Source organism: Larkinella fluvii, assembly GCF_051857545.1.
GTDB lineage: Bacteria > Bacteroidota > Bacteroidia > Cytophagales > Spirosomataceae > Larkinella.
Map to the genome: position 1 here is coordinate 572,313 of NZ_JBPZHB010000004.1, position 57,671 is coordinate 629,983.

The 57,671-nt window shown below is 52.7% G+C and carries 38 protein-coding genes and 2 tRNA genes (2 of these 40 cut by a window edge); 17 read left to right on the top strand and 23 right to left on the bottom strand.

Annotated elements, in window-relative coordinates; genetic code table 11:
- The 4 genes in view from ACS5NO_RS12900 to ACS5NO_RS12915 are tightly spaced (at most 33 nt apart) and all read right to left on the bottom strand, a layout consistent with a single transcriptional unit that may run on beyond the window.
- Window positions 1-221, bottom strand: the 5' end (the start) of a protein-coding gene (locus ACS5NO_RS12900) for a glycosyltransferase (protein WP_439415531.1). 772 nt of this gene lie to the left of the window's left edge; only the first 221 of its 993 coding nucleotides appear in the window; its start codon is at window positions 219-221; the stop codon falls past the left edge of the window.
- Window positions 218-865 (bottom strand): polysaccharide deacetylase family protein, encoded by a 648-nt coding sequence (locus tag ACS5NO_RS12905; protein ID WP_439415532.1) that lies wholly within the window; start codon window positions 863-865, stop codon window positions 218-220. Before ACS5NO_RS12905 ends, ACS5NO_RS12900 begins: the two co-directional genes overlap by 4 nt.
- A 33-nt stretch (window positions 866-898) precedes the next feature.
- Entirely contained in the window at window positions 899-2,032 is a 1,134-nt protein-coding gene (locus tag ACS5NO_RS12910; RefSeq protein WP_439415533.1) for a glycosyltransferase, read from the bottom strand.
- A gap of 6 nt (window positions 2,033-2,038) precedes the next feature.
- A complete protein-coding gene (locus ACS5NO_RS12915) occupies window positions 2,039-3,025 on the bottom strand; it encodes a lysylphosphatidylglycerol synthase domain-containing protein (RefSeq protein ID WP_439415534.1) in 987 nt (328 codons plus the stop codon).
- A gap of 32 nt (window positions 3,026-3,057) precedes the next feature.
- Here ACS5NO_RS12915 and ruvC point away from each other — a divergent pair, with 32 nt between their 5' ends.
- The 3 genes from ruvC to ACS5NO_RS12930 all read left to right on the top strand — a co-directional run bounded on the left by ruvC (window position 3,058) and on the right by ACS5NO_RS12930 (window position 4,313).
- Entirely contained in the window at window positions 3,058-3,657 is a 600-nt protein-coding gene (ruvC, locus tag ACS5NO_RS12920; protein ID WP_114409552.1) for a crossover junction endodeoxyribonuclease RuvC, read from the top strand.
- Window positions 3,658-3,814: 157 nt separating this feature from the next.
- Entirely contained in the window at window positions 3,815-4,015 is a 201-nt protein-coding gene (locus ACS5NO_RS12925; RefSeq protein ID WP_439415535.1) for a hypothetical protein, read from the top strand.
- Between the two features lie 4 nt (window positions 4,016-4,019).
- The gene (locus ACS5NO_RS12930) at window positions 4,020-4,313 is read left to right on the top strand and encodes a PAAR domain-containing protein (RefSeq protein WP_439415536.1); all 294 of its coding nucleotides are present in this window, start codon (window positions 4,020-4,022) and stop codon (window positions 4,311-4,313) included.
- A gap of 167 nt (window positions 4,314-4,480) precedes the next feature.
- Here the strand turns inward: ACS5NO_RS12930 and ACS5NO_RS12935 are convergent, their stop codons facing one another.
- Entirely contained in the window at window positions 4,481-6,547 is a 2,067-nt protein-coding gene (locus ACS5NO_RS12935; RefSeq protein WP_439415537.1) for a thioredoxin domain-containing protein, read from the bottom strand.
- A 170-nt stretch (window positions 6,548-6,717) separates the two neighbouring features.
- On the opposite strand from ACS5NO_RS12935, the gene ACS5NO_RS12940 reads away from it, so the two are divergent.
- Both ACS5NO_RS12940 and ACS5NO_RS12945 read left to right on the top strand, forming a co-directional pair.
- On the top strand, window positions 6,718-8,037 hold the full coding sequence (locus tag ACS5NO_RS12940) for an MFS transporter (RefSeq protein ID WP_439415538.1): 1,320 nt from the start codon (window positions 6,718-6,720) through the stop codon (window positions 8,035-8,037).
- Between the two features lie 22 nt (window positions 8,038-8,059).
- A tRNA-Val gene (locus ACS5NO_RS12945) sits at window positions 8,060-8,134 on the top strand.
- Between the two features lie 14 nt (window positions 8,135-8,148).
- Here ACS5NO_RS12945 and ACS5NO_RS12950 read toward each other — a convergent pair.
- The 13 genes from ACS5NO_RS12950 to rpe form a co-directional block, all read right to left on the bottom strand.
- Window positions 8,149-9,189, bottom strand: coding sequence for an alginate O-acetyltransferase AlgX-related protein (locus ACS5NO_RS12950; RefSeq protein ID WP_439415539.1), 1,041 nt, complete (start codon window positions 9,187-9,189; stop codon window positions 8,149-8,151).
- 10 nt (window positions 9,190-9,199) lie between these two features.
- Window positions 9,200-11,971, bottom strand: coding sequence for a hypothetical protein (locus tag ACS5NO_RS12955; RefSeq protein WP_439415540.1), 2,772 nt, complete (start codon window positions 11,969-11,971; stop codon window positions 9,200-9,202).
- Between the two features lie 97 nt (window positions 11,972-12,068).
- Complete coding sequence (locus ACS5NO_RS12960; protein ID WP_150874905.1) at window positions 12,069-12,842, bottom strand: glycosyltransferase family 2 protein; 774 nt, start codon at window positions 12,840-12,842, stop codon at window positions 12,069-12,071.
- Window positions 12,843-12,994: 152 nt separating this feature from the next.
- Window positions 12,995-14,137, bottom strand: a complete 1,143-nt coding sequence (locus ACS5NO_RS12965; protein ID WP_439415541.1) for an acyltransferase family protein — start codon at window positions 14,135-14,137, stop codon at window positions 12,995-12,997.
- 3 nt (window positions 14,138-14,140) lie between these two features.
- Window positions 14,141-15,931, bottom strand: a complete 1,791-nt coding sequence (locus ACS5NO_RS12970; RefSeq protein ID WP_439415542.1) for a hypothetical protein — start codon at window positions 15,929-15,931, stop codon at window positions 14,141-14,143.
- Window positions 15,819-17,519, bottom strand: a complete 1,701-nt coding sequence (locus tag ACS5NO_RS12975; RefSeq protein ID WP_439415543.1) for a hypothetical protein — start codon at window positions 17,517-17,519, stop codon at window positions 15,819-15,821. The genes ACS5NO_RS12970 and ACS5NO_RS12975 overlap by 113 nt, the downstream gene beginning before the upstream one ends.
- 69 nt (window positions 17,520-17,588) lie before the next feature.
- On the bottom strand, window positions 17,589-18,500 hold the full coding sequence (locus tag ACS5NO_RS12980; RefSeq protein WP_439415544.1) for a transketolase family protein: 912 nt from the start codon (window positions 18,498-18,500) through the stop codon (window positions 17,589-17,591).
- A gap of 108 nt (window positions 18,501-18,608) precedes the next feature.
- Complete coding sequence (locus ACS5NO_RS12985) at window positions 18,609-20,606, bottom strand: NAD-dependent epimerase/dehydratase family protein (protein WP_439415545.1); 1,998 nt, start codon at window positions 20,604-20,606, stop codon at window positions 18,609-18,611.
- An 85-nt stretch (window positions 20,607-20,691) separates the two neighbouring features.
- A complete protein-coding gene (locus tag ACS5NO_RS12990) occupies window positions 20,692-21,507 on the bottom strand; it encodes a transketolase (protein WP_150874900.1) in 816 nt (271 codons plus the stop codon).
- Window positions 21,508-23,241, bottom strand: coding sequence for a glycosyltransferase family 39 protein (locus ACS5NO_RS12995; RefSeq protein ID WP_439415546.1), 1,734 nt, complete (start codon window positions 23,239-23,241; stop codon window positions 21,508-21,510). It lies immediately after the preceding gene.
- A 110-nt stretch (window positions 23,242-23,351) separates the two neighbouring features.
- The gene (locus ACS5NO_RS13000) at window positions 23,352-25,388 is read right to left on the bottom strand and encodes an OmpA family protein (protein WP_439415547.1); all 2,037 of its coding nucleotides are present in this window, start codon (window positions 25,386-25,388) and stop codon (window positions 23,352-23,354) included.
- Between the two features lie 121 nt (window positions 25,389-25,509).
- Window positions 25,510-26,841 (bottom strand): alpha-amylase family glycosyl hydrolase, encoded by a 1,332-nt coding sequence (locus ACS5NO_RS13005; RefSeq protein ID WP_439415548.1) that lies wholly within the window; start codon window positions 26,839-26,841, stop codon window positions 25,510-25,512.
- 124 nt (window positions 26,842-26,965) lie between these two features.
- On the bottom strand, window positions 26,966-27,658 hold the full coding sequence (gene rpe, locus ACS5NO_RS13010) for a ribulose-phosphate 3-epimerase (RefSeq protein WP_439415549.1): 693 nt from the start codon (window positions 27,656-27,658) through the stop codon (window positions 26,966-26,968).
- A 178-nt stretch (window positions 27,659-27,836) separates the two neighbouring features.
- On the opposite strand from rpe, the gene ligA reads away from it, so the two are divergent.
- Window positions 27,837-29,882 carry an NAD-dependent DNA ligase LigA gene (gene ligA / locus ACS5NO_RS13015; RefSeq protein ID WP_439415550.1) on the top strand — a complete coding sequence of 682 codons (2,046 nt, stop codon included), beginning with the start codon at window positions 27,837-27,839 and terminating at the stop codon, window positions 29,880-29,882.
- Between the two features lie 88 nt (window positions 29,883-29,970).
- Window positions 29,971-30,867: a 4-hydroxy-tetrahydrodipicolinate synthase gene (gene dapA / locus ACS5NO_RS13020; RefSeq protein WP_114409986.1), complete on the top strand. Its 897-nt coding sequence runs from the start codon at window positions 29,971-29,973 to the stop codon at window positions 30,865-30,867.
- Between the two features lie 67 nt (window positions 30,868-30,934).
- On the opposite strand, the gene ACS5NO_RS13025 is transcribed toward dapA, so the two are convergent.
- Both ACS5NO_RS13025 and ACS5NO_RS13030 read right to left on the bottom strand, forming a co-directional pair.
- A complete protein-coding gene (locus tag ACS5NO_RS13025; protein WP_439415551.1) occupies window positions 30,935-31,120 on the bottom strand; it encodes a hypothetical protein in 186 nt (61 codons plus the stop codon).
- Between the two features lie 66 nt (window positions 31,121-31,186).
- A complete protein-coding gene (locus ACS5NO_RS13030; protein WP_439415552.1) occupies window positions 31,187-33,382 on the bottom strand; it encodes a carbohydrate binding family 9 domain-containing protein in 2,196 nt (731 codons plus the stop codon).
- Between the two features lie 182 nt (window positions 33,383-33,564).
- Between ACS5NO_RS13030 and ACS5NO_RS13035 the strand changes: the two genes are divergently transcribed.
- From ACS5NO_RS13035 to ACS5NO_RS13055, 5 genes are all read left to right on the top strand, one after another.
- The gene (locus ACS5NO_RS13035) at window positions 33,565-37,500 is read left to right on the top strand and encodes a hybrid sensor histidine kinase/response regulator transcription factor (RefSeq protein ID WP_439415553.1); all 3,936 of its coding nucleotides are present in this window, start codon (window positions 33,565-33,567) and stop codon (window positions 37,498-37,500) included.
- Window positions 37,501-37,750: 250 nt separating this feature from the next.
- Window positions 37,751-40,468 carry a putative Ig domain-containing protein gene (locus ACS5NO_RS13040; protein ID WP_439415554.1) on the top strand — a complete coding sequence of 906 codons (2,718 nt, stop codon included), beginning with the start codon at window positions 37,751-37,753 and terminating at the stop codon, window positions 40,466-40,468.
- Window positions 40,469-40,662: 194 nt separating this feature from the next.
- A complete protein-coding gene (locus ACS5NO_RS13045) occupies window positions 40,663-44,613 on the top strand; it encodes a hybrid sensor histidine kinase/response regulator transcription factor (RefSeq protein WP_439415555.1) in 3,951 nt (1,316 codons plus the stop codon).
- Window positions 44,614-44,820: 207 nt separating this feature from the next.
- Window positions 44,821-48,108, top strand: coding sequence for a putative Ig domain-containing protein (locus tag ACS5NO_RS13050; protein WP_439415556.1), 3,288 nt, complete (start codon window positions 44,821-44,823; stop codon window positions 48,106-48,108).
- Between the two features lie 406 nt (window positions 48,109-48,514).
- Window positions 48,515-51,352 carry a Kelch repeat-containing protein gene (locus tag ACS5NO_RS13055; RefSeq protein ID WP_439415557.1) on the top strand — a complete coding sequence of 946 codons (2,838 nt, stop codon included), beginning with the start codon at window positions 48,515-48,517 and terminating at the stop codon, window positions 51,350-51,352.
- Between the two features lie 99 nt (window positions 51,353-51,451).
- On the opposite strand, the gene ACS5NO_RS13060 is transcribed toward ACS5NO_RS13055, so the two are convergent.
- Window positions 51,452-54,028, bottom strand: coding sequence for a M14 family metallopeptidase (locus ACS5NO_RS13060; protein WP_439415558.1), 2,577 nt, complete (start codon window positions 54,026-54,028; stop codon window positions 51,452-51,454).
- Window positions 54,029-54,218: 190 nt separating this feature from the next.
- Here ACS5NO_RS13060 and ACS5NO_RS13065 point away from each other — a divergent pair.
- From ACS5NO_RS13065 to ACS5NO_RS13080, 4 genes are all read left to right on the top strand, one after another.
- A tRNA-Glu gene (locus ACS5NO_RS13065) sits at window positions 54,219-54,290 on the top strand.
- A gap of 550 nt (window positions 54,291-54,840) precedes the next feature.
- On the top strand, window positions 54,841-55,020 hold the full coding sequence (locus ACS5NO_RS13070; RefSeq protein ID WP_439415559.1) for a hypothetical protein: 180 nt from the start codon (window positions 54,841-54,843) through the stop codon (window positions 55,018-55,020).
- Window positions 55,021-55,092: 72 nt separating this feature from the next.
- The gene (locus tag ACS5NO_RS13075) at window positions 55,093-55,362 is read left to right on the top strand and encodes a hypothetical protein (RefSeq protein ID WP_439415560.1); all 270 of its coding nucleotides are present in this window, start codon (window positions 55,093-55,095) and stop codon (window positions 55,360-55,362) included.
- Window positions 55,363-55,886: 524 nt separating this feature from the next.
- Window positions 55,887-56,087, top strand: a complete 201-nt coding sequence (locus ACS5NO_RS13080; protein WP_439415561.1) for a hypothetical protein — start codon at window positions 55,887-55,889, stop codon at window positions 56,085-56,087.
- A gap of 212 nt (window positions 56,088-56,299) precedes the next feature.
- Here ACS5NO_RS13080 and ACS5NO_RS13085 read toward each other — a convergent pair whose 3' ends face one another.
- Both ACS5NO_RS13085 and ACS5NO_RS13090 read right to left on the bottom strand, forming a co-directional pair.
- Window positions 56,300-56,578 (bottom strand): hypothetical protein, encoded by a 279-nt coding sequence (locus ACS5NO_RS13085; protein ID WP_439415562.1) that lies wholly within the window; start codon window positions 56,576-56,578, stop codon window positions 56,300-56,302.
- A 207-nt stretch (window positions 56,579-56,785) separates the two neighbouring features.
- On the bottom strand, window positions 56,786-57,535 hold the full coding sequence (locus tag ACS5NO_RS13090) for an SDR family oxidoreductase (protein ID WP_439415563.1): 750 nt from the start codon (window positions 57,533-57,535) through the stop codon (window positions 56,786-56,788).
- Window positions 57,536-57,578: 43 nt separating this feature from the next.
- Here ACS5NO_RS13090 and ACS5NO_RS13095 point away from each other — a divergent pair, with 43 nt between their 5' ends.
- Window positions 57,579-57,671: the 5' portion of a histone deacetylase family protein gene (locus ACS5NO_RS13095; RefSeq protein WP_439415564.1), read on the top strand. 810 nt of this gene lie beyond the right edge of the window; only the first 93 of its 903 coding nucleotides appear in the window; the start codon lies at window positions 57,579-57,581; its stop codon lies off the right edge, out of view.

Below are 57,671 nucleotides of genomic sequence, written 5' to 3' on the forward strand. Positions count from 1 at the left end.
TGTTTTCCCACTGTTTGCGATATGGAAAAAAGACGGTAACGCGGTTTATTGCGAATAAAACCGGCCACCAGTTCTCCGGTTTGGTCCTCCGACTGGTCATTGCCAATCAGTACTTCGTAGCGTTCCGGCGGATACCGAAGTTGCTCGATGGCCTGAAGACAGCGGAGAATGGTGTCTTCCTCATTGCGGGCGGCAATCAGAATGCTGACGTCGATATTCACGCCACCGAAGTCCTGAAACCGGACGTTTGGGGTAAACCGTCAAAGCGATACCCGCGTTCTGAAAAATGGGATAGTACCCGTGGCAAGGCGTAACTCATGCGGGGCCAGGCTTTCAGGCTGTCGTGAAACAGGATGATGGAACCCGGTTCGGTGTATTTCAGCGTTTTTTGCAAAACCACTTCCGGCTGCAGCGACAGCGAAAAATCGCCCGTCAGCACATCCCACATGATGACATCATACGTCTTCAGGACTTCGTGGCCCTGGCTGCGTTTCATGCGGCCGTAGGGCGGACGAAAAAGCCGGGTAGGCAGGTCCAACTGATGCTGACACTGCCGAACGTTTTCCAGATACGGTTCGTCCTCGGTTTTCCAGCCATTTAAATGATTAAAGGTGTGATTGCCAATGGAATGGCCTGCCTGGTGTACCTGCTGAAAAATCCCGGGATGCTTTTTGACGTTGTCGCCAATGCAAAAAAACGTCGCTTTGGCCTGGTGGTTTTGCAGCGTTTCCAACACAAATTCGGTGATGTCCGGGATGGGGCCGTCGTCAAACGTCAGGTAAATCACCTTCTCCTGAGTCGGAACGCGCCACTCAAACCGGGGGTAGAAGGCCCGAAGCAGGAAATTTGTTTTATGTAAAAACATAGAATCGGTTCGCTGATGCGGTTTTTGGTGGGATTAACGCAACGTCCGGTCTTTCCAGCGGAATCCCTTTTGTTGAGCCGCCAGCCCGAAAAAAACCACGTACAACGGATACACCAGTTGCGTGACCGGAATCCAGAAAAGCACCGGCTTTTTTTTCAGGAACACCAATACGGAGCCCAAAAATAGCCACTCCGGTACAGCTTTCAAGGCCACGATGCCGATTAGTTGAATCGCCGACAGATTCCCGAAGCCATAAGCGAGCAGGGCGACGGGCAACGCCAGGTTGCTGGCAAAGATAAAAACCGCTAAAATCGAAGGCAAAATGCTCTGGTACGCGCGCCATTTGCTGGCCCACCGCTTCCGCTGGTGGTAGAATGCTTCCAGCGTCGGCTGCGGAGCGGTGTGGACAATCGCATCCGGGCTTTTTAGAAATTTTACGCCCGCGGGATAGCGGCTGGCAATCTTGTGCATGAGCAATTCATCGTCGCCAGAAGCCACATGGTCGATGCCGTCAAAACCGTCTACGGCTTCGAAAGCTCGTTTTTCGTAGGTCAGATTGGCTCCGTTGCACATCGTCGGAAAGCCCAGCGCCATCGTGCAGGCCCCCGCGCCGATGAGGCTGCTGCTTTCAACGGTTTGAAGGTTGCCAAAAGCGGAATGATCGGTGTTGAAACTGATCGGGCCACTGATGAGTTGGGCGCCGGTTTGCTGGTAAAAAGCCGCAATCGTTTCGAGCCACTTCGGTCCTACGCGGCAGTCGCCGTCGGTCGTTACGATCAGGTCACCGGTGGACATCGCTATGCTTTGCCGAATCGCCCGTTTCTTCGGCGACGTGGTCGGTTCGTTGGCCAGTGGCAGCGGACGGAGGGAATAGGGCATCTGTCCAACCAGCGAATGCGTGATTTTCAGAGTGTTGTCCGTAGACGAGTCGTCCGCAACAATGACTTCAAAACCGTCGGGGGGATAGGTCTGGTTTTGCAAATCACGCAGCAGCAGGGGCAAGGTATGTTCTTCGTTGCGAACCGGAATAATGACACTGATTCGGGGTGATTTCGCGTTTTGGGACGTTGCGGGAGCCGTGAAAACGGTCATTCGCCACCAGGTTACGGCCAGAATAAGCGTGAAGAAAGCGTAACTGATGGAGATGAAGAGGAGGATGTAAAACATGGCCGGTCAGTTCGTTGATAGCTTTAGTTTCCAGACCCAGAACAGCCCGACCAACACCGGGGCCAGAATATTGAACAACCAGAGCGTGAGCGTCGCCGACAGAATTTGCGGAGCCGGAACCTGCCATTGGCCGAACACCCACATAGACGTGGCTTCCCGAACACCCAGATCACTGAGCAGGTTAAAAGCCGGAATAATCGTTTTTCCCAGATACACCAGCCCGATCCCCGTGGCGGTTTCCCGAAGCGGTAACTGAATGCCGAAAATGAGCAAGGCAAAATAAAATTGCAGCGAGAAAGTCAGGTAGCGGAGCGAGGCCGCACTGAAAGCCAGGACCAATTCTGTCGTCGTATAATAGGAAGCGACCGACCAGTATTTTTCCCAGCGTTGCAGCCAGCGAACGGGCAGATGAACCAGGCGGTGCCGCTGCCAGGCCGCCAAAACCGCCAGCCCCATCGTTAGCACCAGAAGCCAGAACAGCAACCCCTGCGCAACGGGCCACGCTTCCGTCTCGAACTGAAGCTGGACGAAGAGGGCGATGGTTCCGAAAAAGACGGCGGCCAGAAACTGCATTCCGCCCGAAACAAGGGCCGCACCGATGCCCTGCCAGCGTTGGTCGGAGCGGAGCGAAAGCAGCCGGCCGGCGGTGTCGCCCAGTTGGGCGGGCAGGGCAAACCCCATCGCCAGACCGGCCAGCACACCCTGGGTCGCTTCTTTTAGGGAAATGGGTTCGACCCGTTGCACCAGAATCTTCCATTTCAGGGCTTCGAGCAGCCAGTTGGCGGGCGTGAGCAATAGCAACAGCAAAGCCGGAAGGCTGAGCCAGTTGGCGGTTTTCCAGTAGGTGAAGACGGATTGCAGGTCGTGTTGCTGGCGATTCAGGGTAATACCGATGTAACTGACGATCAGGGTAAGAATGCCGATTTTCGACCAAAAAACGATTTTTTTGGTCCTGGAATACGTTCTTTGAGGGACGAACCCGTTACTTTGCATAGTTTCCTTGCTAAAAATCCGTACGACCTTCCATGCCCATTCCACTTGCTGCTACCGAACTTGAAGCGTACGACAAAATTATTCTGGGGGTCGATCCCGGAACGCAGATTGCGGGTTATGGCGTCATCCGAATCCAGAAAGATCAGATGAGTATGCTGCAATACGGCGTCATTCACCTGAGCAAATATAGCACCCACGAACTGAAATTGAAGAAACTCTTTGATCGGATGATTCAACTCATCGAGGAACACCTGCCCGATGAAATGGCGATTGAAGATCCCTTTTTCGGGAAAAACGTTCAGGCGATGCTGAAACTGGGGCGCGCACAGGGGGTGGCCATGGCCGCTGCGCTGTCACGCGGCATTCCGATCGTGGAATATTCCCCCCGGAAGGTGAAGCAGTCGGTGACGGGCAACGGCAATGCGTCCAAAGAGCAGGTCTCTCACATGGTGGGGCACTTGCTGCATGCCGAACTCAATCCGGAGTTTTTCGATGCGACCGATGCCCTGGCGATTGCCATTTGCCATCATTTTCACAAAAATGCGCTGCCGGGAACCAAATCGACGGGTAAGAAATCGAAGAAAGGAGCCTGGTCGGCTTTTGCCAACGAAAACCCAGGCCGCATTTCCTGACGGCGTAAAAAAGGTACTTTTCACTTCGCAAAACAGGGGAAACTACGCACTATTCTTTCCGAACAACCGTGTAATTTTGAGCATTGAAACGGATTGTCCGCTCTCCACCGGTTTTGATCCTGATTTTGATTGGGGAGAAAAAAGTTGACCTGATACGATGAAAAAGATATTCAGAAATCGATTGATGTTAGCCGGTTTTTACCTGCTGGTTGGACTGGGACTCACCACCCTGGGCCGGGAACAGGTGCGTTCTAAAAATCTGGGCGTCATCAACTCCAAAACCATCTTCAGCCACAAAAAAGGAGCTGCCTGCCCCAATGGTGTGTACATGGTACTTAAGCTAATCAAAGTGATTTAATCAAATGGGATTGCCAGCCGCCCGGGTCGGAGATCTGCACGTTTGCCCTATGGTAACGGGCACCGTCCCCCACGTGGGTGGCCCCATTCTGCCGCCCGGTCAGTCTGTCGTCCTGATTGGTGGTCAGCCCGCTGCCTGTGTTGGTGATTTGTGTACTTGTGCAGGCCCTCCGGATTCCATCATCAAAGGATCGGCAACGGTTTTGATTGCTGGAAAACCAGCCGCCCGCGTAGGCGATACGACGGCCCACGGCGGCACCATCGTGCTCGGCCTCCCCACCGTCCTGATTGGCGGTTAAAACGCTTCCCAATTCGTTGCCATTAGGATGCTTGTTGCCCCTAAATCCCCTAAAGGGGACTTTCAAATCCGGATGCTAAAGTCCCCTTTAGGGGATTTAGGGGCAACAAGCGGAAGCACTTAACAGCACTGCCCTTTAAAGGAACGGGGCAACAAGCTAAAGTCCCGCTATTCGTTCTCCAGACTGCTCAATGCAGCTTCCACACTCGTTACCGGCAATTGGCAACTGCGGTTGTAACAGACGTAAATGGCGGTTTTCCCATTTACCGTTGTCCGGTTCTCCAGCAGCGGGAGATCACTTTCCGTCAGGGTTCCAGCCAGAATTTTATTGGGGTAAAACCGCTGGTCGATTTCGCGACGGAACTGCTCCGCATCTGGCCCCACCAGGGCTAGTTCGGCGGTTGGCTGCACCCGCATCGCGTAAAGCGCGGCCCAGTGCGTCAGGTAATCGGCGTTTTGTTGCAGCAGAGGTTGCACCCGCCCCAGCATGGCCGCGAGCAGATCCGTATAAGCCGGAGCGCCATCGACCGCACGTTCCAGCAACAGACTGAGGGCGTAAAGATTGTGTGCCATCATGGAGTTGGACGCCGGGATGACGTTATCGAAAACCTCCTTTTTTCGGGCAATCAACGGTTCTGCTGCCTGGTCGGTGAAAAAGAACAGATGATCTTCTTCGTCCCAGAAATGATCGAGGGTATAGCGAGCGAGCCGGTCGGCTTCGAGCAGGTATTGTTCCTTGAACGTAGCTTGGTAGAGTGCCAGAAGACCGTCGATAACAGCCGCGTAATCTTCCAGATAGGCCGTAATTGTTGCGACACCTTCCTGATCTCTCACCCCGGATTTGTAACTGTGCCAGAGCTGACCGGTTTCCGGATGGGTCAGTTTTTCCTGAATGAACCGGGCGTTTCGTTCGGCCAGATCCAGGAAGGAGGCTTCCCCGAAAACCCGGTAGGCCATCACCAGTCCTTTTAACATCAGGCCGTTCCAGGAACACAGAATCTTGTCGTCCAAACCGGGTCGGACGCGCTGGTCCCGAACGGTCATCAATTTCTGGTGCGCTACGGAAAGTTTGTCGGCTAATTCCGCCTGAGACCATCCCTGCATCCGGGCAAAATCGTCGTCCAGCACCACGCGGTGTAGAATGTTTCGCCCGACGCCCGCGTGTTCTTCCCAGTTGCCCTCGGACGCAATGTGGTATAATTCACTAAACCAGTTGAAATCGTCTTCCAGAATCGCCTGCAATTCGGCGGTTGTCCAGGTGTAAAACTTGCCTTCAACCCCTTCGCTGTCGGCATCCAGTGCCGAATAAAAACCGCCTTCCGGACTGGTCAATTCCCGCTGGAGAAAGGCAATCGTCTGAAAAACCGTCTGGCGATACAAGGGGCTTTGGGTCAGGCTGTAGGCTTCGGAGTAAAGTGTTACCAACTGGCCGTTGTCATACAGCATTTTCTCGAAGTGAGGAGCAAACCATTGATCATCAACGGAGTAACGGGAAAATCCGCCCCCGATCTGGTCGTAAATCCCGCCCAATGCCATAAAATCGAGCGTCCGGCGAATGTGGTTCAGAGTCTCTTCGTTTTTCGTAACGTGGTAATACCGCAGCAGAAAACCGTAGATGCTCGGCATCGGAAATTTGGGTGCCCGACGCGGGCCGCCTTTCACCGAATCGAATGATCCGGCCAATTTTTGATACATCGCTTCGAGCAACTCCCGCGTAAAGGCCGGTGCAGCATCGGTCAGGTAATACTGTTCCGTGACGCTCATGTTCAGTTGTTTGGCAAAACCCTCGGCCGACTCGGCCAACTGGTCCGGGTGTTCGGCAAATGCCGAGCGCACACTGGTCAGCAGGTTCACCCACTGACGGGCCGGTAGATACGTCAGACCGTAGAACGGTTTGGCGTCGGGCATCAGGAACACATTCAGGGGCCAGCCGCCCTGCACCCCCATAGCCTGAACGGCATCCATGTAAATGGCATCGACATCGGGGCGCTCCTCCCGATCCACTTTAATGCACACAAAATTCTGGTTCATGACCGAAGCAACCGACTCATTCTCAAACGATTCTCGTTCCATGACGTGGCACCAGTGGCAGGCCGAATACCCAATGCTCACCAGAATTGGTTTGTTCTCCTGCTGTGCTTTTTGCAGCGCTTCGGGTCCCCAGGGAAACCAGTCGACCGGGTTGTGGGCGTGTTGCAGGAGATAGGGGCTACTTTCTTGGGCAAGTCGGTTCATGCGGGCGTGGCTCGAAAGCACGGTTAGGTTGTCAATTTAACCCGGTTTGTCGGGTAGAAGTTTAGCCAGACCGGTTTTTATCCACGAAAGGATTATTGACGACACCAAATTTCCGTTTATTTTTACGGACGATTGTATTCGGTTACATCAATACGCCTTCCTCCCTTTTTATGAAAAACAACCCCCGTATTGTCAACGCCTGGTGTCTGTATGACTGGGCGAATTCCGTGCATTCGCTGGTCATCGTTTCCAGTATTTTTCCGGTCTACTTCAGCGCGACGGCTTTGAACGAAGCGGGTGGCAACGTCATTGATTTTCTGGGATTTCCGGTAAAAAACTCAGTCCTTTTTTCGTACTCCGTTTCGGTTTCCTTTCTCCTGATTGCACTCTTAAGCCCTTTTTCGTCCGCCCTGGCCGATTACAGCGGTCAGAAAAAGTCGTTCATGAAGTTCTTTTGCATTCTGGGTTCCATCAGTTGTGCGCTGCTGTATTTCTTCACGCAGGAGACGACGACCTTTGCGGTTTTTTGTTTTATTCTCAGTTTGGTCGGTTGGGGCGGCAGCATTGTTTTCTACAATTCATACCTGCCTGAAATCGTGACCGAAGACCAGATTGACCGGGTCAGCGCACGCGGTTTTACGATGGGGTATATCGGGAGTGTGTTGTTGATGGTGTTCAACCTGACCATGATTTTGTTTCCGCAGTGGTACGGCGGACTGTCCAGCGCGATGGCTTCCCGGATTTCGTTCCTGACGGTGGGCGTCTGGTGGTTCGGGTTTGCGCAGCTTTCATTTCGGTATTTACCAAACGCCGAGCGCCGGATTCGCACCGAAACCTCGGGCAACTGGATTTTTAACGGTTTTCGGGAATTAAAGAAAGTGTATGCACAGGTGCAGACGCAAACGCTGTTGAAACGGTTTTTGCTGGCATTTTTTATCTACAACATGGCCGTCCAGACGGTGATGTACATCGCTACCATCTTCGGCAGTGACGAACTGAAGTTGCCCGCCCAAAGTCTCATCATCACCATTCTGCTCATTCAATTGATCGCCATTCCGGGGGCCATTCTGTTTGCCCGTTTGTCGGGGCGATTTGGCAACATTTACGCGCTGATGATGGCCGTAACGGTCTGGATCGGGATTTGCGTCGGGGCGTATTACGTAATGAGCGAAAACCAGTTCTATGCGCTGGCCGTGGTGGTCGGGTTGGTGATGGGCGGCATTCAGGCGTTGTCGCGGGCGACGTATTCCAAACTCATCCCGGATGGTACGCAGGATACGGCTTCGTATTTCAGTTTTTACGATGTAACGGATAAATTGTCCATCGTGATCGGGACGCTGATGTACGGACTCATCGAGCAGATTACGGGGAGTATGCGCAACAGTGTTTTGGCGTTGTTGGTGCTTTTTGTGGCCGGATTACTGCTGCTGTGGCGAATTCCTTCACAAAAAGTTTACCGCGTTCGTTTGGAAACCGAAGAAATCTCCTAATTTTGTGGCCTGAAACGACGACAGGATGTTAGCTCAGTTGGTTCAGAGCGCCGCCTTGACAGGGCGGAGGTCAGCGGTTCGAGCCCGCTACGTCCTACAATACGAAGCTTATCACTTAACCGTGGTAAGCTTTTTTGTTACTTCCCGCATCCAGATTTCCCGACCGGCGCAATTCCAGTGCGCATCGCTGGTTTCATACAGCGGAACCGAACTGGCCGTATAAGGCGTATAGACATCGATCGCGGGAATGGCGAGCCGGGGATTTTGCTGAACGCGTTCGATGAGGTGATTGTAGGGCAGCGGTCCCATGCCCGGTGCGTAAATGCTGGTCTTGTTCGGAATAACGGACAAAAACACCTGATCAAAACCGGCTTTCCGGTACCGGTCGGCCACCACATTGATCGTATCGATATACCGGTTCAGGAGCGTGTCGGGCAGGGGCCTGAACGATGAGTTCGTCAGCGATGTATCCGTATCGAGGTAATACAACAGGTGCTTTCCGTCAGGCGATAGGGTCGTTTTGGGATTTACGCGGCCGAACCAATCCAGCGTCAGCCAGGCTTTCAATTCCTTGAACCACAGCGCCCAGTCCGAAAAGAACAGGATGGTTTCCAGCCGGGCTTCGACAGCATCCCGCGAAAAAAACGTTTCCATTTCCTTCGTAATGCTTTGCCAGGTCATGCGGTTTTCGGGCGTCGGTTCGGCTTGGGTGGTGTCTGATACCACCGTCAGTTCGTCGATGTGTTTCCCAAACTGATCCCGGAAATGGCGCTCAACGGATTCGATGATCAGGATGTTGGTTTTGGTCGTATCCAACTGAACCCGGTGGTGCGTGTCCCACTTGGTGCGGTGAAAGTATTCAATCGGGAAGTCGTTCAGCGTAACGCGTGGGGGTTCAGAAAAACTATCGCCAATGATGTACAAATGGATGGGTTTCCGTGGTCCATTGGCCGGGTAGGCGGGCGGACAGGGAATCTGTTCGGCTTTAAACTGGGGTAAATTCGCCATCCGGTAGAGATCACCGAAGCGGTAATCGTCGGGAATCAGTCCTTCTTTCTGGGCCGAATTCATAACATCCGAATGACAACTCCCGACGTATACGAGAATTCCAACGAGTAAAATCAAATACCGGGCAATCACGCCAATGTTCATAGACTCCTGCTTAACGCAACTTCACCGACCAGATCTGAACGGCTTTGTTGTCAGTACTGTAGACAAATAATTTATTACGGGTAGCCGAAAACTGCAACTCCACCGGGAAATTCCCCGGAATGGGTCGGTCACCTACCGGACGGCCCGCGAGGTCGTAAATCGTGGTAAAATTACCGGATTTTACGCTGATCAGATTGACACCGGAACCCAGAATGTGGTATCGGATGGTCGTCTGCCCCGGTCGCAATCCCCGCACCTCAAACAACGAATTGCCTTTTCGATCGAGAATGGCCGCTTCGGTATCCGACGTCCGAAGCAACACATACCCGTTCTGATTCACTTCGGGCAGCAGCCGGAAAGAACCCCGCCGGATGGGCCGGACCAGTTGATTTCGTTCCAGAACCTTTCCATCGGCCGAAATACTGAGCAGTTCACCTTGCCGCGTCAGGGTGGTGAGGGTGGTCGGAGTTCCACCTTCCAGCCAGACCGGTCCGGTTAGTTCCGCTTTTAAATCAAGTGGAAAACCGGGGACAAAACCGCCATTTTCGTTCCAGTAAAACAGTTTGCCGTCTTTCTGAACCGAAGCCACCGAAAGGGCCTGGTTGCGAACGGCTGCGTGAAAAGCCGACACGCTCTCTCCGGCGGCATTGTTCACCGGAAATTGGCGGACAAACTGCTTCCGCTGCCGGTCAAAACCGTATACACTGCCGTTCGTATGGAGCATCAGCAGAATCAGGAAGCGGTTTTGATCGCGCCGGGGGGCCATCATTGTCCGAGGTTCAAGGCCTTCCGGCAGTGGGATGGATTGCAATTTGGCCAGGCCATTCACCGGGTCGGCAATGTACAGGGAACGGGCCGTTGCAAACGCGTATTGCAATCGGCCGTTGCTCAGATAATCGACCGGCACCATCGGACTGATCACCGGGCCATTGACCGAACCCATCGGATGTTTTTCGCCTTCGGGGGTAATGAGCAGAAATTGCTGGGATTGATCGACCGCCCATATGGCTCCAGAGCTGCCGACAAAGTCGCCGATCACCATTGGCTGGCTCAGCAGGGGTGCATTGAGGGCAATTTTTCGCTGTAGAAAAATCCGGTTCAAAACCGCTTCGCTGGCGCGCCGGGTCGTGTGGCCCAGAATGAGCGTCGAATAAATCCGCTCCCGTCCGTAGGTACTTTGGTAAATGAGGTTCTCAACGTTGTCCAGTGCCGTTTCGTCATGGTTCAGCAATTGTTGCCAGGATTGCGGCCAGTTGGCGGTTACCGATTCACCCGCCCGGCTGAAACGGGTGTAGGCCGTAAAGTTGGCGGGGCGCAGCGTCTGGGTCAGTAAATCCCGCTGGCGGAACGATTCCGACCAGACCGTTCGCTGCTCCACGGATTGCAGGTATTCCTGCAAAACGCCCTGCCCGTTCGCAATCACGAGATAATCACCCACCTGAGCCAGCCAGTTTTGCTCGAAACCGCGAAACAAACCGCCAAACAGAAAAGCGGGAAGGTTCGGGGCTTCGATGGACGAAATCCGATAGCGCAGGAACGGTTTGGAACTCGAAATACGGTCGGTGCCGGAAGCCAGCAGGGCTGCGAGCTGGTAGCGATCCCACAAACGATCGACATTGGGCGAGTGAATCAGCATTACCAGCCGTCGGTCGGCGCTGGGGGCATCGAGCCGAAGCAGCGCCATTTCGTTGCCGACGTATTTATAAATGCCGTTTTCCTCGTTCTGCAACAAGGGCCGGAGTTTCCGTCGACCCTCGCGGGTGTCGTCTTCGTCTTCCGAGTTGATAAACGCCGTCAGGGCTTTGCCAAACCGGGGGCCGTCGCTCAGGCTGAAATGAAAAAGCGTGGTCGTCTGGTCGGGAATCAGCGCACCGCAGTTGATTCGGAAAGGCGTTTGCCGGTCGAAGAGATTGGCCAGGGCGCTTTTGGAACCGATGTCGTCCGTCGACAGGCCAATGAGGTGGGAGCGGGAAGCCGACTGCCGAAACCGGGTTAGCAACTCCGTGGGCAACAGGGCTTTGATGTATTTGGACTGGTAATCGGTGCTTTCTTCCTTCGGCGAAAGTATGGCCGACAACACCGAACTGCGTACGTAAATGCCCGCCAGATTGCCCGGCCGGATCAGCGACACGTCGGCCCGTTGCAGGGGCGTCTCGGTAAACGGTTGTTTCATGCGCCGGACGACGCTTTCCATCAGAATCGTGGAAGGACTGCCGATCAGGTAATCGTCCAGCACCACAAATGATCCGAGGGACTCGTTGCGGACGGTGAGCAGTTCATGAATCCGGGTGTCTTCATACGGATGGCTGAGCACCCGGAAGCGGTTGGCGTCGGGATTCAGGATGCGGTTAACAAATGGTTGATCCTGCAGTGAACGAATGGGAATGTAAAAGATAAACCCCAGCCGGTCTTTGGACGTGGGATGCAGCGAATACCAGATCGGTTTGTCGTTCAGAAACTGAATGGCGCTGGCGGTGTCGAGGGGTGCCCAGACGAATTTTTCGAGGCTGTAGGCGGCTTCCTGAAAAACCGGGGTAGTCTGAAGGGCCATTTCGTTTAGCCGGGCCTGTTTGGACAGCGTATCCTGCAAGGTCGCACTTTCCAGAACAAGCAGCGCATCCGACGGAATCAGCATCCAGGTCGAACGGGCGGGCGCTTTCCACCAGCGGTACCCGAAGTAGCCGCCGAGAATCAGCGCCAAAATACCAATGCCAATCCAGAGCTGCTTTTTGGTCATGTACTTCAATTCGGGGCCATACGGGTGGTAAAGATAAAAAAACAATGACGCAGATCGGGCGGATTTTCGCAGATAAAATCTGTGGGATCCGTTCAATCTGCGTCATCAGGGGCGACCGGGCGCATTCCTGGCTGGGGATTGCTTACAGTTTAACGGGCTGTTTCACATCCACGGCTTTCAGGGCTTTCACTTTCGCGCCCAGATCCAGGCGAAATTCGGCCAGTTCCCGGAAGCTTTGCAAACAGACTTTGATCAGTTTCCAGCGTAAAATGGAAACCGTACCCGTCAGTCGTTCTTTGTGAACGATGGGAATGTCGAAGGTTTTCTGACCGGCTTTCCGCGCCATGACGGCCAGGAAGATGTTGGGGGCGAAGGGCGTCGGGTCGGGCAGTTGTTCCAGCAGTTTTTTGAGGTAGGCTCCGTTGATGAGCCGGAACGGAATGTTGCTGTCTTTGATGTAGGTTCCGTAAATCAGAAAGAGGCTGAATTTCAGAATCCGGGTAATGACCAGCCTGGCGGGGGCATCGAAACGAATCTGGCGGTAGCCCAGAATGAAATGGGACTCATGGCGCTTGGCCCACAGCTTGGCAAAATCGTCAGTGACAAACTGGTCGTCACTGTCGGTTTGAAACACGTATTCCGATCCCATGGCGACGGCGTGGCGGTAGCCCCGAACGACGGCATTGCCGTGTCCGCCATTGGGCGTATGAACAACCTCCAGTTTGGTCGGATATTTGGGTTTCAGCGAATCCAGGATGGCACCGGTGCGGTCTTTGGAACCGTCGTTGATCACAATCAGACGCGTATTTTCAGTTGGAAATTGCCGGGTAAGCAGATCGACCCAGGTTTCTACTACCTCGTGGATACACTCTTCCTCGTTGTAGGCCGGCATTACTATTGATAGGTGTAAACTCATTAGCTGGTAGCAGACTTATAAGTGGCAACGTTGACCAAATGCGTTCGAATTGCCGGTTTGACGAAATTAATTAGGCAAAGATAAGGAAATCAGAAGTAGGAATTGTCCTACCCCCGCACTTAGATTTATTCAACGGGCTCGTTTCCAAAAAATCAATACGAAAAGCGGTCCTTCAAGGCATTGAACGGTTTTTCGACCACATACCAGGAAACGGTGGCTAACAGTACCGTAATCCCGTAAAAAAACAGGAATTTAAGTGTCGTATCAGCGCCTGTATCGACCAGAAAGGGCATCTCCCGCAGAACCCGGTTCCAGGCCCGAACGGTGATGAAATCGGGTGGTGTGTGGTAATAATTGAAAACCAGATTATGAAATAAGTACAATCCGTAGCTGATCCGGCCCAGGTAGTTGCTTACCGGGTGTTCGAGCATCCATTTGGCCAGACCACCGTATCCTAAAACGCTTCTTCCAATGATGAAAAAGCAGAACATAGAGGTGAAAAACCGGTCGAAAACGTCCGTATAAACGTTCCGGGAGGGCGAGGTCGTCGACATCAGATACACATTCAGGGCGTACAGAAACAGGCTTGCCAGCAGAAAACCCGTGTTGCCAACCAGTTTGTTGAACAACTCCCGGCGGAAAACCATCAGAAAAGCCAGCACACCGCCCAGGCCGAAGGCATCCAGACACGCGGGCATGAAAACGAACTGCACCATCCAGGGCGCTCCCGTCGCAAACAGGTACACCCGCAACACGAAGGCCAGCCCCACCAGCGTTGCCAACACCACCGGCAACCGGCGCAGCGGCAGGAACAGCACCAGAAATGGGAAAAAGATGTAATACTGCTCTTCCACCGCCAGCGACCAGAGGTGATCCAGCGCGCCAAACCAGGTCTGGTGAATGATGATCCAGAAGTTTTGCGTGTAGGTCATAAACCAGACGAAATTCTCCCGGGCAGCCTGAAAGCCAACGATTGCCAGAATAATGATGGTCAGGTAGTAAATGGGAAAAATCCGCAAACTCCGCCGGATGAAAAACTGCCGCAGCGAATACCCGTGCGTCCGCTGAAGCCGGTCATCCGCCTGCTTGCTGTGAATCAGGATGCGGGTGATCAGAAAACCGCTCAAAACGAAAAACAGGTTGACGCCAAAATACCCCAGCGGCAGGCTGTTTTTCTCGCCCAGCCAATGATCGAGCATCACCAGGGTGACGGCCAGAAACCGCAGTCCGTCTAACTGAACGAGGTAAAGTTTCTCTTTCGATGGGGATTCGGTCGCTGGTGTCAAAAGGGACATGGGTTAATACGTAGTGGTGTGACGAAATAATACCGGGCTCATTTCCAGCCGCAGCGAGTCGTTGTGGTTGGTCAGCAGGGCCATTCGGTACGTACCCGGTCTGGTAGCTTCTTTCGGAACCTGCGCCAGAAACGCCGGGCTAAAATAGCCGGTTTTGCCGGATTTCAGGTCCGACTCCGGTAACGAATAGGGGCGAAGAGGCCGGGCCGGATAGACGTAACTGCTGTCAGCCCCCAGCAGCACGATATAAGAACCATTTTCGGGTCGTTCCAGGGTGGGGTTCGCGACATTCTTTTTGAAAACGTTCAGGAAAAAATGCGCTTCGTTGATGCGATCGAAAACCGCCGTGGTATCCTTTGGAGCGGTTTGTACGGCAGTAAGGTAAGAATCAGAAAATGTATGGGGGTGATATACCGACTCAAACGCCCGTTGCTCAAGAACCGGGGTTTGCAGCCGCCAGGTCAGGTACGATGCCACGGTTTTCCGGCGCTGGTTGATGATGCCTTCCAGACATTGATAATCCGCATACAGGCTGATCGGCACGGTCACCACCAGCGCAACGGCCCAGACAAACCGCAGCCAGTCCTGCTTCTGATACATCCAGAGGGCATACAGGTAACAGAGGCTGATGAACAGCCCCGAATAGATTTTGTAGCGGCTCTGGAGCATATACCCCGCTCCGCCGAAACCCACGCGGGCGTACACTGTCATGGCATCCGTCGCCAGCAGAAACAGCAAACTGCCGCCAAAAAAAGCGGGCCAGAACCAGGGCATCGCCGGGATTGAACGGCGGTTGGTCAGAAAAAACGTCAGCAAAAGCCGGATCAGTTGCCAGCCTGCAAACCCGATAAACAGAACGCCCACCAGAATGGTCAGCCAGATCGGGTTGTCATAGCCAATGGCGACGGGTTTGGGATACGGATAGGTGTCGACAAACCCACCGACGAACACAAAAAAAGCTTTGATCCACTGCCCGAAACCGTAGAGATAGGGCGAAGGGAAAAAGGTGATGCGGTTGTAGCTGTAAAAGTAGATGACCACACACGCCAAACCGACCACCAGCCAGAGCGCCCCCCGGCGGAAGTGCCGCTGCCCGAACAGCAGCATCGCACCGATCAGAAAAATAAGAAAACCGTTTCCGCTGGTAAAGCTGGCAAGCGTGGCGACGCACAAAGCCGCACCAAAGGCCCGGCGCGATGGATAGGCGAGTAGATAAAAGGCACTCAGCGCGAAAACCAGGATGTAAAAATTCTGGATGGAAGCCATCGCCCAGATCAGGTTCTCGTGCGATTGCAGCGTGAACAGCAGGAACGGAACCGGCAAAAAGTAATACAGCGGCAGGCGGGTTTTCCGGAAAACCGCGTACAACACCCCCAGCAAAACCACCAGACCGCTGAACCCGACCAGCGTGAGGTTATAGTAGTTGAGTTGACCAGTGAGTTTGAAATACAGAAAGAAAATGCTGCGGGTCCATACAATCCGGTGTTCCCAGTGCTGGTCGAACAGCCGACTGAGTTTGCGGAGGGTTCCTGTGTCGCTTTTCAGGGAAATCAAATGCGTCTGAACCAGGTAATCATCCCAGTACGGAAGGTCGATGGCGTATTTTAAAACCGTTGCGCCAACCAGAAAAACCGGCGTCAGCAGTAAAAATAGCGTGATCGATTTGCGGAATACCTGCATACTACCAGTTTTTCTTAAAGGATTCCAGCGGTTTTCCAGTCGAAACAACCTGGCGTCCGGTGCTATAAAACCGCCACTCCGAATCGGGGCCGACGGCCAGAATCTGGAGGTCATACGTACCCGCTTCCAGTTCGGCTTCGAGAAATTGCGCCGTAAAACCGGAGCCGAACGTGGCCGCCGGTTTAATCCATCGCTTGCGACTGCCGGAAAGATTCTGACGGGTTGGAAAAAGATAAATTCGGCGGGGCGACCGCACAATCAGGTACGCGCCTTGGTCGCGAATTCCCAGCGCCGGAAAGGAGTCAACTCGAATCACAAACTCGTTGCCGGATTTGAAAAGCGTATCCAGTCGGATCACGGCAGCCGGTTTGGACTCCTGATAGAGAGCCGACAACTGCGCATCGTAAAAAGCCGGAGCGTTATCGACCCATTCGCGGGTTTGGGCATCGATAGTTGAAACCGGCCGATTTTGGGTATACGTCCAGTTGAATTGCATGGTGGCCAGGTAGTTGCGCAAATTGACGGTTTCGTCTAAATAGGTCGTATAAGAAAAAAAAGCGATCAGCAGACTGAAACCGGAAGCTACACCCGCCGTCAGAAACCGGCGTGAAGGGCGGGCGTTGGCGATCCAGAACGAAAACAGAAACGCCAGTAGCGTTAAGGAGTAAATTTTGTAACGACTGGTCGTGAGCGTGCCCAGGCCAAATCCCACACGGTTGAATGCCACGATGAGGCCCGTTCCGACCAGAAAGGCCATACCACCCAAAAAAAACAACTGCCACGGGCTCAGTTTAACCCCGCGAAAGCGTTGCCAAAGCATGGAAAAGCCCATCCACACGGCCAGTCCGACCACCGCAACGCCCAGAATCAGGCAGGTAAGCATGAAATTCTGAATCGGGAAAGCCTCGGCGGAAGCCCCATTGAAGAGAAACCAGCCGTGAATTTGATCCAGCAACGTGCCCTGATCGGCGGGATTGCCGGGCGGTTTTTGGTAGCTCAGAAAATAGAGCCGGAAGGTGACGGCCAGTGCGGCCAGCCAGCGCAGAACGCCCACGTAATCCTGACGCAGAAAAATCATCACCAGACCCACGGGCCAGATCAACAGGCCATTGCCGCTGGTGATCGTGGCCGCAACGGCCAGCAGAATGGCCACCCAGCTCACCCGGTTTTTAAACGCCAGATCGGAGAAGGCGGCAATGGCGAGCACAACCACCGTGAAATTTTGCAGGGCCGCCATGCCCCAGAACATATTTTCCCAGTGGGACAGGTTGAAAAGCAGCAGCGAAACCGGCAGGGCCATCCAGACAGGCGCATCGGCCTTTCGCAAGGCCTTGACAAACACCATCAGTAGTACAACCAGACTGAGGCTTCCCACCACCATGAGGTGGATGTAGTTCAGCTTACCGGTGAGGTTAAAGTCCAGCCAGGTGATCAGCCGGTCGTAGACGATGCGGTGCTCGTTGTGTTGCCGGAAAAATTCGTATACCGTGTTGCGCACCGTGTCGGCTTGCTTCAGATTGAAGAGAAAGGTCTTCAAAATGTGGTCTTCAAACTTCGGAACATTGATGGCATACCGGCTGAATACCCAAAAATAGACCAGGATTGGGATCAGCAATACCAGCCCGCCCATTAAGACGGATCGTTGAGAAACCGCTTTTGGTCGGATTTCCTGAACCGCTCCCGTTTGTGTTTTCGATTCCATACGGTCAACTCAACAAATCCTCTCTGATTCCCTCTGATGTTCTCTGATCAACCCTGTGTAACGATCGTATCACAAAAAAGCCGCCAGTTTTTCCTGAATAGACGTCGTATCCAGGCCGGATTGCTGCTGGTGATAGCTCTGATCGCCATACAAACCGTCGGGATAACCCTGCGCCGACAAACTGACAAACTGCCGGAACGAAAGGCCGTTTTCGAGCAGCTTGACCGACAACTGCTGGGCCAGACCGCCGATGCTGACGTGTTCTTCCACAATCAGCAGATTTTTCGCATCCGCCCATTGCTGGCCCAAGCCCGTCGGCAAGTCCAGTGGCAGATTCAGGGCGGTATAGACGTCGAACTGGTTGCCCAGAGCATCGGACGTTTGCAGGGCTTTCAGCACATTGGCGGCAACCGGCCCCAGGGCCACAACGGTTCCTTTCGGATTTTCGCTGCTCACCACTTTCTTGAACGATCCGGTGGTTTCGCTGCCTTCGGGGGTTTTCGCTCCGGCGCCGAGCCGCAAATAGGCCGGGCGACCTTCGGAGACGATGCTATCAACAATCGAATCGATCTCGTCGGCAAAGGCCGGAATCCAGGTTTTTACGTTCTGCAAACCGCTCAGACAGGCCAGATCTTCGATGGCGTGGTGCGTGGAGCCCATGATGCCATAGCCGTAGCCCCCGCCGTTGCCAACCAGAAATACCGGCAAATTGTGCAGGCAGGCATCGTTGCGGAACTGTTCGAGACAACGATACACCGCAAACGGCGCGATGCTGTAACAGAACACTTTATACCCTTTGTAAGCCATTCCGGCGGCCACGCCGACCATGTTCTGTTCGGCCACCCCCGCATTGATGAAGCGCGGCCCCATGATGGCGGCCACGTTTTCAAGCGCGTTATATCCCAGGTCGCCCGTGATGAAGATGATTTTCTCATCAGCCGCAGCAATCCGTTCCATCGCAGCAGAAAATTCTTTACGCATAGACTTGATTAGTTTATGGTTTACGGTTTTCAGTTTACGGTTTACGGTGGGCTGACGCATACTTAAAGCGTCAGCCCACCGTAAACCGTAAACTGAAAACCGTAAACCTTATTTTGTCTTTCTCGCTTCTACCAGCGCCCGGATTTCGGATGCGGTTTTATAGAGGTGCTCGCCTTTCCGAACCTTGGTGCGGATGAATTTGGGTCGCTTTTTCGTTTCTTCAAAAATCTTGCTGATGTATTCCCCGACAAACGACACCCCCAGCAAATTGATGCCACCGAACAGCATAACCAGCACAATGATGGTCGAGATACCGGCGGGGGTATTGGGGAAGAACACAAATTTAGCCAAAATCTGCCAGAGAATGCCCAGCAGCGACAGCCCGGTTAGCAGGAATCCGGCGTAGGACATCAGTTCGAGCGGGGCAAAACTGAAGGAGAAAATGGCTTTTTTGGCCCACCAGATGTTTTTCGTCCAGTTATTGGTCGACACGCCGAACATCCGCTCCGGCCGCACGTAACCGACGCCGGTTTGCTTGAATCCCACCCAGGCCCGCAGACCACGCAGAAACTGCTCGGTTTCGGGCAGGGCCACGAGTTCACGCACCACTTTCTGATCGATCATCGAGAAATCTCCCGCATCGACCGGAATGTTGATGTACGACATTTTCTTGAACAGCCGGTAGAATGTGCGGTAAAAGAAATGAACGTGGGGTGGCATTTCGCGCTGCACCCGGACGCCGTACGTGACGTCAAAACCCTGCTGCCATTTTTCGTAGAAGCTGGGAATGATTTCGGGCGGGTCCTGCAAATCACCGTCCATCAGCACCACGGCGTCGCCCGACGAAATTTCCATGCCGCTTAGAAAAGCCGACTGCGAACCGAAGTTGCGCGAATGGGTAATGCCGATCACGTTGGGATCTTTCGCACAAATTCCGTCGATGACTTCTTCCTGGTTGTCCGGTGAATTGTCGTTCACGAAAATGATTTCGTACCGCACCTTCATCTCGTTGAACGTCTTGACCAGCCGATCATACATATACGGAATGGCCTGTGCGTCTTTGTAGCAGGCAATGATGGCCGTGATGACAGGGTTGAGCGTCGGGTTAGCAAACGCAGGCAATACGCGTTCGGCATAGTCGTGCTGGATTTGCCAGTCGGCGGTTTTCCGGAGTCCGACGCCCAGGGGCGTCCGGGCTTTCCAGCCCAGGTCGGCGTTGGCGGCTTCGGGGTCACCATACCAGTCGCTGAGGTCCCACTGCCGGTTTCCCATGCTGCCCCAGACGGGATTGATGGTCAACCCAAAGGTGTTGCGGGTTTCGTCGACCAGCTCGCGCATGGTTGTTTTCTGACCCGTTGCAATGTTATACGACCGTCCGCTGATGGTTTTGTCGACTTTCAGGGCGGCCTGAACAAAGGCTTCTACGCAATCGTCGATGTAGACAAAATCGCGGCTGATGTCGGGCGAAACCAGCGGAGGCAGGGTGTCTTTCCGGGCTTCTTCCACCAGGCGGGGAATCAGCCGGTCGGGTTCTTCCCAGCCGCCATAAATCGAATACAACCGCAGGTTCAGGGTTTTGAGGCCGTGGACGCGGGCGTAAAATTCCAGCATGTAAGCCGCCGAAACTTTCGAAACGGCGTAGTGGCTGTTGGGTTCGACGCGGTCGGTTTCTTTCGGGGCGGTGCAGTTAAAACCGTATTCCGAGCTGCTGCCGGCGTGGATGTACACCGTGTCGGGCGTGCAGTTCTCGAGAATGTTGACCGTACCGTTGACGTTGGTTTCGTAGGTCAGGTTGACGTTTTTCTGTTTGCTGTAGGCCCCGTATGCCGCCAGGTTGAAGATGGTGCGGGGTTTGTAGCGGTCAAAAATTTCCTGAACCGATTTATGGGAAAGTATATCGCAGTGAATGACGTTTTCCGTCGGAACGTTCAGCAACTTCAGCCGCCAGGCTTTGGTTGCATCGTGCGTCAGGGCGTAGCAATCCTTGCGGAGCTGAAAAATCTGATCGAATAAATTGGCACCGATAAAGCCGCTGGCTCCGAAGACGAAAATGGGTCCTTTTAGTTGAAGGATGCTGTCCTGGTACGGAAGGATTTGTTTAGACATTCGTGGTTAACTTGTAAATGTATTTACCTTTTTTAGAAACACCCGTCAGGTTTCCAAAACCTGACGGGTGTTTCTAAAAAAGGCTTCAAGCGGTAAAATACCGGTCGTTTATATCGTTGCAGGCCTGGTCGTAGAGGTCGGCAGTCATCGGCAAATAATGCCATTCAAGCCGGTTTTCCATATACGAAACGCCTTTGCCTTTCACCGTGTGGGCAATAATGACTTTGGGTTTGCCATTGGTTTGCAGCCGCAGCGTGTCGAGGATCACGAGCAGGGCTTCCACATCATGACCATCAGCTTCGACCACGTCAAACCCGATGGCTTTCCATTTCGCCACGTCGGCCGTGTCGCCAAACACCTCGGCGGTGGGGCCAAAGCCCTGCAAACCGTTTTTGTCGATCAGCACTGTCAGGTTATCCAGTCCCTGTTGCAGGGCGTAGTGGGCGGCTTCCCAGGTGGTGCCTTCATTGGTTTCCCCGTCCGACATCAGCACATACACGGCGTTGGTGTTGCCCTGCAATTTGTTCGCGTGCGCAATACCCGACGCAATGGGAAAACCGTGGCCGAGTGAGCCGGTGGCAAACGGAATGCCTTTGTGTTTGTTGGGCGCGGGGTGAGCGGGCAGGGTGGTGCCGTTTTTGTAGAACGATTGCAATTGTTCGTCCGAGATTTCGCCCAGATGATTGAGGCAGACGTATAAGGCCGCTGCGGCATGACCTTTCGACAGAATGAACGTATCTTCTTCCTGTTTACGCAGAATCAGCGAGGCAATCATCATATCGAGGCAGCTCAGCGAGCAGCCAATGTGGCCGGCATGGGCCTTATTATACAATTCGAGGACCTTCAGCCGCAGTTGGCCGCTGAGGGTCGTAATATCGGTTGTGAGTGCTGGTGAAGTCATTTAATACCTGTATTTCGTTCCTTCGAGGTCAAAGATAGTGATTTTCTGGCCCGTCTTGCCTTTGACCAGTACAATCTTATCCCGTTCCATAGGGTCGATGCGCTGGTAATAGGTGGCGTCTTTCGGCAAATAGATGTTGACCAACTGGGCATCGATAATGGCATAGGGTCGACCGCTTTTGTCGATATCGGAGTATTCCCGGCGTTTCAGCGACGGATACAAAACCGTATCGCCAGGGGCATAGAGTGCTTCAATTTTCTTCGCGGATTCCCGAAACGGATTGGTGGTGCGGGGAACGGAAAATGACGTATACTTGGCTGCCGTATCGTTATAGATGCGTTGCAGCAGTTGAATGACCAAACCGCCCTGTATGATCAAAACCGCCGTCAGGGGTAAACTAAGCCATAATTTTTGCATTGAAAGTTTCCGAATCAGGATGGCAACCAGGATGATCACGTACGGAAATGAAAAGCCCGAATACCGCTGGGTCAGCCCGTAGGTATGCCCGGAGCGGAACGCCATCAGGATCAGAAACAGGGTGGGAACCACGGAAAGCAGTACCAGAAAAACGATCAACGGGCGGTCGTTCGGCCTGAAATCTTCCAGCAAAGCCACAATCATCAGGTAAAAAAGAGGGAGCGTCGCGGACAAAACCAGGTGCTGCAACGGATAAATGCTGTAGAACGTCAGCCCGGCCAGCAGCAGAGCGGGCAGCACGAATTTGACCCATTGGGGGGGCTGGCGCTGGTTCCGATACCGGTAAATAAGAAATACCGAAAGCAAGCCGATGAGCAGTGCAACCCCCACATTCCGGTAACCGGCCGTTGCAGTCGCCAGACCGTTGGTAAACAGCACCAGATCGCTCCAGATGGGCAACGATCGCCAGAAAACGTTGGGAATCGTGGCTGGCAGAATCAGGCCAAATCCGCTATTTACAGGGTTTGTCAGCGCCAGGTTACGATAGAATACGGCCTGATGGTTTAGGGTGAAAAACGTGGATTGCCCCCCGCCGAAAATCATCCACAATGATACGAAACCCAGGGCTACGGCGAAGGATGCGCCCAGTTTATACCACATCGGCCATTTGCGGACGTAGAGCAGGGTGTACAGACCGTGACACAGAAAAACCGTAACCGTCAGGTAATGAGACAGAATTGAAATAGCAATGAGCGCGCAATAGCCTGCATAGAGTTTTGTCGGAGCTTTCTTTTTCTGCTCTTTTTCCATGATGATCAGAAAAACGTGCGTCGACAGCAGCGTCAGAAAGAACGTCATCGAATAGTTGCGGGCAATGTGGCTGTGGGCGATGAATAACGGCTCAATGGCAGCAATGAACGCGCTGATCAACGCCAGCCGGGTCGCCGATTCCGGTTCCAGCCGGAAATGACGCTTGGCAAAGAAATATACGAGTAAAACCGTTAGTGTGCTGAAGATGATCGAAGGAAACCGGATGGATAAATCGCTGAGGCCGAAAATCTCCTCCCAAATCCACAAAACCGCGTAATAAGCGGGGCTGTGGCCAATGTCACTCCGTTGAACGGCTTCACTGAAGTCGGCGAAGGTTTTGGGTTTCCAGAACTCTTTGGGCGTAAAATAAGGCGAATCTTTCTTGTCGAATACATCGTGTTGATTGGCCCCTTCCATCGCAATGCACTGGCTAATGAGGAGCGTCGCCTTTTCGTCAAACCAGATACCGTAGGTGTCGGATCGGTAAATCCGGAGGATAAAAGCCAACAGAATAATTCCGGACAGAATAAAAACAGACGTTCGACGAGGGGGCGATAGAGACATTAATCCAATACTATAACTTTTCTGCGGGTAAAATTAAACTGATTTGTGGGACTTTACATTTTCAGGATCGTAAATTCTACTCTTCGGTTCAATCGACGCTTCTCTTCGGTCTCGTTACTGGCGATCGGTTTGCTCGGTCCCCAGGCTTTGGTCTGGATGCGGAGGTCGGGGATGCCCTGCGCCAGCAGGTACTCTTTGACGACCCGGACCCGGTCCTGCGACAGTTTCATGTTGAGGTCCCAAATTCCCTGGTTATCAGTGTGTCCATCGACCTGAATTTCCATCGTAGGGTATTCTTTCAGCATCTGCACGACGCGGTCTAGTTCGGCCGTGGAGCCGGTTAAAAGAATGGCTTTGCTTTGTTCGAACAGGACGTCGCGCAGGACGACCCGCTGCCCGGCTTTGATCGGCGTTAAAATGAGATTTTTCCGGATTTCCTTGAAGCGTTTGTCTTTGCTGAGGTCGACTAGTTCGGTAGACGGGAAATAGCCTTCGCGTTTGGCCGTCAGGTTATAACTGCTCGACATGGCCAGCAACAACTTGAAATCGCCGGTTTCGGGATCGTAATTAACCCGGCTGTTTTCTTTGTTTTCGGGGGCAATTGTTGAAAAAACCTCCGCAGCGACCGGTTTTTTGGTAACGCCGTCGATGACCTGGCCCGACACGATGGCCACGGGATCGGGTTTGATGGCCGGGTACAGTTTCAGCCGAAAAATATCTTCACCACCCATCGAATTCTGAATCGAACTCAGGTAAGCGTAATCGCCGGTGGCCGGAATGGTGAAATAACCGTCCCATTCCGGGGTGTTGATGACCGGCCCCAGGTTTTCCGGCTCCGACCAGTTGGTCCAGGAATCATCGAGCCGTCGGCTGACAAAAATATCTCCATTGCCGTATTCGGGCCGCCCGGCGGACGTAAAATAGAGCGTTCGGGAGTCGGATGCCACGAAGGGAGCGCCTTCGTATTCGGCGGTATTCAAAACCGGGCCCATGCTGACCGGTTCGCTCCAGGTTTGGTTCGGTTGTAAAAACGAGACGTATAAATCTTTGTTTCCCAGCGAATTCCGGCGCTGAACAGAGAGCACCATCGTTTTGCCATCCGGCACAATCGCGTATTCGGTGTACGCATTTTTGTGCAGGTTGTGGTTGTTGGCAATCACGCACTCGACCGGGAACGACCAGCCGTTCTTGCCCAGCGTCGATTTGGATAAACCGTAAGTTACCGTTCCGTCGGGTTTATAAACGTTGATGAGGTATATGGTTCGGCCATCCGGCGACATACCACTGACGGCGTTATCGGCGGTCGTATTGATCGGTGGGCCTATGTTGATCGCGTTGCCCCACTCGCCATTGGTTTGCAGGGTCGAATACCAGACATCCTGGCTTTTGGGGTCGCCGGTATTCCGTTCGTGTTGCCCCCGGGTGAAATAGAGCGTTTTGCCGTCCGGCGAAATCACCGGAGCCACTTCCTGACCCCGTGAGTTGACCTGCGAACCGATGTTTTCTTTTACCAGATCTTTTGGAGCGTCTTTGGACACGTTGATGGCAATGTCGATGGGCTGCGAATCGGATGAAATTCCGATGGCATCGATCTGATTGGGTCCTTTAATCCGGTTGGGGCTGATGACCAGTTTGATGGTGTTGGCGGTGATAACCGGGTCGGTGGGCGCAATGCGGAGGATGGGCGTTTGGCCACTCTCGGCAATCTGGGCCGAAGGACCCATCTGATAAACCGGGATTTCCCGCCCCGAGCCGTCGATGATCAGAACCTGGCTGATGGCGCCGGGGTTGCCGCTCTGGAAAATGGCGATCTGGTGAATGGGAATGGCTTCGGCAAACCGGACGGTAATCCACTCCTCGTTCGGGCCGTCGGGGTAGAGCGGTGACCAGGCACAAACGTTGTCACCAACCTGCGGAAGCCGGTTTGGTTTTCCCAAGATTTGGTTCGCCCGGTATTGCTGCGAGTAGGCTTCCCCCCGGCCTTCCGACGAAAAACCCACGACGGAACTGGCCCACTGCACGGTTTGACCCGAAACCGCAGGTAAAAGAAGCACCACACATCCCAGCACCAGTAAGACTCCCCGGATCATGCAAGTTAATTTAGGATTGAAGAGTTAAGAATTATGAGTGAAGAATTAAGAGTTAAAATGATGAATGCGCATCCTTAAACCAAGATAGCACTTATAATTCATAACTCTTCACTCATAACTCTTAATTGGTATACACCTTATATTCCCACGGTTTGAGCGCGAACGTCAGGGAGTTGCGCAGTTCGGCGGGCTGGCGGCTGAACACTTCGGTATAAACGCCCTCAAAACCGTCGCCGTTCAGCCGGATGGTTTGAGGAGTCGGGCTGAGGTTGACGATGACAATGACCCGGTCGTTTTCCTGCTGGCGGTAAAAAGCGTACACTTTGTCGTCTTTCTCCGTCGGAATTTTGATCAGCGGACCACCGGCCAGGCCATTCCAGAGCGCCTGGTTGCGGTGTTTCAGGGTCAACAGGGTTTTGTAGAAATCCGTTTTGCTGTAATTGCCCCAGTAAATCGGGTCTTTTTCGTAAAATTTCAGCCGTTTGCTCAGGTTAGACTCCATTCCGTTATACACCAGCGGCATGCCATCGAAGGTAAAAGCCAGCACCGTGAAGGCATCGACGCCATTGCCAAACAGTTCGGTTGGGGTGCCGACCCACGCATTTTCGTCGTGATTCTGCGTAAACTGCATCTGATAATACCCACGCGGAAACCGTTCCTTGTTGTGGGCCAGCAGCGAATCGAGGGCGGAAGCCGGGCGTTTGCCCTTGGCAATCAATTTCATAAGCTGGTAGGTACTCCAGCTATAATTCATGTTAAAACATTCTTTGAAATGCTCGGGCTTGTCTTCCCACTCGGCCAGCATAAAGACGGTTTTGATGCTGTCGAGTTTGGGGCGGACCTCGCTCCAGAAATCATCCGGGACATAGCCGGCGACTTCGCAACGGTAGCCGTCGATGTCGCATTCACGCACCCAAAACTGCATGGCGTCCATCATGGCGCTCCGGAGTTCCGGGTTTTTGTAGTTGAGGTCGAAGACGTCCGGTCGGTCGGTCACTTTGCCCTGTTCATCAATCGGTGGACTCATTTTACCGTTGATTTGGGTATACCACTCGGGGTGCTGTTTCACCCAGGTATGGGCGCGACCGGTGTGATTAGGCACCCAGTCGATGATCACATGCATGCCCAGATCGTGGGCCTGTTTGACGAGGGCCTTGAAATCGGCCAGTGTGCCGTAGTCGGGATTAACGGCTTTGTAGTCTTCCACGGCATACGGATTGCCGGGTAGCGTGCGCTGGTTTTCCTTGCTGATGGGATGAATCGGCATGAACCAGAGAATATCGACGCCCAGTTCCTTCAGCCGGGTAAGCTGGGTTTCAACGGCTTTGAACGTGCCTTCCGGTGAAAATTGCCGGATGTTGATTTCATAAATGGTCGCGTTTTTGGCCCAATCTACGGTTGGAATACGACTTTGAACCACACTGGAGTCGTTGACACTAGTCGGATCGTTCACAGTGGTTGGCGTTTGCTTGCAGGACATAACCGATAAAAACAGCAAACTTCCCAACAGTAAACCACAAAATATTTTCGTATACATGCCTGATTAAAAAGGTCGTGTAAATTGACTAAGCTTCCGTTTATACCGGCCGGGCGGTTTGGCCGAAGTGTTTCAGCGTATGAATCGCTTCAGTGGGGTCGTCGGCCCGAAAAACGGAACTGCCGGCCACCAGCACATCGGCACCAGCCTCTACCAAAGCCGCCACATTATCATTCCCTACTCCACCATCTACCTCAATAAACGCAGTTTGACCCGAAGCGGCCAGCAGCCTGCGCAGCTTCCGGATTTTCTGCAAGGTATGCTGAATAAACGATTGTCCGCCAAATCCCGGATTGACCGACATCAGAAGAATCAGGTCAACCTCTTCAAGAACATCTGCCAGCAACTCCACCGGCGAGTGCGGATTCAGCGCAACGCCCGCCCGGCAGCCGGTTTCCCGGATCTGGGTCAGCGTGCGGTGCAGGTGCGTACAAGCTTCAAGGTGAACGGTAATCGTGCCCGGCCGTTTGGGATGGGCAGCACCCGCTTTGGCAAAGGCATCGATGTAGCGCTCCGGCTGCACAATCATCAGGTGAACGTCTAACGGTTTGGTAGCATGACGGTTAACGGCTTCGCAGACGGGAATGCCAAACGAAATATTCGGGACAAAAACGCCATCCATCACGTCCACGTGAATCCAGTCGGCCTCACTGCGGTTGAGGATTTCAACGTCGCGTTGCAGGTTTGCAAAATCAGCAGCCAGGATAGAAGGGGCAATCAAAGGTGGAATCATGAAGGCGTTTTTAGTGAAAATATGTTTCCGAATTGCAAAAGTTGACACCAAAATTAATTCTTTTGTTTGAACAATTCGAACCGGATGCCCGAGTCCGTACAGGATTTAGTAAGATTGCAGTCTAATTCCATTTTTCTGACGCTGTGAAAACCCGGTGCAATTTTAGTTTAAAAATAGAATGAATCCTCAGGAACGAATCGCTGAACTTACTGATCGGCTTAATCATTATAACTTCCAGTACTACCAAAACAGTATTTCAGAGGTCGATGATTTTACCTTTGACCAATTGTTGGAGGAACTAACGGCCCTGGAACGGCAACACCCCGAATTCGGTCGGCCCGACTCCCCGACGCACCGCGTCGGTGGCACCATCAGCAAGGAATTTGCCACGGTTTTTCACCGGTTTCCGATGCTGTCGCTGGGCAATACCTACTCGGAAGCGGAGTTAACGGAGTTCGATGTCCGGGTGCAGAAAGGGCTCAACGGGGCGGCTTACGAATACATCTGCGAGCTGAAATTCGACGGCGTTGCCCTGAGCCTGGCCTACGAAAACGGGATTCTGGTGCGGGGCGTTACCCGGGGCGACGGCGTCCGGGGTGATGACATTACCGCCAACGTCCGCACCATTCGCACCTTGCCGCTAAAAATAAATGGTTCCAATGTGCCGCCTTTGTTTGAAGTCCGGGGTGAAGGATTTTTGCCACTTGCTGAATTTGAGCGCATTAACCGCGAACGCGAAGACATTGGCGAACCGTTGCTGGCCAATCCGCGCAATGCGGCTTCCGGCACCTTCAAGCAGCAGGATTCCGGTGCCGTTGCCAAACGGCGGCTGGATTGTTATCTCTACTCGTTTTTGTCGGACCCGGAAGTATTTGAAACCCACGAAGAAAGTCTGGTGGTCATGAAGCAATGGGGCTTTAATGTGTCGCCAACCTGGCGGAAATGTGGTTCGATTCAGGAGGTGATGGCGTTCATCAACGAATGGGAAACCCGGCGGTTTGAACTGCCGCTGGCGACGGATGGCATTGTCATCAAAATCAATCGCTATGACCAGCAGCGCGAACTCGGCTTCACGGCCAAGAGTCCGCGCTGGGCCATTGCCTTCAAATACAAGGCGATGGCGGCCACAACAGTGCTCAACAGCGTCTCATACCAGGTTGGGCGGACGGGTGCAGTAACGCCGGTGGCCAATCTGAAACCGGTTTTGCTGGCCGGAACGGTAGTTAAACGCGCGTCGCTGCACAATTCCAACGAAATTCAGCGATTGGGTGTGATGCTGAACGATACGGTTTTTATCGAAAAAGGGGGCGAAATTATTCCCAAAATAACCGGTGTCGACCTCAGTCAGCGAACCGAGGCCAGTTTGCCCATCGTCTATCCGACGGTTTGCCCGGCCTGCGAAACGCCTTTGGTGCGGAAAGAAGGCGAGGCTCACTTTTACTGCCCGAACGAGAAAGCGTGCCCTCCGCAGTTGCAAGCCCGTTTTGAACATTTTATTCAACGGCGGGCCATGAACATCGAAAGCCTAGGCGAAGGCAAGATCGAAATGCTGATCGACCGGGGGCTGGTGCGCAGCCCGGCTGATTTGTACGAACTGACCGTGGAGAAACTGCTGGGTTTGGAGAAGGCATTTTTGGATTTGGAAACCGGTAAAAAGCGGGTCGTCAGTTTGCGGGAAAAATCCGTCGAAAACATTTTGACGGCCATCGAACGCTCGAAAGCCCAACCCTTTTCGAATGTGCTGTTTGCCATCGGCATCCGGTATGTCGGCAACACGACGGCCGAAAAACTCGCGGATTATTTCGGCAACATCGACGCGCTCCGGGCGGCTTCCCACGAGGCCTTGCTGGGCGTTCCGGAAGTGGGCGACCGGATTGCCCAGAGCGTGGTGGCCTGGTTTGCCGACTCCGACAATCAGGTATTCATCGAACGTTTGCGGCTGGCGGGTTTGCAAATGGAAACTGACCGCGTGGCAGTGGAGAAAAAAGGGGAGACGCTGGTCGGCAAAACCTTTTTGTATACCGGTACGTTCGCCAATTTCAGCCGCGAAGAACTCGAAAACGAAATTGAGGCCCACGGTGGAAAGCTGTTGAGCGGGGTTTCCAAGAAGTTGAATTACCTGATTGTGGGCGAAAATCCGGGGCCGTCGAAAGTGGAGAAAGCCACCAAAATGGCGGTTCCGATGATTGGGGAGGACGAGTTTCTGGCGATGTTGAGCAGTTAGGTCAACAGAAATACGGTTTCATACTGAAAAACCGTACCTTTGTCCCAATTTCCGATTTGCATATTCCTTCTAATCCAGTACGAAATACATGAATGCTCGTTTCCACGGCGTTGGGGTCGCCATTGTTACCCCATTTAACGACGACCTGACCATCGATTTCGATGGTTTTGGCCGGGTCGTTCAGCACATTACCGACGGAGGTGTCGATTACATTGTGCTGCAAGGTACCACGGGTGAATCGCCGACGGTGACCAAATCGGAAAAGAAACAGCTACTTCAATATCTCAAGGAAAATAACCCAAAAAAATTACCGATCGTCTACGGCATCGGCGGCAATGCCACGCCGGAAGTTGTCGAAACGATCAAAGATACCGATTTCGAGGGCATCGACGCCATTCTGTCGGTGTGTCCGTATTACAACAAACCGGGCCGACGCGGGGTGATCGAACACTTTACGCGTATCGCCGACGCCAGCCCGGTGCCGGTTATTCTCTACAACATTCCGCCCCGGACCGGCATCAATATGACCGCCGAAACCGTCTGCACCCTGGCCGAACACCCGAACATCATCGGCGTCAAAGAAGCCTCGTGCATCATCGAGCAGTGCATGGAAATTGTCCGCGACAAACCGGAAGACTTCCTGTTGATTTCGGGCGATGACGTGCAGGGCGTTCCTATTATCAGCATCGGTGGCGTTGGCGTGATGTCGGTGGTTGCCAATGCGTTACCGGCGAAATTTACGAACATGATCCATGCCGCCCTGCAAGGTGACTTCGCGTTTGCCCGTACCGAACTCGGCCATTTCCTGCGCATCGATCCGCTGTTGTACGAAGAAGGTAACCCGGTGGGAATTAAGAAAATACTGGAAATTCTTGGTCTGATTTCTTCCACGGTGCGTCTGCCGCTCTACACGGCTTCGGACGATCTGGGCGAACGGATGCGGGAGGTTTTGCAACGTGATAAACTGGTGGAACTGGTGGCCTGAAACCGGTCGGATTGGCTTCACATAAAAAAACGCCCTTGCTGTAGCAAGGGCGTTTTTTTATGTGAAGCTATCGGCCACCGCCGAACACTTTTCTGAATAGCCAGATCGCCACGAATAAGACGAGAACGATGCCTATGCCATAAACCCAAAGACCTGCTTTGAAGATATCGCCAACCAGTTCGCAACTGGTCATGCCAACCAGCAGGAAGAGGGAAATGGCCAGGGTGTATAGAAAATGAGTGAAATTACGCATGGTTTGTGGGGGTTGATGTTCAGGTAATCAACTCCCAACTTTATTTATTTGTTTACAGAAACCAGGCTACACGTTCCACCAGTACGTGAACTTGAGCACGAGTGCCCGGCTTTTTACCGTGAGCGAACCCGGCAAATAATTGTCGGTATAGACCAGAAAAAGGTCGGAAGCGGGTTGGTAGCGCCACTGGAACCGGGCGTTTAGATTCACATTGCGGGCCTGCTCGTTGTACTGTACAAACGTAGTGAAAAATACCCGGTTCGTCATGGTTAGGTCGACGCGCGGACCCACCAGCCAGAATTTGGTTGTGGATTTCGTTTCGGGCAACTGGATGTCGTTGTAGGTGGCGCTCAATGCCAGACTGACATAGGGTTGAAAACGGTACCCTAGTTCGGTGGACAGAAACAAGCGGGTACCGTTGGCAAAATACCCGCCGTAGCGGCCCGAGAAGAGGTAGGTGAACAAACTTTGCGGTTTGGAAATGTAGTCGGCACCAACGGCATTCCAGCGGTGTTCAGTTCCGCGCGCCAGCGTATCACGACCGGTATTGGTGGGGTCGAAGGGCTGCAAAAGCCGGACAAAATCATGTGCCGCCCAAACCGACAGCACACTTTTACTCCGGAAAGTGGTCATGTAGGTAAAAACGGATTGATTGTCGGTTTGCCTGAACGACTCGTTGTAAATGTAAAACGAGGTAAGCTGTGGCCCGTGGCTTAACACTTTCCCCCCTTTCGGAAAAAATAAATAACTGACCGTCGGGTTGGCTTTGATATAACCCCGTCGCGGAACGTACCCGACTTCGGCCGTGTAATCGCTACCTACGTATTCGTGCTGCCAGCCAATAATCCATTTGCGGGTGCTATATAGCAGGTTGGCGGCATGAACGTGGTTACGCTTTCCGCCCGTTTGGGGATCGAACGACTTCATGAACAGGACTTTCCCCGTCCAGGTATTGTTGGAGGAGGCCAGGTTGTATTCCAGCCCGATGTTCCGGTTGTATCTGGAATAAACCGGTTTTCCGGCTTCGGTTGCGCCCGGATCGTAGTTGAGCGATTCCTTGTTAATGAAAATGGCGCCGATGTTGGAACGGGAGAAAATCCGCCGTTGCAGCGCAACGACCGCAAAGTTCTGGGCGGGCAAGCCGGTTTCATCCACTTTTCCGGTCTGCATATCCATCAATCCAATGCGCCAGTCCTTGTTGAGTTTTCCGCTCAGCCGCGCTCCAAACCGGATGGGAACACCCAGACCGATCCGGCGGGAAAAGAACGGGCGGATGTTGGCGTAGCCGAAGTTGGTGAACAGGTCGCCGTTTTCCAGAAAAAACTGCCTTCGTTCCGGAAAAAATAACTCAAACCGGTCGAGGTTCGTCACCTGACGGTCGACGTCGACCTGGGAGAAATCCGGGTTGACGGTCAAATCCAGGTTCAGCGACGAAGTAACGGCCACTTTAGCATCCAGCCCGACATCACGGCGGTAGGAGGTTGGTTTTTGGTTGGCATAGTCACGCGTCAATCCGCCGAGCGCGTAGGGAATCAGCGAAATGTTGGAGCCGGCCTGCGGAGGAGCCTGATCCCAGACGATGGTGCCGGTGTAGGCCAGCGATGCCGTCGGAAACTGCCGGGGAACGGGCGCCCAACTCGACTTTTCGGTGGTTCGTAAATCCTGGCGGCTGAAATTGATACCCCAGCGCGTGATGCCTTTTTTATACCGGATCGTTTTGAACGGAATGGCGGCTTCGAACACGTAGCGGTCATCGTAATTTTTTACTACCGAATACCACTTGTTATCCCAGCTTAGGTTGGCTTTTCCGCCTTCGTATAGCAAACCGTCCCACTGCGCCCCAACGGCATTGGCGCCGAACGTAAAACCGTTGGTCTGGTCGTCGAAGGGATCCATGAAGAAAATGAAATTGTCATTTTTGCCAAACTCCCAGTCGCGTCGGAGCGACTGGACAAAGGGCCGGTTTTGCCGAACCGAAGCATTGGGATCGTAATAGCAAACCGCAATGATGTACAGATTTTGCTGATCATACGTCATTTTGACATCGGTTCGAAGGTGGGCAAAACTGGTGTCCATCGGCAAAACCATGTAAAAGTTGGTCGCCGTATCGGCTTCGAGCCAGCCCGGCTCATCCATCACCCCATCGATTCGGACGGGCGAGGTTGTCTGACGAATGTGGTATTGATAGGCGTCGTTTTTCTTTTGGGCGTAAAGGGAGGTACAAAAAATCAGGCAGGGCAGGAACAACCGGAAAAATCTCACAAATGCTCGCTATTTTAGTGGTTTTCAAAATAAAACAGACAAAGATACGGCAAGTCCCGGCGGGATGATTAAAATCGTATTTGTATTTTTTGTGGATTGATTTCATGCCATTTCTACGCTTCAGATCTACTTTACGGAGACCAATCCGCCTAATCGGGTTGCTTTTATGTGGGGTGTTGCCCATGCAAACCCTGGTAGCCCAACCGATTTCATTGCCGCCTGCCGAATCGCTGACCGAACGGCAGGGCTTGCCCCAGGCGTTTGTGTCGTCCATTATTCAGGATCGGCAGGGATTTATCTGGATGGCCACCCGCGACGGGCTGTGTCGCTACGACGGGCAGCGGTTTCGGGTTTTCCAGGTGGCCTCGCCGGCGAAAACCGCTCTTTCGTTTCCGGATGTGTACAACCTGACTCCCGACCACGAAGGAAACATCTGGATCAAAAGCGAACAGAACAAGATGGACCGGCTTGATCCGGCCACGGAAACATTCCGGAATATCACCCGCGAACCGTTTTACCGCCGTCATTTCGGACGCGACACTCTCTGGGATCTTTGCCCCGACAGCCGCAACCGCGTCTGGCTGATTTTTCGCAACAACGGACTGGTTTGCTGGGATTTGCGAACCAACCGCTACCGGCGGTTCCGGCACACGAGCCAGCCCCATTCCCTCCGTAACAATGTGGTTCGGGACGTCCGGGAAGACCGTCGGGGCAACATCTGGGTAACATCGGATGGCGGACTGGATCGGTTTGATGAAAGCCAGCACCGGTTTATTCATTATCCGCTTGCATCCGGGAAGCCGGTTTCGTGGCCGAACTCGATTTTGGGCCGGATGCACGCCCGGAAAAACGGCGATCTGCTGATTCATTCCCGGCGGCATCTCACGCTCTTTCACACGAAAACGGGTCAAATCCGGGCTTTTTCACTTCCGCCCCTTGGAAATGACGTTTGGTGGGAAGCCCGGTTTACGTCCGACAGCCGGGGCAACGATTACTTGTTGTGGCAAAATCAGATTTTTCGGATCAATGAGTCTTCGGGTTTGCAACCCCTGCCGGAACTGACGAAGGACATCACCGCCAAGAGTGTGTTTGTCGATCGCTCGGATGTGTTGTGGATCGGCACCAACGGCGCGGGCGTCCGGAAATACGATCTCGCGACCACGGGTTTTGAACGGTCGCTGTATCGGGTTGATTTTTGTACGGATTTGTTAGTGAGTCAGTTGGGTATACCAATGTCGCGGATTCCCCGGTTTTCGCCTTCCACCGATTCCTATCATTTTCGCTATGCCGTCGATGGGAAAGGGCTGCTCTGGTTCAATCGGGGTCAACCCTTTTATCGCCTGAATCTGAAATCGAAACAAATTCAGACCATTCAGCCGCCCGCATTGCCCGGCGAAACCGAAGAACGTATGTATGTGCCGTTAGCGGTTGATCCGGGAGGCCGAATCTGGGCCGTTTACAAAAACCGGGCGGTTTGGTTCGACGAAAGCCAACAACGCTGGCAGGTTTTTCCGTTCCGGTTTTCGGTGGCCTCTGACATTCAGCAGGCAGTTGTCGACAACCGCGCCTTGTGGCTAGCTACGGAGTTCCACGGTCTCTACCGCATCGATCGGGCGTCGGGGCAGACCCGGCGCTTTGGGTTCGATGCCCGAAATCCGGCTTCGTTGAACAGCGATGCCCTGTTTTGTCTGTTTGCTGATCCACTTGACCCAAATCTGCTGTGGTTGGGAACCTTTGGCAGCGGCCTGGGCCGGTTCGACAAACGGACGGGGCAATGCCGGCGGTTTACCATCGCCGATGGGTTACCCAACAATGTCGTCTATTCCGCCATTCCGGATCGGCTGGGAAGCATCTGGATCGGCACCAACAAGGGCATCGGACGGCTCAATCGCAGGACGTTGCAGGTACAGAATTACACGACACAGGATGGCATTCTGGCCGATGAGTTTAACCGGTTTCATTTTTTACAGCTTCCCAACGGACTGATCATTCTGGGCGGTTTGGAAGGAATTACGGCGTTTTATCCCAACCGGATTACCAATGATGCTTACCAGCCTGCGGTAGAACTGACGGGCATTCAGATTAATAACCGGACAATAAAACCCGGCGATGGCTCCCCGATGGGCGACCTGCCCGAACAGACCCTGTCCTCGTTGAATCTGCCTTATAACCAGAACTTCCTGAATCTGGAATTTGCGGCTTTGCAGTTCAATAAAGCCGACAAAAACCGGTACCGGTACCAACTGGAAGGCTTGGATGAAGACTGGATTCGTTCGGAACGACCCGTAGCCGTATACACGGATTTGCAACCCGGACAGTACCGGTTTCTGGTCAATGCGTCCAACACGTCCGGGGTCTGGAGCCACAAGATTCGCCAGCTCATGGTCACCATCCGGCCGCCCTGGTGGGCTACGTGGTGGGCTTATGTTTTGTATAGTTTGTTGCTGATCAGTCTGTTCTATGTTTTTCTGCGCAACTACCGCAACCGGCTGCAACTCCGGCAATCAGTCGAACTGAAGCAGCGGGAAGTGGAGATGAAAACCCGGTTTTTTACCAACATTACCCACGAATTTCGGACGCCCCTGACCCTGATTCTGTCGCCCCTGGAGGGCTTGATCAGAGAACTGGAAGGCACCGGCTATGTCCGCCGGTTGACTTCCATTCATCAAAACGCCCGCCAACTTCTGCAATTGATTAACCAGTTGATGGACTTGTCGAAACTGGACGCCCAGGCCATGAAAGTCGAAGAACGGGTCGGGAGTCCGGGCGAGGTGGTCGAGCAAGTGGTCAGGACTTTTCAGGAAGCTGCCGGTCGGAAAGTGATCCGGCTGACGGTTCAGGATCAGACCACCGGGGCTTTCGTTTTCGATCGCTCGTTGCTGGAACGTATCGTTTATAACCTGGTTGCCAATGCGTTGAAGTTTACGCCGGAAGGCGGTCAGATTGATGTTTACCTGGAATGCCGCCCGGAAACACCCGAATCTTCGGAATACATCATCCGGATTTCTGATACCGGAATTGGCATTCCGAAAGAACAGCAATCGGCCATTTTTGAGCGGTTTTATCAGGTTGATCCTTCCTCGACCCGGGTGTACGAAGGGACGGGAATTGGGTTGGCTCTGGTCAATGAACTGGTTCAATTGCAACAGGGGCGGATCACGATGGAAAGTGAAGTTGGTTTGGGTACCTGTGTGACGGTTAGACTGCCGTATCGCCGGGCAAAAACCGGTGGAAAAATGGAGGCTCCTTCGAAGTTGCCAGCAGTGGTTTTGTCCCGGATGGAACCGGTTCATACGAGTTTCGGCCCACCGGAACGGGAGGTTGACCCCCAGGAGTCAGTCAACCCGAATGCTGAGCAGACGGAGCTGTTGCTGGTGGAAGACAACGATGAACTGGCCGATTTCATCATCGGGAGTTTGCCCGACCGGTACCGAATTCACCGGGCCGCCAACGGAGTCGAAGGGCTGCGGATCGCCGTCGAGCGGATGCCTGAACTGATCATTTCCGACGTCCTGATGCCGGTGATGGATGGATTTGAATTTTGCCGGGAAATCAAGGCTGACGACGCGACCAGCCACATTCCGGTGATGCTGCTGACGGCGAAATCATCGACGGAAAGCCGCCTGGAAGGGCTCTCGCTGGGTGCTGACGACTACATCACCAAACCATTTCTGGTTTCGGAGCTGCAACTTCGGGTGCGGAATTTGCTCGAACAACGCCGGTTGGTGCGCGAGCGGGTGCGGGCATCGCTTCTCAGCCCGGTGACACTGGTTACGCTTCCAGTGGCCGAAACCGTCGATCCCTATTTGAATAAACTTTATCAGTTGATCGAAACCGCCCTCGATGATTCGGCCTTTGGAGTTGACGAACTGGCGGAAGTTTCCGGATTGAGCCGAACCAATTTATACCGGAAAGTGAAAGCCCTGAGCGGCTTGCCGGCCAATCAGTTCATCCGCAATTATCGTCTGAAGCGCGGTGCTCAGTTGCTTCGTCAGGGGTATTCGGCTTCGGAAACGGCAACGATGGTGGGCTTTGAAAGTCATTCCTACTTTACCCGCTGCTTTCGTGAACTCTACCGAATGACACCCACCGAATTTGCTGAATCCCAAGTTGAATAAGTGTTGAAAGGTTGTTTCGCGGAGCTAAGCGGAGAAGAAAAGAGCTAAGGGGAGTTTTATTACTAATTTCTCCGCTTAACTCTTTTCTTCTCCGCTTAGCTCCGCGAAACAACCCCTTTTTTATCATAGAAACCCCTCGAAACGCTACCTGGCACAGGATTAACAGGAGTTTGGCACAGGATTAACAATCGGTTTGGGAATGGAAACAGACCTTTGAGGTCTATTTAACCCCATCAATTTCCTGTACCTTATGAAATCACATCTTCGAATTCACCTTTGGCTGCTGTTGCTGCTTTTTGGCACACAGAGTGCCTTTAGCCAACCCATTGTTTTTTACGTTACCCAAAACGGAGCAGGCTCACGGGACGGCTCCGGGTGGCAACATGCCTATGACGGTTCGAAATTGCAAACCGCTATCAATTCCGCCAGCGCGTATTGGCAGGCCAATCAGGAGAAGGTAGTACAGGTCTGGGTAGCCCAGGGGATTTATAAACCCACTACGGGAACAGACCGATTCATCTCCTTTGCCATGAAGGATCATGTGGCTATTTACGGAGGCTTTGTGGGCAATGAAAATGCCCTGAGTGCGCGTCCGCCGATTACCCTCAGTATGCCTTCAAGCACGACCCTGAGTGGGGATATTGGTGAGCCCGGGATCGCCGACAATTCGTTTCATGTGCTTTTTAATGTTTCATTGACTTCCACGGCGGTACTGGATGGCTTTTTGATTACCGGGGGGAATTCGGATGGGGGTGGTGGCGGAGGTATCTACAACTCGGATAGCAGTCCGATCATCCGGAATTGTTGTTTTCTGAACAACAAGGCTCGTAATGGGGGTGGTCTTCTTAATATAAGCAAGGCGAAGGATTCTGATCCGGATTTTATCAATTGTAGTTTTATTGCCAATCGGGCCGAATGGGCGGGTTATAGTGGATCTGGTGGCGGGGTATATAACCTGAGTGAAGATAATTCAAGCGGAAGCCCTCGATTCATTAACTGTGAAATTTCAGGAAATAGTGTAACGGAGGGCATGGGAGGAGGCATGATGAACATTAGCGGAAATAACGACGGGAAACTGCACCCCTGGCTGATCAATTGCACGTTTGTCAACAATTCAGGTGATATGCGGGGAAAAGCTATTTATAATTTCAAAGCTTTTGGGACATTAAACCTGACGGTCGTCAATTGCCTGTTCTGGAACAATGGAGGGGAGAATAGCATTTATAATGACAATATCCCAACCGTCACCGCCCAGTATAGTTTGTTCGATGATACGGTAACGGGTTACGAAGGGAATACCAACCTGACGACCAATACCTCGCCCTTTGTCAGCGATACCGACCGGCAACTCCGGACCTGTTCCCCGGCGATCAACGCGGGCGATCCGGCCAGCACAACCGCGACGAGTGGAACGACCGATTTGGCGGGCAATTCCCGGTTCTACAACAACGGCCGCATCGACATCGGAGCCCTGGAATTTCAGGGAAGTCCCTTACCCATACCGGTGCTGAGCCTGCCTCCGTCGATTACCCTACCGATTATCCAAAATACACCTTTGGTTTCATTGACGATCACGGGCTGTGAAACCGGTAATCTGCGCTGGAGCGGGCCTAACAACACCAGCGGCACCGGAACCAGTATTGCGATTCCTACTTCAGCGACGGCCACATTGGTTTACTCGGCTACCTGTAGCATTGGCAGTTGTGTTTCCGACCCCGGTTCCGTCACCGTTTCGATTGTGCCGGGGCTGGTCAGCGGTTCGTTCGATGGGTATGTCAATGGGGCCGATTGCGGTAGTTTCCGGGGTTGGGCCTGGGATCGCAACAAAGCCAACACGCCGGTTTCGATCGATATTCTGGATGGCCCCACGGTCATTACCATGCTGCTGGCCGATGTGTTTCGGCAGGATCTGCAAACCGCTGGAAAGGGCAATGGCAAACACGCCTTCAGTTTCCCCATTCCCGAATCATTGAAAGACGGTTTGCCGCACCAACTCTCGGCGCGGGTCGCGGGCAGCAGTTTTATTCTGAAAGATTCGCCAAAAGCCCTGGTTTGTCAGAGCAGCACGACGCCGGTGGGTAACAAACCACCCGTACCGCCCACGCCCACGGTTTTGATTGCGCCCCTGGCCGCCCAGGTTGGCGTACCATTCTCAGCCACGCTGGTGGCTTTCACCGACCCGGAATCCGGCAGTTTGACCTACGGATTGAGCGGTTTGCCCGCTGGCTTGACCATCAATAGCGCGTCTCGGGTAATTAGCGGCACCCCGACCGAAGCGGGGAGTTTTGTGCTGGCATACTCGGCCACCGATCCGGCCGGAGCGACCAATAGCGTCAGTTTTGTATTAACCGTCACTGCCGCAGCCACCACGACAGTAACGGGCAATTTCGAGGGGTATCTGGACAAGGTGGAATGCGGCACCATCCGGGGGTGGGTTTGGGATCGTAATCAGCCCAACGCGCCGGTGACCGTGGAGTTTTATACGGGCAGTACGGTCTGGGGCAGCACGGTGGCGAACCTCTACCGGGTCGATCTGAAGAATGCGGGGAAAGGCAACGGGGTTCATGCCTACAGCTTCGCGGTTCCTGCCAGCCTGATTGGCACGGGGACGCATGTGATCTATGGCCGGGTGCAGGGCAGCAGTTATGTGCTGAAAGATTCGGGAAAACCGCTGACGTGTCCTTCACCGGTTCGCTTATCCGCCGAAGATGTCCGGGAACTGATGGTGACGGTGTTGGGCAATCCGGTTTCTGAACAGGTGGAACTGGAAATCCGGGGCGCAGAAGGACAGGCTTTGCGGGTTGTGCTCACCAACAGCCTGGGTCACATCGTCTCTGAACACCGGATCGAAAAAGCCAGCGTGGTTCAGAAACAAAGCGTTGGCATTTCGACCCTGCCCGCCGGTATGTTGTTCCTGAACGTCAGTACCGCCGACCAGACCCGGACGCTCAAAGTCGTCAAACCGTGAGTTTCAGCCAGCGGAAGTCGCCAAAATGATTTTGCTTGTATATGCCAAATACTGGATTAAAATTTGTGGGCAAATGAAGTGAGGAATGTTTCCGCATGACCATGCGATTTTGGGCCCGTCAAATTTTAACTGCAATAGGAACCTGGGCCGCCGGGGTGGGTTTATGGCCTGGCCTGGTTGCTCAGCCCACAGCGTTGCCACCTGCCGAAGTGTTGACCGAACGCCAGGGATTGCCCCAGGCGTTTGTGTCATCCATCATTCAGGATCAGAAAGGGTTTATCTGGATGGCCACCCGCGACGGCCTGTGTCGCTACGACGGGCAGCGGTTTCGGGTTTTCCAGCCCGCATCAGGAGCCAGGACCTCGATTTCGTTCCCCGACGTATATAAACTGAAGTCCGATTCTCAGGGCAACCTCTGGATCAAGAGCGAACACGACAATCTGGATCGGTTCGACCCGAATTTGGAGCACTTTCAGAACATTACGCATCAGCCTTTTTATGAACGACATTTTGGTCGGGATACCCTGTACGATGTGTGTCCCGGTACCGCAAACCGGGTCTGGTTCCTTTTTCGGAATAACGGACTGGTTGGCTGGAACTACCGCACCAACCAGTTTCAGTGGTATAAACACACCGATCGCCCGGAATCGCTCAGTAACAACGAGTTGCGGGATGCCGTAGAAGACCATTCGGGGAACCTCTGGATCACGTCCGATAGCGGACTCGACCGACTGGATGAGCGGACGGGGCACTTTATTCACTACCGGTATCAACCCGGAAATCCGGCATCGATGCCGGACCGTGTTCTGGGGCGAATGCACGTCCGGAAAAACGGCGATCTTCTGGTGCATTCCCGTCAGCACCTGACGCTGATTCATACCCAAACCGGCGGGGTCACTGCATTTCCGCTGCCTCCCCTGGGTGATTTTTTATGGTGGGAAGCCAGTTTTACATCCGACAGCCGGGGCAATGATTACCTGCTGTGGTTCAATCAGGTGTTTCGGTTCAATGAACAAACCGGTTTGCAGCACCTGCCGGCATTAACCGCCGGCATAACGGCGAAGAGTTTTTTTATCGACCGTTCCGACGTTCTCTGGATCGGTACCAACGGATCGGGTGTCCGGAAATACGATCTGTCAGAAAATGGCTTTGAACGGTATCCCTACCGAACCAATTTTTACACCGACCTGCTCCGCGATCAGTTGGGTGTTTCGCCGACTGACTTGCCCCGTTTTTCGGCTTCAACAGACCCGTATCATTTCCGGTATGCCCTTGATAAAAAGGGTACCCTCTGGTTTAATCTGGGTGGCCCTATTTATCAATTAGACCTGAAAACGAAGCGGATAAAACCGGTTCTTTCGCCGGAATGGACTCCGTCGAAAGAGCGTAGGGGACAGGATGTTAGCTACTTATCCCTGGCGTGTGATCCTGCCGGTCAAATTTGGGTGGTATCGGAAACTCAACTCGCCGGGTATGACCATTCCCGGCAACGCTGGCAGGTATTTCCGTACCGCTTTTCCCTTCCTTCAACCATTCAGCAACTGGTCGTCGATGAACGGGCGTTCTGGCTGGCTACCGAAGCTGACGGGTTATACCGGGTAGATCGGGTGACCGGCCAGATTCGACGGCATGCCCACCAGACCCGGCAACCGGCTTCCCTGAGCAGTAATGCGATTTTCTGTATATCTGCCGATCCGATCGATAAAAACACCCTGTGGATTGGAACATTCGGAAGTGGGCTGTGCCGTTTCGATAAGCGAACGGGTCAATGCCGACGGTTTGCAAGGACCCACGGCTTGCCCAACAACGTAGTCTATTCCGCGATTCCGGATCGCAGCGGAAACATCTGGATTGGAACCAATAAGGGCATTTTTCGTTTAAACCGGCACTCGTTTCGGGGCCAGAGTTATACATCGCAGGATGGCATTCTGGCCGATGAATTCAACCGGTTTCATTTTCTGCAACTCCCCAGCGGGCGGATCATGATGGGCGGACTGGAAGGCATAACCGCTTTTTATCCGGACCAAATTAAAAATGACGCCTACCAGCCTGCGGTGGAACTGACTGGTATTCAGGTTAATAATCGAACGGTCAAGCCGGGCGTCGGTTCACCTGTAGGGGAGCAACCCGAGCAGGCTGTATCCTCTCTCTCGCTGCCGCATCATCAGAACTTCCTGAATCTCGAATTCGCGGTTTTGCAGTACAATAAATCGACCAAAAACCGGTATCGGTACCGGTTAACGGGACTGGACGACGATTGGATTACCTCGGAACGACCCGTTGCGGTGTATACGGATGTGCAACCCGGACACTACCGGTTTTTGGTCAATGCTTCCAACACGTCCGGTGTCTGGAGCCGTTATGTCCGGCAATTGGAAATCACGATTCGGCCACCTTGGTGGGCCACCTGGTGGGCCTACACCCTGTATGGCCTGTTGGTTCTGGGCGTGTTCGCGGTTTTTTTGCGGGCCTACCGAAACCGGCTCCAACTCCGGCAGTCGATCGAACTGAAGCAGCGGGAGGTGGAACTGAAAGAGAAGGAAGCCGAGCAGCTCAAGGCTGTGGATGAGATGAAAACCCGGTTTTTTGCCAATATTACCCACGAATTTCGAACGCCGTTGACATTGATTCTTTCGCCAGTGGATGGATTGATTCAGGATTTACACGGAACAAAATACGCACACCGCCTGTCGTCCGTCAGCCGGAATGCGCACCAATTGTTGCGGTTGATCAACCAGTTGATGGATTTGTCAAAGCTGGATGCCAACGCCATGACCATCGAAGAACGGGTTGGGAATCCGGGCGAACAGGTTGGACAGGTGGTGGAGACGTTTCAGGAAGCCGCTCATCAGAAAGCGATCCGGTTGACCGTCTGCGGGCTAACAGACCATCAGTACTGGTTTGATTCGTCCCTGTTGGAGCGGATTGTTTATAACCTGGTGGCGAATGCGTTGAAATTCACCCCCGAAGGTGGACAAATTGCGGTTGCCATTCAGGAGCCAGCGCCGGGTCAATCCGAATGGGTTGTCCGGATTTCGGATACCGGAATTGGAATCCCGAAGGAGCAACTGCCGGTTATTTTCGACCGGTTCTACCAGGTCGATCCCTCGTCCACGCGTCATCACGAAGGTACCGGAATCGGGCTGGCCCTGGTGAAAGAATTGGTTCAGTTGCAGCGGGGACGGATTTCGATGGAAAGTGAGCTGGGTAAAGGTACCACCGTAACGGTTCAATTGCCGTATGGCAGGGTAGATCGTGGTCAGATAAACCGTGATCGGGACGATGATAGGCGTCCGCAATTTCCGGCCATTCCGACACCTGAAGTCGTGAGTCGGGTGGCGCTGGATTTGGCCAAGGAAGAACCGGAGGAGGGGGCAATGGACGAACGAACCACAATTTTAATTGTGGAAGACAACGATGAACTGGCCGATTTGATCACCACCAGTTTGCCGGCGATCTATCGAATTCATCGGGCTAGAAACGGCGCAGAGGGCCTGAAACTGGCGATTGACCGGATGCCGGATCTGATTATTTCCGATGTTCTGATGCCGGTGATGGACGGGTTTACATTCTGCCGCCAAATCAGGGAAGACCACACGACCAGTCACATCCCGGTTATTTTGCTGACGGCAAAATCCTCGACGGAAAACCGCCTGGAAGGACTTTCGCTCGGTGCCGACGATTACCTCACCAAACCGTTTCTGGTTTCAGAACTGCAACTGCGGGTGCGAAATCGGCTGGAACAACGCCAGAAAATGCGCGAATGGGTGCGGGCATCGCTGCTTAGTCCGTCGACATCGATGACGATTCCCGCGGCCGAAACCATCGATCCCTTTCTGGATAAACTCTATACGTTTCTCGAAAATGCCCTCGACGATTCGACCTTCGGCGTTGATGAACTGGCACTGGTGGCCGGTTTTAGCCGGGCCAATTTGTACCGGAAAATTAAAGCCTTAACCGGTTTACCAGCCAAAGAATTTATCCGCAACTACCGCCTGAAACGCGCGACGCATTTTCTCCGAAAGGGCCACCCGGTTTCGGAAACCGCCACGCTGGTGGGCTTCGAAAATCACTCGTATTTTACACGCTGCTTCCGTGAACTCTACCACGTAACGCCTTCCGGATTTGTTGAAGCTGGCACCTGATGCGTTTATGGATCCACTCTTTTCCCGAAAACCCGGTGAAAAGCTGAAATCGTGTTTTTTTGGAACAGAATCAACAGCATTTGGAACGGGATCAACAGCCCGTCTGGGTGCAGGACGGGAATTTTGGGGAATTGATTTTTCACCTTAATTCCGGTTTTAATGAAAACATCTGTATGGTTTTGGATGCCATTGACCCATCGGTTGTTGATGGCTTTTTTACTGCTCTCCAGTCTGACAGGTTACGCGCAGAAAATTTATTTCGTAACGCCTGCGGGGGGCGTTTCGACAAAAAACGGCACATCCTGGAATGACGCCTACGCCGGGGCTAATCTGCAAACTGCGATCGATGAAGCCGGTACCTATTCGCGAACCCATGAAGACGAAAGCGTGCAGGTCTGGGTAGCGGCCGGCTTGTACAAACCCACCACAACCACCGACCGGGGCATTAGTTTTTCGATGCGGAACAACGTGGCGATTTATGGCGGTTTTGTGGGCAATGAAAGCCAGTTAAGCAGTCGGCCAGCCCTTAACCTGAGCACGCCATCGAGCACGACGCTCAGTGGAGAAATTGGTGATCCGGGTACCATCGACGACAATTCCCGGCATGTGATCAGCAACCCGGCCTCGTTGAGTTTAACCAACAGTGCGGTTATCGATGGGTTTGTGATCACTGCCGGAAATGCGGATGGTGATTTGGATGATGACTATGGCGGGGGAATCTATAACGATGGAGACTTTAGTGTTTGTGACCCATTGATTCGGAATTGTAGCTTTATCAATAATTCCGCCGGTTTTGGTGGAGCCATAGCCAACGACGCGTTGTTGGGTATTAGCGGGCCAACTGTGATAAACTGTCGATTCACTGAGAATATAGCCAGTAAAAATGGCGGAGGTATATTTACTTATTCCGACGATGAGCTTAGCAGGCTGGTACTGAGCAACTGTTTGTTTGAAAAAAATACGGCTGGAATCGGTGGCGGGGCTCTGTTCAATGCCGAGAATAGGTTGGAATTGATGAATTGTGACTTTATTGGTAACGAATCTTTGTTCATGGGAGGAGGTATGTACAATCATGCCTGTGCTATGATTGCAACCAACTGTCTATTTTTCGAAAACAAAGCGGGAAGTGGGGCAGGTATGCTGCTTCGGACGGACGATAAACCCAACACGCCGATGCTGACGAATTGTACCTTTAGCAGCAATACCGCAACCTATGGGGGTGGTGGAGTGTATAACCAGGTAACCCGAGGGCTGCTTCGTCCTGAATTGACCAATTGTGTATTTATATCAAATGCGGCTCAATCTGGCGGAGCCATTAACAACAACGCCGAGGATGGCGAATGTAGCCCCAAAGTGATCAACTGCACATTTACCGGCAATACCGCTTCTTATCAGGGGGGCGGTTTTTTTAATAAAGTTACGGATTCCGGTTCCAGTCATCCGAAACTTACCAACTGCATCGTCTGGAACAACGGCGGAGACAAGGCGATCTACAACGAAAATGCTACCCTGACGGCCGGTTACAGTCTGTTCGATCCCGAGACAACCGGGTATGATGGCACCAACAACCTGACCACGTCCGACTCGCCATTTGCGAGTGCTTCCGATTGGCAACTGACAGCCTGCTCACCGGCCGTCAATGCGGGCTACCCGGGCAGCACCACCGCCATCAGTGGAACGACGGACCTGGCGGGAAATTCCCGGTTTTACAACAACGGCCCCATCGACATGGGCGCGTATGAATTTCAGGCCATCCCATTCTCGATAACAAGCCAGCCGCCTTCTGCGTCGGTGGTTTGTGCCGGCACACCCATCAGTGTTTCGGCGGCCGCTTCCGGTTACAGTCCATTGACCTATCAATGGTACAAAGATGGGATTTCCCTGGGACCGTATCAAACCTCGGCGACACTGAGTTTGGGCAATGGGCAACCGGATGGATCCGGTTCCTACGTGGTGGTTGTCACCGGCTGCAACAGCCTGACTTCTAATGCTTTCGCGCTGACGGTTCATCCGGCGCCCACGACGCCGGTGTTGAATCTGCCGCCGTCGATCACGTTACCCATTCTGCAAAATACCCCTTTTGTCAGCCTGGCCATTACGGGTTGCGAATCCGGGCGTATTGAATGGAAAGGTTCCAATGCGACGACGGGGACCGGTTCCCTGATCACGGTTCCGACTTCCGCTACCGGAACGCTGGTTTATTCCGCCACCTGCACCATCGGCAGTTGTGTTTCTGAACCCGGTACGTCCACCGTTGCGATTTCGCCGGCCTTTGTCAATGGTAGCTTTGACGGGTTTGTAAACGGAGCCGATTGCGAAAGTTTCCGGGGCTGGGCCTGGGATCGTAACAAGGTCAATACCGCCCTTAACATCGAAATTCTGGACGGTTCTGCCGTCATTGCCACACTGCCTGCGGGGGATTTTCGCCAGGATTTACTGAATGCAGGCAAAGGAAATGGCAAACATGCGTTTCGCTACACCATTCCCGAATCATTGAAAGACGGTTTGTCCCACCAGCTCTCGGCCCGAATCGCGGGCAGCAGTTTTATTCTGAAAGATTCGCCAAAAGCCCTGGTTTGTCAGGGCAGCACGACGCCGGAGGGCAACAAACCACCCGTACCGCCCACGCCCACGGTTTTGGTTGCGCCCCTGGCCGCCCAGGTTGGCGTACCATTCTCAGCCACGCTGGTGGCTTTCACCGACCCGGAATCCGGCAGTTTGACCTACGGATTGAGCGGTTTGCCCGCTGGCTTGACCATCAATAGCGCGTCTCGGGTAATTAGCGGCACCCCGACCGAAGCGGGGAGTTTTGTGCTGGCATACTCAGCCACTGATCCGGCCGGAGCGACCAATAGCGTCAGTTTTGTGTTAACCGTCATTCCAGCAGCCACCACGACGGTATCGGGCAATTTCGAGGGGTATCTGGACAAGGTGGAATGCGGCACCATCCGGGGGTGGGTTTGGGATCGTAATCAGCCCAACGCGCCGGTGACCGTGGAGTTTTATACGGGCAGTACGGTCTGGGGCAGCACGGTGGCGAACCTCTACCGGGTCGATCTGAAGAATGCAGGAAAAGGAAACGGGTTTCATGCGTACAGCTTCGCGGTTCCTGCCAGCCTGATTGGCACGGGGACGCATGTGATCTATGGCCGGGTGCAGGGCAGCAGTTATGTGCTGAAAGATTCGGGAAAACCGCTGACGTGTTCTTCGCCGGTTCGGCGGTCGGCCGAATCAGGCGGCCAACTGGAAGTAGCGGTTCTGGGCAACCCGGTCACCGATCAGGTGGTGGTTGAAATTTCCGGCGCAAAAGGTCAACCGTTGCAACTGCAATTGATCAATACTCAGGGGGAAATACGGATGGAACATTCGATAGCGATAGCGAAAGGCCGGGAACGGCAACATTTTGATCTCAGCCATCAATCGCCGGGTTTGATGCTTCTCCGGGTCAGTACATCGGGGCAAACTCAGGTTGTGAAGATTTTGAAAGTCAATTAGTTATCTGGGAGGACAATTGGCCTGCCCGGACAGGCAGACGAAACTTTCAGGATCGTTACGGTTTTTTTATGATCCCGCCAAATTGAGTATTTGGCGGGGTTTTTTGTCTGGTAATGTGCGTACTTGTCTTTTTTTTCATATGTTTGGATTCGTTGTTAGTATAATTTTATTATTTATTCATATTTTGCAATGTCTTATAACTCCTGTCCCCTTATCACTCAATCGAATGAAGTTTATGCTACGGATTTGCCGGTTTCCTGTCCACGGTTTTAAGGATCATTCCCCGGTTTTTACAGCGGTTAACACCGCCTGATTTCACCTCTTTTTTTTCAATACCTGATCCGGACATTGGATGCCCGGGCCAGCTTTTTATTTTATCTATTCCAAACACTCTAATCCTTTTTTTATGAAAAAAAATTTCCAGTTTTCCCTAACCTTATGTCTATTGCTTGCCTGGGGGTTGCACATACCCGGCGCTGTGGCACAGTGGACCACCGCGAGTTTAAGCCAGAGTCGTAACAAGCTGGCCGGTACGAGTGCCGGTGGCAAAGCCTTTTTTGGTGGCGGTTTCGAAGGCCTGACGGCTACCAACCGGGTCGACATCTATACCTTGGGTACGGATTCCTGGTCGCAGGCCGATTTGAGTGAAAGCCGGGGTGACCTGACCGCAACCGCTTCACCGGATTCCGTATTTTTTGCCGGCGGAGGTAGTTTAGACCAGAAGGGTTTTTCCAAACGCGTAGACATCTATAGCGTTGCCAATGATACGTGGTCTCAGACCGATCTCTCGGAGAGTCGTTCCTTACTGGCATCGGCCCAGGCAGGACGAAAAGTCCTTTTTGCCGGCGGGATTCACTTGGAAGGTAGGATTGTTAAACTCCTTACAACGGTTAAAACCGTCGATATTTACGATTTAATTGATAAAAACTGGACCACTGGCGAATTGTCGGAAGCTCGCTCCAGTCTGGCTGGGGTTGCTGCCAATGGCAAGATCTATTTTGCCGGAGGTTATAAAAGTCTATTGAGTGGTTTTTCAAAAAAGGTGGATATTTATGATGTTGCTACCAGCACCTGGTCGACAGCGAGTGACTTATCGGAAGCCCGGGGTGGTCTAGCTGCCGTGGTTGCCGGGGGTAAGATTTTTTTTGCGGGCGGTGTTAAAGGTTTATTAGATTACTCCGACCGGGTAGATATCTATGACCTCGCTACCAGTACCTGGTCGCAGGCTACCTTATCCAGTAAACGAACCAATCTGACCGCAACTACCGTGGGTGACAAGGTCTTTTTTGCCGGCGGTGAAAATCTTTCGGGGAGCTCGACCGTCGTCGATATTTACGATATGACTTTAGACACCTGGACAACGGACAATCTTACCAAAAAGCGGAAAGATCTGGCATCGGCCAGTGTCGGAAATAAAGCGCTTTTTGCCGGCGGCTTTGTTGGCGCTTTAGACGGGGGATCAACGGTTCTGGTCGACATTTACACGGCAACAGCCGTTGATCAGCAGCCATCCCCCGGTTCGTCTACGGTTTGCCAGGGCAGCACCGTTACCACGACCATCTCCGCTTTGGGTGATAACCTGACCTATCAATGGTATAAAGGATCGGCCAGCACCTCGGCTGCCGTCGTGACGGATCAAACCTCAGCTACCCTAACATTGACGAATGTGCAGACCACCGATTCGGATTCCTACTATTGCCGGGTCAGTGGTGACGGTGGAGTCGCCTGGTCGGAAGCATTTGCCCTGACGGTTCTTTCGCTGCCTCCGACTCCCACCGTGGCTTTCTCGGGCCAGAGCAATGTGACGGTTTTTCAGAATACTCCTTTTATGAAGCTTAGTATCACCGGTTGTGAGGCCGGGTCGGTATCGTGGACAGGGCCGGGTGGCAGCAGTGGTTCCGGTACCAGTATTTCAGTCCCAACCTCCGCAACGGCAACCCTGGTTTATTCGGCAACCTGTACCATTGGCAGTTGCACAAGCTTGCCAGGAAGCGCCACGGTTGTCGTAGCGCCAGGTACCGCAGTTGGTAGTTTTGACGGCTTTATATACGGTGCCGATTGCAGCACGTTCCGGGGCTGGGCCTGGGATCGTAACAAGGTCAATACCGCTGTTTCAGTAGAAATTCTGGATGGACCCAACGTTATTGCAACCATTCAGGCTGATGTCTTCCGGCAGGATTTGCTGAACGCGGGCAAAGGAAACGGGAAACATGCCTTTCTTTTCGCCATTCCGGAATCGATCAAAGACAACCAGTCGCACCTGCTGTCGGCCCGGGTGACCAACAGCAGCTTTATTCTGAAAGATTCGCCGAAAGCCCTGATTTGCCAGGGAAGCGGGGCTAATCCGGGTAACGAATTGCCCAAACCGCCGACCCCGACGGTCATGATCGCACCCCTGGCCGCTCAGGTGGGTGTGCCGTTTTCGGCCACGCTGGTCGCCTTTACCGATCCGGAAGGAACGACGCTTTCGTACGGGTTGACGGGCCTGCCCAACGGTTTATCCTTGGATATGGCCACCCGCATCATCACCGGGATTCCAACGGTGGATGGAACATTTGTGTTGACCTATCAGGCGACGGATGAGGGCGGAGCCAGCAACAGTGTGAGCTTTCCGCTGACGGTTAGCCCGGCTTCTTCCGGTGGTGTCACCGGCGATTTCGAAGGCTATCTGGACAAAGTGGAATGCGGCACGATTCGCGGCTGGGTCTGGGATCGCAAGAAGCCCAACACGCCGGTGACGGTCGAATTCTATACCCTGAGCAGTGGTACAGTCTGGGGTAGCACGGTGGCCAACATCTACCGGGTCGATTTGAAGAATGCCGGGAAAGGCAACGGGGTTCATGCCTACAGTTTTGTGGTTCCTGACGCACTGAAAGGCGTTGGCGATACCAAGATTCATGCCCGTGTTCAGGGAAGTACGTATGATCTGAAGGATTCGGGAAAAATCCTGAATTGTCCATCACCAGGTCGGCTTTCGGCTGAACGGACCAACGGTCTTCAGGTGACTGTGCTGGGCAACCCGGTGAACGATCGGGTCGAGGTGGAAGTTCGCGGAGCCGAAGGGCAGCCGCTGCGCTTTGCGCTGACAGACGTTCAGGGCCGGGTGATTGGTGAGCGCCAGATTCAACAAGCGGCTGCCATCGACAAGCAGAGCTTCGGTATTTCCGGTGCTCCGGCAGGTCTGCTGTTCCTGAACGTAAGCACCAACGGCCAGAGCCACACGCTGAAGCTGGTTAAAAGGTAGATCAGACTAGAGAGAAAAGACAAGAGAGTAAAGATTAGCCGTGTTTTCAAAAAACCGGTTTGTCTTTACTCTCTTGTCTTTTCTCTTTTCCCTAAAAACTCAATTCCCCACCATGAACACCGCATTGCCGAACAACAGCTTCCCGTTGTACCAGAAACCGCGGAACAATGGGTTGTCCATCATGTATACAATGCTGCCTTTGCCCAGTTCCTGAACGCCATACAGCAAGGTGTTGTTGAGCTTCGACCGGGCATTTTTTCCCACAAAACCGGCCACATAATTATCTTTCTTCAGGTAGCCGACATTCCAGCCATCTTTCAGAAAATCGTAGTCGTAGACGTTCTGAACCAGCGCGTGATAGCCGTTGGGATAGCCAAAGGCCAGCGGATGGGTCCGGTCCAGATCGACGCGGTAGACACTGCCCGGCGTTTCTTCCGAAATCGCTTCGCGTTCGCGTTCGCCGTATTCCCGCAGCGACTCGTCCGTATCGGTTTCGGTTTTTTTATCGGTTTTCTCTTTTTTACTGTCCGGTTTATCCACTTTTTTCTTTAGGCCAAAGTCCGGTTTTTCGGCAAAAAACGAGGTGACGCGTTCCATCACAATGAGTTTTCCACCCGCCTGAACCCAGTCTTTCAGTTTGGTCAACGTCCGATCGTTCAGGATTTTTCCGTAGCCGTAGCCCTGCGGCATAATCAGCACATCGATCTCGGCGAGTGAGGCATTCGGGAAGGCATTGGCTTCGATGAGCGTCAGTGGATAATCGAGGTCCTGATCAAAATAATGCCAGACTTCACCCATGGACGTCGGAGAGGTGACGTCGCCGGAAATAACGGCAACCCGGGGGTTTTTCAGGGAGAAAACGCTGCCGGAACCAAAGTCGGCCCCTTCGGCTACAAAACCGGTGGATGCGGGAATGAGCGGGATGTTCCGTTTGCTGGCTTCCTGCTGGATGATCTGGTAAAAACGGTCACCCAGGCGTTCGTTCCCGGCGCGGGTGATGATGAGCGTGCCGGCTTCAAACCGCTGTTCGCCCTGTTTAAAAGTCCGTTCTGCCACCCGAACCCGCACCTTGTTTTTCAGCAAACCGGCCAGGAACTGCACCTCCTGCGCCGACTGCCAGCGCACCAGGTAGGCATACGGTTTTGGCCCGGAACCTGAAGTCCCTGGTACCGAAGGCGTCACTGGATTGACATACGCCACCGGCGTCAGTTTCTCCTTTAAGCCGTAGGCTTTCAAACCGTAGGCGTAGGGAATACACCAGGAAGTGATGTCATAGGTCACCGAATCTTCCAGCGTCGACTTGGGCTCGAAGAGGATTTTTAGGAGGGTTGATTTGGGCTGATAAGCACTGATCACCAAGTCGTTACTCTCCATCGTAACCGCTTCATTCTTCTGATTCTGGTAGTTGAAACCCACCAGTTTCTGAGATTTCCCGGCCAAACCGTAGCGGATCTGGTTGTTGTCGAGCAGTTTCCGGAGTGCCGTAATCCGACCTTCCTCGTTGGCGGTTTTGATGACGTAACTTTTGAATTCACCCACCGGATTGGTCAGCGATTTTTCGAAAAATCGGTTGAAGTTTTTGACCACATCATCCGGTCGGTCGGCCACGGATTCGAGGGTGGCAAAGCTGGCGGTGTAATGGTGGTCAATGCGTTCGCGCAGGGTGAGCGTGTCGCCGTCGTTTTTGCGATAGGCTAGTCCGGCCCGGCCACCACCGCCCTGTTCAAAGGTCATGCCGATGGCACCGTTGTAGGTTGGCCAGGTATCGCCGTAGCTCGGATAGAACAAGTCGAAATTCTCCCGTGTATAATACAACCAGCCGTTTTTGTCAAAATACCGGGTGTTATACTGTCCGATAATTTGCTGAAATTCCCGTTGCCAGGGCGTAATGTCTTCGTGGTAGGGCTTGGCCGAGGGGGCAAAATAATACGGACTTTCCGGGCCCATTTCGTGAAAGTCGCCGTGCAGATGCGGCATCCATTGTTGGTAAAGTGCCATTCGCTGCTGCGTGATTTCCTGGGTTTGCCAGGCCCAGTCGCGGTTCGGATCGAACAGGTAGTGGGTGTAGCGGCCACCGGGCCAGGGCTCGCTGTGTTCGCGCGCCAGGGGCGTCGGGTCGGGGTGTACACCACTCATCTGGTTATACCAGTTGACATACCGGTCGTGGCCGTCGGGGTTGAGGCCGGGGTCCAGAATGACGACGGTGTTGGACAGGATTTTCCGGGAAACCGCATTCGTGGGATTGAGCAAATCGTGGAGCACCAGCATGAAGGCTTCGGAGCTGATGGCTTCGTTGCCGTGGACGTTGTAGCTAAGCCAGGCAATGGGCGGTTGCGTCGAATTTGCGGCCTGAGGGGATGCAGCGGGGGTATTTCCCAGACCGATCTGTTTGAGGTGCGTGGTGCGGATTTCTTCCAGCCGCGCCATGTTTTTTTCGGAGGCCACCACCACCGCCAGCAATTGGCGACCTTCAAAAGTGGTTCCGTACGGAATTATTTTTACCTGAGAGGGTGCTTGCCGGGCCACCTGTTCGGCGTAGGCCAGCACCCGGTGGTGGGGCGAAAACCGCTTGCCGACGGTATAGCCTAAAAACTGATCGGGATGTTGTAACGTGTTCTGAGCGAGCGTAGTCAGAGCCATTAACAGGCATAGACCAAATAAGGAGAGTCTTTTCATGAAGTGCAAATAATGAATTTATCGGGCAATCCCCAAAAATAAGTCGAAACCACAAAACCCCGTCAAATCGCAGAAAAATCATTTTTTTTTAGTCAGAGATTTGCAGCTATCAATTTTAGCCGTATCTTTGCACCACAATTTCAGAATCAGGGTTGGCAAATGAGTCGCCGACCAACTGAAAACTGGATATGGCCGATTCGTCTAGCGGTTAGGACGCGGCCCTTTCACGGCTGAAACACGGGTTCGATTCCCGTATTGGTCACTCCGATAACCCCGACAAAGTTTGTCGGGGTTATTTTTTTGTGGAAAATGCGCGGCAAAATCGGGCCAGATGATCTCATTCTTTATGAGCAGAGTTTGTCGTAAAACTCATTTCACGGCGTATAAAAGTGTTGAATATTCGCAGAATAGTACCATGTTTTGATCCCATACTCCCCTAATTTTGCACGGAAGGCTCAAAATCTTCCGTTAATAGAGATTGGTAAGTAAACAGACCCGGAATCTTTTCACCGGGTCTTGTTTTTGGGGGGAGTGGAAAGCCGTGCAATGTAGTTTTTATGGTGTTTTTCTCCGTACTGAGCTGTATTTTCGATGTTCATTCATAGCTAGCCCGACTTCTGTGTCGGGCTATTTTTTTGGTGAGACTTTACGAAACTGTCCCGGTCATTCCAGACCACAGGCTCAAAATCCGGGAAGCAAGATTAAACCGGCACCTGATTTGATTGTCCTAGTATTCAATTGATCATTTGATTAATTGAATACTGGACAGTGACAGATCCATTGGAAATAGACCGGTTTAAAAAGGATAGAGCGTGAAGACCTACAAAGTGACTTTTCTAAAGGGGGAGGAATCCTGGACTACCTATGTTGAAGCGACCAACCGGCTTGATGCCAAACGAAGATTTCTGGCTCAAAATATGGGAACACTGGTTCGGGTCAATAAGGCCATTACAAAATACAATGGGAGTGCAACTGCCAATACGCAGGAATAGCTGCTGAAACACAATTGCCGCTTTTGCAACAATCCGCCGGAACGTGGGTTAATCAGTCTAACCCCATCCTCCATGAAAAAGCGGCTGACATTCCTCCTGACAATTGCTATTTCCTTCGTATGCCTGAGTTGCGATCCCCTCGACCAGAAATACGATCAGGACAACTATTCGAAAGTGATAGAAGAGCATGCCGATTCGGTAAACCGGTCGGCATTTAACCGGGCTACGGTTGAAAATGATATCAATGATGTTCGCAACGAAGAGTTTACATATCAGGAATTAATCGAGCAAGGTAAAATTTTACAGAAAAAAGAGCAGACCAATAAAAATGTGGCACGCTGAATGTGTGCGCTTTTTAAGCTGAATACTGATTAAAACAATTATTGAAAAATATTGCTTGTGCAATAAATTATTGAAAGCCGTTTAAACAAAAATGTCCGAATGCAAAGCTTCCGGACATTCGTTTCACCATCGTAAAGTAAATCTGATCTTTATATCCGAAACAGGGAGAGATTTTGCTGGATAAAACAGGTTATTCTAGTGGTATAGACCCGAAAAATGTGACAATGGTTGCATACGGGTAGCCAAAAAGCGATTAGAAAGCCTTTTTAAAATAATTATAAATAAAGAAAATATGTAATTATAAATAGTATACTTGGTTTGATTTTTGCTCAATTTATCATGCGTTGTTAACTCATTAGATCGGAAAATTAAGTTCATTTTTCCATTCTTTTTATTCTTAATCTCCACCATCAGTACGAATAAATTTCAAAAAAAACGCTTGTCGGTTAATTTAATCTTGATTGCCGGTTTGTCCGGTTTTAATGCTCCCACTCTCTGTATGCTGAACTTTAAAGATCACGAAAATGGAAATGAAAACTCTGCGAGGAACCTTGAACAAAAGGAAGTTCAAATGCATAGTATATGCCAAAGATGGCACATATCTGGCCAGCCGCATTTATAATTCCTACACGGAGGAAGGTGCCCTGATGCAGCTTGAAGAGTGGCTCGAGGTGCATCAGCCTGCCAACTATGACCCGGAAACGATAAAAGTTGAGACGCTATAGAAGGACTTTCGCTTTTGCCCCTAAAGGGGATTTAGGGGCAAAAGCGAAAGTATAAAGAATTATCAGACGTAAGTCCTATGTAGAATGCCCTCGAAAAATCGATTGAAAAAGAAACCCCGACACCTGTGCCGGGGTTATTTTTATGTAGGACAGAGAAAATAAGGAATGCAGACTGGATAGACTGACGGATTTGCCAACCGGTGCCGTATTGGTTACATCCGGAGTTTAATAAGTTCCAGATCGATCTGTTCTTTAAGCTGAATCAAAATCTGGCTGTGGGCATGCTTTTTTTGCAGTCGTTCCACCTGGGTCGACACGGTAGATTCGATCTCTGTCAACGATTCGGCCAGCAAGTGAGACAGTGTGTCCAATACATGCTGTTGCAGGGTTGTCAACCGAAAGACGGTTTTCGGGTTGGTTACCGGATTTTGCTCCAGTTGTTCGATCAGGTCAATCAAGACATTGTGTTGCTGCTGGATTTCATTTACCATGGTCAACCATCGGCTTTCAATCACCGAATGACTGGGTAAAATAATTTCCTTTTTGTTTAACATTTGAGCAACCACGCGAATGGCGATCTACCGTAAATGATTAAATCGTTGCGTAAAAATACATAAGTAATTATACATAAAAAACAGTTCCGGGCTTATTTTTTTTATTGAACGGCAAGTGTCTGTTAGTAAGCGGATTATACTGAATTATACGTAGATCATTTTTCGCGAAATTCCGCCGTCTACAATGAAGTTTTGTCCGGTAATAAATGAGTTGGAATCGTTGATCAAAAAGAGGATCATCCGGGCGATGTCGTCGGCCTGCCCAACCCGGCCGGCCGGATGCTGCGCGTGGTCCTCGGGGCGGAGTTGTTCGTTGCGGGCCTTGCCTTTTTTCTTTAGAGCCGCCACATCGATCCAGCCCGGACTGATGCAGTTGACGCGGACGTCCGGACCCAGACTAACTGCCAGCGAATGGGTCAGGGCAAATATGCCACCCTTCGACGCCGAATAGGCAAAGGTTTCCGGTTCCGACTGAAAGGCGCGCGTGGAGCAGAGGTTAACGATGCTTCCCTGTTGTTCGGCGAGGTGGGGGGCGGTATATTTGGAGCAGAGGAAGGTGCCGGTCAGGTTGGTGCCAATGACTTTGTTCCAGTCTTCGAGTGTAAACCGTTCGAGCGGCTTTTCAACCTGAATGGCGGCATTGTTGATGAGGTGGTTGATTTGACCGAACCGCTCGATGGTGGCTTTGACCGCATTTTTCACGGCGGTTTCGGAGGTGATGTCGCAATTGAGTACGAGGGACCTGGAGTTCGACGATTTCATGGTCTCGCTGAACTCTTCGAGCGCTTCGGCATCGCTTTCCCAAATGGCAACCCGGTAGCCGTGGGTCAATAAATACTGAGTCGTTACACGCCCGATGCCCTGGGCTCCTCCGGTCACAATGACAGTTTGCATAAGTGGATACATAGCTGGTTACTGTCCGCTAACTTACCGATGGATGTTGAAAATTGCTTATAATCCTATTTACCGACACCCGCTTCCCGAAGGCCACCGCTTTCCGATGTCGAAATATGAATTGATTCACGATCAG

What these genes read in the sequence shown, in the direction of transcription:
- ACS5NO_RS12930 (WP_439415536.1), top strand. Translation starts at nt 4,020, where the DNA reads ATGGGATTGCCAGCCGCCCGGGTCGGAGATCTGCACGTTTGCCCTATG.
- ACS5NO_RS12910 (WP_439415533.1), bottom strand. Translation starts at nt 2,032, where the DNA reads ATGTTTTACATCCTCCTCTTCATCTCCATCAGTTACGCTTTCTTCACG.
- ACS5NO_RS12965 (WP_439415541.1), bottom strand. Translation starts at nt 14,137, where the DNA reads ATGTCCCTTTTGACACCAGCGACCGAATCCCCATCGAAAGAGAAACTT.
- ACS5NO_RS12975 (WP_439415543.1), bottom strand. Translation starts at nt 17,519, where the DNA reads ATGGAATCGAAAACACAAACGGGAGCGGTTCAGGAAATCCGACCAAAA.
- ACS5NO_RS13080 (WP_439415561.1), top strand. Translation starts at nt 55,887, where the DNA reads ATGGAAATGAAAACTCTGCGAGGAACCTTGAACAAAAGGAAGTTCAAA.
- ACS5NO_RS12905 (WP_439415532.1), bottom strand. Translation starts at nt 865, where the DNA reads ATGTTTTTACATAAAACAAATTTCCTGCTTCGGGCCTTCTACCCCCGG.
- ligA (WP_439415550.1), top strand. Translation starts at nt 27,837, where the DNA reads ATGAATCCTCAGGAACGAATCGCTGAACTTACTGATCGGCTTAATCAT.
- ACS5NO_RS13055 (WP_439415557.1), top strand. Translation starts at nt 48,515, where the DNA reads ATGAAAAAAAATTTCCAGTTTTCCCTAACCTTATGTCTATTGCTTGCC.
- ACS5NO_RS12925 (WP_439415535.1), top strand. Translation starts at nt 3,815, where the DNA reads ATGAAAAAGATATTCAGAAATCGATTGATGTTAGCCGGTTTTTACCTG.
- ACS5NO_RS12940 (WP_439415538.1), top strand. Translation starts at nt 6,718, where the DNA reads ATGAAAAACAACCCCCGTATTGTCAACGCCTGGTGTCTGTATGACTGG.
- rpe (WP_439415549.1), bottom strand. Translation starts at nt 27,658, where the DNA reads ATGATTCCACCTTTGATTGCCCCTTCTATCCTGGCTGCTGATTTTGCA.
- ACS5NO_RS13000 (WP_439415547.1), bottom strand. Translation starts at nt 25,388, where the DNA reads ATGATCCGGGGAGTCTTACTGGTGCTGGGATGTGTGGTGCTTCTTTTA.
- ACS5NO_RS13085 (WP_439415562.1), bottom strand. Translation starts at nt 56,578, where the DNA reads ATGGTAAATGAAATCCAGCAGCAACACAATGTCTTGATTGACCTGATC.
- ACS5NO_RS13050 (WP_439415556.1), top strand. Translation starts at nt 44,821, where the DNA reads ATGGCTTTTTTACTGCTCTCCAGTCTGACAGGTTACGCGCAGAAAATT.
- ACS5NO_RS12950 (WP_439415539.1), bottom strand. Translation starts at nt 9,189, where the DNA reads ATGAACATTGGCGTGATTGCCCGGTATTTGATTTTACTCGTTGGAATT.
- ACS5NO_RS12985 (WP_439415545.1), bottom strand. Translation starts at nt 20,606, where the DNA reads ATGTCTAAACAAATCCTTCCGTACCAGGACAGCATCCTTCAACTAAAA.
- dapA (WP_114409986.1), top strand. Translation starts at nt 29,971, where the DNA reads ATGAATGCTCGTTTCCACGGCGTTGGGGTCGCCATTGTTACCCCATTT.
- ACS5NO_RS12915 (WP_439415534.1), bottom strand. Translation starts at nt 3,025, where the DNA reads ATGCAAAGTAACGGGTTCGTCCCTCAAAGAACGTATTCCAGGACCAAA.
- ACS5NO_RS12990 (WP_150874900.1), bottom strand. Translation starts at nt 21,507, where the DNA reads ATGACTTCACCAGCACTCACAACCGATATTACGACCCTCAGCGGCCAA.
- ACS5NO_RS13060 (WP_439415558.1), bottom strand. Translation starts at nt 54,028, where the DNA reads ATGAAAAGACTCTCCTTATTTGGTCTATGCCTGTTAATGGCTCTGACT.
- ACS5NO_RS13040 (WP_439415554.1), top strand. Translation starts at nt 37,751, where the DNA reads ATGAAATCACATCTTCGAATTCACCTTTGGCTGCTGTTGCTGCTTTTT.
- ACS5NO_RS13075 (WP_439415560.1), top strand. Translation starts at nt 55,093, where the DNA reads ATGAAAAAGCGGCTGACATTCCTCCTGACAATTGCTATTTCCTTCGTA.
- ACS5NO_RS13035 (WP_439415553.1), top strand. Translation starts at nt 33,565, where the DNA reads ATGCAAACCCTGGTAGCCCAACCGATTTCATTGCCGCCTGCCGAATCG.
- ACS5NO_RS12935 (WP_439415537.1), bottom strand. Translation starts at nt 6,547, where the DNA reads ATGAACCGACTTGCCCAAGAAAGTAGCCCCTATCTCCTGCAACACGCC.
- ACS5NO_RS12970 (WP_439415542.1), bottom strand. Translation starts at nt 15,931, where the DNA reads ATGACCTCCAGATTCTGGCCGTCGGCCCCGATTCGGAGTGGCGGTTTT.
- ruvC (WP_114409552.1), top strand. Translation starts at nt 3,058, where the DNA reads ATGCCCATTCCACTTGCTGCTACCGAACTTGAAGCGTACGACAAAATT.
- ACS5NO_RS13090 (WP_439415563.1), bottom strand. Translation starts at nt 57,535, where the DNA reads ATGCAAACTGTCATTGTGACCGGAGGAGCCCAGGGCATCGGGCGTGTA.
- ACS5NO_RS12980 (WP_439415544.1), bottom strand. Translation starts at nt 18,500, where the DNA reads ATGCGTAAAGAATTTTCTGCTGCGATGGAACGGATTGCTGCGGCTGAT.
- ACS5NO_RS12960 (WP_150874905.1), bottom strand. Translation starts at nt 12,842, where the DNA reads ATGAGTTTACACCTATCAATAGTAATGCCGGCCTACAACGAGGAAGAG.
- ACS5NO_RS13025 (WP_439415551.1), bottom strand. Translation starts at nt 31,120, where the DNA reads ATGCGTAATTTCACTCATTTTCTATACACCCTGGCCATTTCCCTCTTC.